The 54708-nt window shown below is 62.4% G+C and carries 64 protein-coding genes (2 of these 64 running past the window's edge); 35 read left to right on the top strand and 29 right to left on the bottom strand.

The window, feature by feature from the left end:
- The 4 genes from ACE3OA_RS16160 to ACE3OA_RS16145 form a co-directional block, all read right to left on the bottom strand.
- Positions 1-108, bottom strand: partial view of a thiamine phosphate synthase gene (locus ACE3OA_RS16160; RefSeq protein ID WP_374312546.1) — the 5' portion only. Its footprint begins 426 nt before the window's first position; only the first 108 of its 534 coding nucleotides appear in the window; the start codon lies at positions 106-108; its stop codon lies off the left edge, out of view.
- 76 nt (positions 109-184) lie between these two features.
- On the bottom strand, positions 185-1105 hold the full coding sequence (locus ACE3OA_RS16155; RefSeq protein ID WP_374312544.1) for a class I fructose-bisphosphate aldolase: 921 nt from the start codon (positions 1103-1105) through the stop codon (positions 185-187).
- Between the two features lie 119 nt (positions 1106-1224).
- On the bottom strand, positions 1225-1560 hold the full coding sequence (locus ACE3OA_RS16150; RefSeq protein ID WP_374312542.1) for a hypothetical protein: 336 nt from the start codon (positions 1558-1560) through the stop codon (positions 1225-1227).
- Positions 1557-1997, bottom strand: coding sequence for a group III truncated hemoglobin (locus ACE3OA_RS16145; protein ID WP_374312540.1), 441 nt, complete (start codon positions 1995-1997; stop codon positions 1557-1559). The genes ACE3OA_RS16150 and ACE3OA_RS16145 overlap by 4 nt, the downstream gene beginning before the upstream one ends.
- A gap of 175 nt (positions 1998-2172) precedes the next feature.
- Between ACE3OA_RS16145 and ACE3OA_RS16140 the strand changes: the two genes are divergently transcribed.
- The 10 genes from ACE3OA_RS16140 (at position 2173) to ACE3OA_RS16095 (ending at position 11922) form a co-directional block, all read left to right on the top strand.
- Complete coding sequence (locus ACE3OA_RS16140; protein WP_374312538.1) at positions 2173-3138, top strand: YcgJ family protein; 966 nt, start codon at positions 2173-2175, stop codon at positions 3136-3138.
- Between the two features lie 145 nt (positions 3139-3283).
- Entirely contained in the window at positions 3284-4996 is a 1713-nt protein-coding gene (locus ACE3OA_RS16135; protein ID WP_374312536.1) for an ABC transporter permease, read from the top strand.
- Positions 4996-6105 carry an ABC transporter ATP-binding protein gene (locus ACE3OA_RS16130; RefSeq protein WP_374312534.1) on the top strand — a complete coding sequence of 370 codons (1110 nt, stop codon included), beginning with the start codon at positions 4996-4998 and terminating at the stop codon, positions 6103-6105. The genes ACE3OA_RS16135 and ACE3OA_RS16130 overlap by 1 nt, the downstream gene beginning before the upstream one ends.
- Before the next feature lie 140 nt (positions 6106-6245).
- Positions 6246-6461, top strand: coding sequence for a twin-arginine translocase TatA/TatE family subunit (gene tatA / locus ACE3OA_RS16125; RefSeq protein ID WP_374312531.1), 216 nt, complete (start codon positions 6246-6248; stop codon positions 6459-6461).
- A gap of 59 nt (positions 6462-6520) precedes the next feature.
- Positions 6521-7012 carry a Sec-independent protein translocase protein TatB gene (gene tatB, locus ACE3OA_RS16120; RefSeq protein ID WP_374312529.1) on the top strand — a complete coding sequence of 164 codons (492 nt, stop codon included), beginning with the start codon at positions 6521-6523 and terminating at the stop codon, positions 7010-7012.
- Positions 7009-7815 (top strand): twin-arginine translocase subunit TatC, encoded by an 807-nt coding sequence (gene tatC, locus ACE3OA_RS16115; protein WP_374312527.1) that lies wholly within the window; start codon positions 7009-7011, stop codon positions 7813-7815. The genes tatB and tatC overlap by 4 nt, the downstream gene beginning before the upstream one ends.
- A gap of 83 nt (positions 7816-7898) precedes the next feature.
- Positions 7899-9176, top strand: a complete 1278-nt coding sequence (serS, locus tag ACE3OA_RS16110; protein ID WP_374312525.1) for a serine--tRNA ligase — start codon at positions 7899-7901, stop codon at positions 9174-9176.
- A complete protein-coding gene (surE, locus tag ACE3OA_RS16105; RefSeq protein WP_374312523.1) occupies positions 9169-10008 on the top strand; it encodes a 5'/3'-nucleotidase SurE in 840 nt (279 codons plus the stop codon). The genes serS and surE overlap by 8 nt, the downstream gene beginning before the upstream one ends.
- Positions 10009-10018: 10 nt before the next feature.
- Positions 10019-10696, top strand: coding sequence for a protein-L-isoaspartate(D-aspartate) O-methyltransferase (locus ACE3OA_RS16100; RefSeq protein WP_374312521.1), 678 nt, complete (start codon positions 10019-10021; stop codon positions 10694-10696).
- A 2-nt stretch (positions 10697-10698) separates the two neighbouring features.
- On the top strand, positions 10699-11922 hold the full coding sequence (locus ACE3OA_RS16095; protein WP_374312519.1) for a peptidoglycan DD-metalloendopeptidase family protein: 1224 nt from the start codon (positions 10699-10701) through the stop codon (positions 11920-11922).
- Here ACE3OA_RS16095 and ACE3OA_RS16090 read toward each other — a convergent pair.
- The 3 genes from ACE3OA_RS16090 to choX all read right to left on the bottom strand — a co-directional run bounded on the left by ACE3OA_RS16090 (position 11919) and on the right by choX (position 14695).
- Positions 11919-12776 (bottom strand): ATP-binding protein, encoded by an 858-nt coding sequence (locus tag ACE3OA_RS16090; RefSeq protein ID WP_374312517.1) that lies wholly within the window; start codon positions 12774-12776, stop codon positions 11919-11921. The two genes, ACE3OA_RS16095 and ACE3OA_RS16090, sit on opposite strands and share 4 nt — an antisense overlap.
- A gap of 71 nt (positions 12777-12847) precedes the next feature.
- On the bottom strand, positions 12848-13744 hold the full coding sequence (locus ACE3OA_RS16085; protein ID WP_374312515.1) for an alpha/beta fold hydrolase: 897 nt from the start codon (positions 13742-13744) through the stop codon (positions 12848-12850).
- Between the two features lie 18 nt (positions 13745-13762).
- Complete coding sequence (gene choX, locus ACE3OA_RS16080; protein ID WP_374312513.1) at positions 13763-14695, bottom strand: choline ABC transporter substrate-binding protein; 933 nt, start codon at positions 14693-14695, stop codon at positions 13763-13765.
- Between the two features lie 142 nt (positions 14696-14837).
- On the opposite strand from choX, the gene betI reads away from it, so the two are divergent.
- Genes betI through ACE3OA_RS16065 form a run of 3 tightly spaced genes read left to right on the top strand, consistent with a single transcriptional unit; the run spans position 14838 to position 17042 of the window.
- The gene (gene betI, locus ACE3OA_RS16075) at positions 14838-15446 is read left to right on the top strand and encodes a transcriptional regulator BetI (RefSeq protein ID WP_374312511.1); all 609 of its coding nucleotides are present in this window, start codon (positions 14838-14840) and stop codon (positions 15444-15446) included.
- Between the two features lie 4 nt (positions 15447-15450).
- On the top strand, positions 15451-16149 hold the full coding sequence (locus tag ACE3OA_RS16070) for a hypothetical protein (protein ID WP_374312508.1): 699 nt from the start codon (positions 15451-15453) through the stop codon (positions 16147-16149).
- Positions 16146-17042, top strand: a complete 897-nt coding sequence (locus tag ACE3OA_RS16065) for a serine hydrolase domain-containing protein (RefSeq protein ID WP_374312506.1) — start codon at positions 16146-16148, stop codon at positions 17040-17042. Before ACE3OA_RS16070 ends, ACE3OA_RS16065 begins: the two co-directional genes overlap by 4 nt.
- A 117-nt stretch (positions 17043-17159) precedes the next feature.
- Here ACE3OA_RS16065 and ACE3OA_RS16060 read toward each other — a convergent pair whose 3' ends face one another.
- The 22 genes from ACE3OA_RS16060 to ACE3OA_RS15955 all read right to left on the bottom strand — a co-directional run bounded on the left by ACE3OA_RS16060 (position 17160) and on the right by ACE3OA_RS15955 (position 32102).
- Positions 17160-18164, bottom strand: a complete 1005-nt coding sequence (locus tag ACE3OA_RS16060; RefSeq protein ID WP_374312504.1) for a tyrosine-type recombinase/integrase — start codon at positions 18162-18164, stop codon at positions 17160-17162.
- 169 nt (positions 18165-18333) lie between these two features.
- Positions 18334-18888 (bottom strand): hypothetical protein, encoded by a 555-nt coding sequence (locus tag ACE3OA_RS16055; RefSeq protein WP_374312502.1) that lies wholly within the window; start codon positions 18886-18888, stop codon positions 18334-18336.
- A 1-nt stretch (position 18889) separates the two neighbouring features.
- Complete coding sequence (locus ACE3OA_RS16050) at positions 18890-19153, bottom strand: hypothetical protein (RefSeq protein WP_374312500.1); 264 nt, start codon at positions 19151-19153, stop codon at positions 18890-18892.
- Between the two features lie 237 nt (positions 19154-19390).
- On the bottom strand, positions 19391-19621 hold the full coding sequence (locus ACE3OA_RS16045; protein WP_374312498.1) for a hypothetical protein: 231 nt from the start codon (positions 19619-19621) through the stop codon (positions 19391-19393).
- A complete protein-coding gene (locus ACE3OA_RS16040) occupies positions 19618-21015 on the bottom strand; it encodes an SNF2-related protein (RefSeq protein WP_374312496.1) in 1398 nt (465 codons plus the stop codon). The genes ACE3OA_RS16045 and ACE3OA_RS16040 overlap by 4 nt, the downstream gene beginning before the upstream one ends.
- Positions 21015-21332: a VRR-NUC domain-containing protein gene (locus ACE3OA_RS16035; RefSeq protein WP_374312494.1), complete on the bottom strand. Its 318-nt coding sequence runs from the start codon at positions 21330-21332 to the stop codon at positions 21015-21017. Before ACE3OA_RS16035 ends, ACE3OA_RS16040 begins: the two co-directional genes overlap by 1 nt.
- Positions 21322-21747 (bottom strand): HNH endonuclease, encoded by a 426-nt coding sequence (locus tag ACE3OA_RS16030; protein WP_374312492.1) that lies wholly within the window; start codon positions 21745-21747, stop codon positions 21322-21324. Before ACE3OA_RS16030 ends, ACE3OA_RS16035 begins: the two co-directional genes overlap by 11 nt.
- Entirely contained in the window at positions 21744-21992 is a 249-nt protein-coding gene (locus ACE3OA_RS16025) for a LexA family protein (RefSeq protein ID WP_374312490.1), read from the bottom strand. The genes ACE3OA_RS16030 and ACE3OA_RS16025 overlap by 4 nt, the downstream gene beginning before the upstream one ends.
- Complete coding sequence (locus tag ACE3OA_RS16020) at positions 21989-22150, bottom strand: hypothetical protein (RefSeq protein ID WP_374312488.1); 162 nt, start codon at positions 22148-22150, stop codon at positions 21989-21991. The genes ACE3OA_RS16025 and ACE3OA_RS16020 overlap by 4 nt, the downstream gene beginning before the upstream one ends.
- 82 nt (positions 22151-22232) lie before the next feature.
- Positions 22233-23120: a hypothetical protein gene (locus ACE3OA_RS16015; RefSeq protein WP_374312486.1), complete on the bottom strand. Its 888-nt coding sequence runs from the start codon at positions 23118-23120 to the stop codon at positions 22233-22235.
- A 53-nt stretch (positions 23121-23173) separates the two neighbouring features.
- A complete protein-coding gene (locus tag ACE3OA_RS16010; protein ID WP_374312484.1) occupies positions 23174-23788 on the bottom strand; it encodes a DUF6011 domain-containing protein in 615 nt (204 codons plus the stop codon).
- 56 nt (positions 23789-23844) lie between these two features.
- Positions 23845-24618 carry a hypothetical protein gene (locus ACE3OA_RS16005; RefSeq protein ID WP_374312482.1) on the bottom strand — a complete coding sequence of 258 codons (774 nt, stop codon included), beginning with the start codon at positions 24616-24618 and terminating at the stop codon, positions 23845-23847.
- Positions 24619-24711: 93 nt separating this feature from the next.
- Positions 24712-26697, bottom strand: coding sequence for a hypothetical protein (locus ACE3OA_RS16000; protein WP_374312480.1), 1986 nt, complete (start codon positions 26695-26697; stop codon positions 24712-24714).
- Complete coding sequence (locus tag ACE3OA_RS15995; protein ID WP_374312478.1) at positions 26697-26921, bottom strand: hypothetical protein; 225 nt, start codon at positions 26919-26921, stop codon at positions 26697-26699. Before ACE3OA_RS15995 ends, ACE3OA_RS16000 begins: the two co-directional genes overlap by 1 nt.
- Entirely contained in the window at positions 26918-27709 is a 792-nt protein-coding gene (locus ACE3OA_RS15990) for a hypothetical protein (protein WP_374312476.1), read from the bottom strand. The genes ACE3OA_RS15995 and ACE3OA_RS15990 overlap by 4 nt, the downstream gene beginning before the upstream one ends.
- Positions 27709-27975, bottom strand: a complete 267-nt coding sequence (locus ACE3OA_RS15985) for a DUF2312 domain-containing protein (RefSeq protein ID WP_374312474.1) — start codon at positions 27973-27975, stop codon at positions 27709-27711. The genes ACE3OA_RS15990 and ACE3OA_RS15985 overlap by 1 nt, the downstream gene beginning before the upstream one ends.
- A 181-nt stretch (positions 27976-28156) precedes the next feature.
- Complete coding sequence (locus tag ACE3OA_RS15980; protein WP_374312472.1) at positions 28157-28561, bottom strand: DUF2829 domain-containing protein; 405 nt, start codon at positions 28559-28561, stop codon at positions 28157-28159.
- A 94-nt stretch (positions 28562-28655) separates the two neighbouring features.
- The gene (locus ACE3OA_RS15975) at positions 28656-29216 is read right to left on the bottom strand and encodes a DUF2815 family protein (RefSeq protein ID WP_374312469.1); all 561 of its coding nucleotides are present in this window, start codon (positions 29214-29216) and stop codon (positions 28656-28658) included.
- Between the two features lie 28 nt (positions 29217-29244).
- On the bottom strand, positions 29245-30501 hold the full coding sequence (locus ACE3OA_RS15970; RefSeq protein WP_374313038.1) for a DUF2800 domain-containing protein: 1257 nt from the start codon (positions 30499-30501) through the stop codon (positions 29245-29247).
- Position 30502: 1 nt separating this feature from the next.
- A complete protein-coding gene (locus ACE3OA_RS15965; protein WP_374312467.1) occupies positions 30503-30916 on the bottom strand; it encodes a hypothetical protein in 414 nt (137 codons plus the stop codon).
- Between the two features lie 107 nt (positions 30917-31023).
- Complete coding sequence (locus ACE3OA_RS15960) at positions 31024-31236, bottom strand: hypothetical protein (RefSeq protein ID WP_374312465.1); 213 nt, start codon at positions 31234-31236, stop codon at positions 31024-31026.
- Positions 31233-32102 carry a helix-turn-helix transcriptional regulator gene (locus ACE3OA_RS15955; protein ID WP_374312463.1) on the bottom strand — a complete coding sequence of 290 codons (870 nt, stop codon included), beginning with the start codon at positions 32100-32102 and terminating at the stop codon, positions 31233-31235. The genes ACE3OA_RS15960 and ACE3OA_RS15955 overlap by 4 nt, the downstream gene beginning before the upstream one ends.
- 195 nt (positions 32103-32297) lie before the next feature.
- On the opposite strand from ACE3OA_RS15955, the gene ACE3OA_RS15950 reads away from it, so the two are divergent.
- From ACE3OA_RS15950 to ACE3OA_RS15845, 22 genes are all read left to right on the top strand, one after another.
- Positions 32298-32648 carry a hypothetical protein gene (locus ACE3OA_RS15950; RefSeq protein ID WP_374312461.1) on the top strand — a complete coding sequence of 117 codons (351 nt, stop codon included), beginning with the start codon at positions 32298-32300 and terminating at the stop codon, positions 32646-32648.
- 59 nt (positions 32649-32707) lie between these two features.
- Complete coding sequence (locus ACE3OA_RS15945; RefSeq protein WP_374312459.1) at positions 32708-34963, top strand: VapE domain-containing protein; 2256 nt, start codon at positions 32708-32710, stop codon at positions 34961-34963.
- Between the two features lie 343 nt (positions 34964-35306).
- Complete coding sequence (locus ACE3OA_RS15940) at positions 35307-35552, top strand: helix-turn-helix domain-containing protein (RefSeq protein WP_374312457.1); 246 nt, start codon at positions 35307-35309, stop codon at positions 35550-35552.
- A 183-nt stretch (positions 35553-35735) separates the two neighbouring features.
- Entirely contained in the window at positions 35736-36179 is a 444-nt protein-coding gene (locus ACE3OA_RS15935; protein ID WP_374312455.1) for a hypothetical protein, read from the top strand.
- Positions 36176-37747, top strand: a complete 1572-nt coding sequence (locus ACE3OA_RS15930; RefSeq protein ID WP_374312453.1) for a terminase — start codon at positions 36176-36178, stop codon at positions 37745-37747. The genes ACE3OA_RS15935 and ACE3OA_RS15930 overlap by 4 nt, the downstream gene beginning before the upstream one ends.
- 4 nt (positions 37748-37751) lie before the next feature.
- Positions 37752-38264: a hypothetical protein gene (locus ACE3OA_RS15925; RefSeq protein WP_374312451.1), complete on the top strand. Its 513-nt coding sequence runs from the start codon at positions 37752-37754 to the stop codon at positions 38262-38264.
- A 45-nt stretch (positions 38265-38309) separates the two neighbouring features.
- Positions 38310-38477 carry a hypothetical protein gene (locus tag ACE3OA_RS15920; RefSeq protein WP_374312449.1) on the top strand — a complete coding sequence of 56 codons (168 nt, stop codon included), beginning with the start codon at positions 38310-38312 and terminating at the stop codon, positions 38475-38477.
- Between the two features lies 1 nt (position 38478).
- Positions 38479-40194: a portal protein gene (locus ACE3OA_RS15915; protein WP_374312447.1), complete on the top strand. Its 1716-nt coding sequence runs from the start codon at positions 38479-38481 to the stop codon at positions 40192-40194.
- A 353-nt stretch (positions 40195-40547) separates the two neighbouring features.
- Positions 40548-41222, top strand: coding sequence for a hypothetical protein (locus ACE3OA_RS15910; RefSeq protein ID WP_374312445.1), 675 nt, complete (start codon positions 40548-40550; stop codon positions 41220-41222).
- Between the two features lie 50 nt (positions 41223-41272).
- Positions 41273-42268, top strand: a complete 996-nt coding sequence (locus ACE3OA_RS15905; protein ID WP_374312443.1) for a major capsid protein — start codon at positions 41273-41275, stop codon at positions 42266-42268.
- Between the two features lie 37 nt (positions 42269-42305).
- Entirely contained in the window at positions 42306-42731 is a 426-nt protein-coding gene (locus ACE3OA_RS15900; RefSeq protein ID WP_374312441.1) for a Bbp16 family capsid cement protein, read from the top strand.
- Positions 42732-42756: 25 nt separating this feature from the next.
- On the top strand, positions 42757-42954 hold the full coding sequence (locus tag ACE3OA_RS15895; protein WP_374312439.1) for a hypothetical protein: 198 nt from the start codon (positions 42757-42759) through the stop codon (positions 42952-42954).
- 49 nt (positions 42955-43003) lie between these two features.
- On the top strand, positions 43004-43351 hold the full coding sequence (locus tag ACE3OA_RS15890) for a hypothetical protein (RefSeq protein WP_374312437.1): 348 nt from the start codon (positions 43004-43006) through the stop codon (positions 43349-43351).
- Positions 43352-43354: 3 nt separating this feature from the next.
- Entirely contained in the window at positions 43355-43837 is a 483-nt protein-coding gene (locus tag ACE3OA_RS15885) for a hypothetical protein (RefSeq protein WP_374312435.1), read from the top strand.
- Positions 43834-44784: a hypothetical protein gene (locus ACE3OA_RS15880; protein ID WP_374312434.1), complete on the top strand. Its 951-nt coding sequence runs from the start codon at positions 43834-43836 to the stop codon at positions 44782-44784. The genes ACE3OA_RS15885 and ACE3OA_RS15880 overlap by 4 nt, the downstream gene beginning before the upstream one ends.
- Positions 44784-45986, top strand: a complete 1203-nt coding sequence (locus ACE3OA_RS15875) for a hypothetical protein (RefSeq protein ID WP_374312432.1) — start codon at positions 44784-44786, stop codon at positions 45984-45986. Before ACE3OA_RS15880 ends, ACE3OA_RS15875 begins: the two co-directional genes overlap by 1 nt.
- A 211-nt stretch (positions 45987-46197) precedes the next feature.
- The gene (locus ACE3OA_RS15870; protein WP_374312430.1) at positions 46198-46797 is read left to right on the top strand and encodes a hypothetical protein; all 600 of its coding nucleotides are present in this window, start codon (positions 46198-46200) and stop codon (positions 46795-46797) included.
- Positions 46797-49337, top strand: coding sequence for a hypothetical protein (locus tag ACE3OA_RS15865; RefSeq protein ID WP_374312428.1), 2541 nt, complete (start codon positions 46797-46799; stop codon positions 49335-49337). Before ACE3OA_RS15870 ends, ACE3OA_RS15865 begins: the two co-directional genes overlap by 1 nt.
- Before the next feature lie 40 nt (positions 49338-49377).
- Positions 49378-49797: a phage protein Gp13 family protein gene (locus ACE3OA_RS15860; RefSeq protein ID WP_374312426.1), complete on the top strand. Its 420-nt coding sequence runs from the start codon at positions 49378-49380 to the stop codon at positions 49795-49797.
- The gene (locus ACE3OA_RS15855; protein ID WP_374312424.1) at positions 49797-50396 is read left to right on the top strand and encodes a hypothetical protein; all 600 of its coding nucleotides are present in this window, start codon (positions 49797-49799) and stop codon (positions 50394-50396) included. The genes ACE3OA_RS15860 and ACE3OA_RS15855 overlap by 1 nt, the downstream gene beginning before the upstream one ends.
- Complete coding sequence (locus tag ACE3OA_RS15850) at positions 50396-52261, top strand: hypothetical protein (protein ID WP_374312422.1); 1866 nt, start codon at positions 50396-50398, stop codon at positions 52259-52261. Before ACE3OA_RS15855 ends, ACE3OA_RS15850 begins: the two co-directional genes overlap by 1 nt.
- Positions 52258-54708, top strand: the beginning of a protein-coding gene (locus tag ACE3OA_RS15845) for a hypothetical protein (RefSeq protein WP_374312420.1). Its footprint extends 3741 nt past the window's final position; the window shows 2451 of its 6192 coding nt (coding positions 1-2451); it begins with the start codon at positions 52258-52260; its stop codon lies beyond the right edge, outside the window. Before ACE3OA_RS15850 ends, ACE3OA_RS15845 begins: the two co-directional genes overlap by 4 nt.

The raw sequence follows: 54708 nt of genomic DNA, 5'->3' as shown, positions 1-54708 counted from the left end.
CGTCTTTGCGATTGTTGTCACCCGCGCGGTATCGTCACCGGCGATACGCAGGCAGGCGACATCGGTCGCTGCGATCGTCGACAACAGCAGATCGGCAAAGCCGGTCACGGCAACGCCGCCCGAGATAAGCTCGGGCGGCGTCGTCAGTGTCAGCCTGCAGCTAGGGGTTTCGGCAGAGATCGCCTTATTCCTTGCCCTGATAGATCTTGATGATGGTGTCGAGCATCTTCAGCGCTTCCTCGCGCGGACGCTGGAAGGTGTTGCGGCCGATGATCGAACCGTTGCCGCCACCGTCACGGATGCCACGGATTTCATCGAACAGGCCGTCGAGGCTCTTCGATGCGCCGCCCGAGAAGACGACGATGCGCTTGCCGTTGAAGCAGGCTTCCGTCACATGGCGGATGCGGGCCGCCATTGTCGCGATATCGACCTTTTCTTTCTCGTAGACCTTCTTGGCCTCGCCTTGCTCGAGGAAGGCGGTGGGCGGCTTCACCTTGATGATATGGGCGCCGAGGAGGGCGGCCATATGGGCGGCATAGGCGCAGATATCCATCGCCGTCTCGCCGTCCTTGCTGATGCCATCGCCGCGTGGATAGGACCAGACCACGACCGCGAGGCCGGCGGCCTTGGCTTCTTCCGACATTTCGCGGATTTCTTCCATCATCTCGAAGGCATAGTCGGAGCCCGGATAGATGGTGAAGCCGATCGCGGAGCAGCCGAGGCGCAGCGCGTCGTTGACCGTGCCGGTGACGGCCTGATCCTTGAGTGTGGCAAGGCTGTTGGAACTGTTAACCTTGAGGATAGTCGGGATCTGGCCGGCAAAAGTGTCGGCACCCGCCTCGATCATGCCGAGCGGAGCGGCGTAGGCCGAGAGGCCGGCTTCGATGGCGAGGTCGAAATGATAGTGCGGGTCGTAGGCGGCCGGGTTGGCGGCAAAGCTGCGCGCCGGACCGTGTTCGAAGCCCTGATCGACCGGCAGGATCACCAGGCGGCCCGAGCCCCCCAAGCGGCCGTTCATGAGGATGCGGGCCAAATTCCCCTTGGTGCCCGGATTGTCCGATTCGTAATGGGACAGGATCTTGCGGACTTTTTGTGTTGTTTTCATATAGTTAGCTCCCGATGCGGGTCGCGGCTTTTGCAGCCGCGAGAAAATGTAGGTCGGGGCTGGTTCATAGCCAGATTCCTTGGGCAGTTCAATCCGCTCAGGATCTGACAGCGCTTACGTCACGGAAATATAGGTTTGGTGGTAATGACCCGCCCGCCGCAGCCGGCGGCGATATCGGTGACTTTTTCCGTCACCTCGGCGGGGGCGCGCAGAGCGACATTGCGCAGGCCAACCCGAAGGGCCTCGATCGCAAGATCCCCACGGCTGCCGCAATCGATCACCAGATTAGGCTCCCGATCCGGAAATGCCATCCGCAGGGCATGTTGCAGCGTGTAAAACCACATCACGCCGTGGATCTCGGCGCCGTTCTCCGGTGACCACAATTCCAGATCGCCGGCCAGATCCTTTGAGAGTGCCGTACTCGCCTCAGGCAGGGTTGCAACGCGGCTGATCAAGGCTGGACCAGAGGCGGCATGTTGGGGACCCATACATTCGGGTCCGGTGCATGAAATGCGAAGGCCAGCTTGAAGCTTTCTGCAATCCGGTTGGCTTTTTCGATGAACGCCTCTGCCAAAGGTGGCGCGAAGAGTTCCCGTGCCGTGGCCGTGAAAAGGGCAAGCCAGTGAGCGAAATGCTGCGGCTCGATCTCGTTGATCTTGATATGGGCCGGGATCGGGCGGCCCTTATAGCGGCCGGTGGTCAGCATGACCGAGGACCAGAAATTGCACATGGTCTTCAGATGCGGCGTCCAATCCTCACCGATCACCCGGGCGAAAATCGGGCCCAGTTCCGGGTCCTTGCGGATGCGGGCGTAGAAGGTCGCCACCAAATCCTCGATCTGGGCTTCGGTGGGCAGGGCCGGATGGCCGGATGCACTGGTGCTGGCCGTCATTTGGAATGCCTATAAAGATGAATGCAACTTACATAATTTATGCGCTCCCGTCCAACAAGCGGCACCAGCACCCTGCGACAACTGGCGCGGGTGGAAAATACGCACTATGTCGCTCGCGATGAAGTGATCGCCCATCCTCTAGCGAAGGCGGGACGGGCGTGACATATCGGACCGAATGAAACGCCGCGCTTTCGGCGGCCATGAGGTCGATATGCGTTACTGGTTTCTGCCGCTTTCGGCACTGGCACTGATGCTCACCGCCTGCACAGCGTATCAAGGCGGACCCGCCTATGCGCCGGCCTATGTTCCGTCCTATGGCGCGGCGGTATCTCCCTATGGCTATGGCGGCTGGTCTTCGCCCTATGGCTTCGGGAATGACTATGCCGGATCGAACCGCTTTTCGCCCAAGAAGGGCCTTACCTGCGACCGTAATCGGCATGTCTGCTACGATCGTTACGGTGTCGACTATTACGCCACCCGCGAGTATCTCGGCTCGAAATCCGCCAAATACGGGGTGAAAAAGTATGGCGATCAAGCTTTTATCTTCGCGCCACAGCAGGGTGTCTTGTGCGATCGGCGGAGCCAGTCCTGCTCGGATGGCAACGGCTTAAATGCGTCGCTCACCCGCAAATATTTCAGCAAGGGCGACACCAGGCGGGTGGCTGGCTGGACAAATGCCGACATGTTCGCTCCACAGGCCGGGGTAGCCTGCAATCGGACGACGCAGATCTGCAGCAACAATGCCGGTCCTAATGTCGATCTGACCCAGCTCTATTTCGGCCGCGAGGCTGCGGTCGATCTCGCCAACCAGCAGAACCAGCCTCTTCTGGCGCCGGAACCAGCGCCCGTCGTCACCCCAACCGTGGAAGCGCCGACGGTCCCGGCCATCGCGCCGGTCGAGGCGACCGCTCCTGCCGGGCCGCTCCCCGCTGAACCTGCCGACGCGGAGACGCCCACGGCCTTCATACCGCCGCCCGAGCCCATGCCTGTGGAGGCCGCCCCGGAACCGGCGGCGGCCCCGCTGGAGCAGCCAGTTCAACCCGCCCCCATGCCTGAGCCTGTCGCCGCGCCGGAAGCCGCGCCAGCCGTGCCGGAACCGGCCCCGGCCGCAACAGTTTGCGAAGGCGAGACCTGTCCTTAAATTCTGTGTGGGAATTTGTCGCAGGGAAAGTTAACGCCTCTCCTTGCTATTCAGAATAACTCGCAATATCGTTTTCGCCGATCTTCAAGCAACGCTTCGGTCCCAAAGGCGGACCGGGCCGCGCCCTGTTGCGAGAGTTGGTTCCTTGGCCTCGATTGACACCATTGCCGATGCGCCGGGGCGCTTTTCGTCCGCTCGAATGAGCCGGCTGCGAATCTGGCATGTGTCGACCTGGGCTATTGCCCTGGCCGTGGCCTTTCCCATTTTGGCCGTCTTCAGCAGCATCTTCGCCGCCAAGGGCGAGATATGGAGACACCTCGCCGAGACGGTGCTGCCGAGCTATGTCGGAAATTCGCTGCTGCTGGTTGCGGGTGTTGGTGTCGGCGTGCTGTTGATCGGCGTGCCGGCGGCTTGGATGGTGACTCTCTGCCGGTTCCCCGGACGGCGTCTGTTCGATTGGGCATTGCTGCTGCCCATGGCGATGCCAGCCTATGTGATTGCCTATACTTATACCGGCCTTCTCGATTATGCGGGACCAGCCCAGACGGCGCTGCGTGACCTGCTCGGCCTTGAGGGCGGACTGCGCTGGATCCCTGACATCCGCTCGCTGCCCGGCGCCATCCTGATGCTGGTGCTGGTGCTCTATCCCTATGTCTACCTCCTGGCGCGCGCGGCCTTTCTGGAACAATCGGCTTGCGTGCTTGAAGTCAGCCGGACACTCGGTTGCTCGCCCTGGCGCGGTTTCTTCCGTGTCGCCTTGCCACTGGCGCGACCGGCGCTCGTTGCCGGCGTCGCCCTGGCGTTGATGGAAGCGCTCAACGACTATGGCACCGTGCAGTATTTCGGGGTCGATACGCTGGCAACCGGCATTTACCGCGTCTGGCGCGGCATGGGCGATGCCACGGCCGGCGCGCAACTCGCCGCCTTGCTGCTGGTCATCGTCTTTATCTTCCTGGGGGTTGAACGCTGGTCTCGCGGCCGGCGCAGCTTTGCACATTCGACCACGCGTTATCGGCCCCTGCCGCGATACAAGCTCAGGGGCTTGCGCGCTTTCGGGGCCATCTTCGGCTGCGCGCTCCCGGTAACCTTCGGGTTTCTGCTGCCGGCCGCAGTCCTTCTCTATTGGGCTATCACCAATCTCGATGCCTGGGCAGGTGCCAAGTTCCTGACCCTCATCCGCAACAGCTTTTTCATGGCCGGTTTCGCGGCGATCCTCGCCGTCTGCCTGGCCTCGGTCCTCGCATACGCCATGCGGCTGCACCCGACACGCCTGACGCATTGGGCGGTGCGGGTTGCGAGCCTCGGCTACGCTATTCCCGGTCCCGTACTGGCCATCGGCATCCTGCTGCCCTTCGCTGGCATCGACCGCATGCTCAATGCCTGGGCCAAGGCAAGTTTCGGCGTCACCTTCGGTCTGATCCTCAGCGGCACGCTGGTTGCCATAACCTTTGCTTATCTGGTCCGCTTCCTCACGGTCAGCCTCAATGTGGTCGAAGCCAGTCTCGGCAAAGTCACGCGGTCGATGGATTTTGCCGCCCGCTCGCTGGGTCGCACGCCGCTCGGAACCCTGGCGGATGTGCATCTCCCCATCATGCGCGGCAGCCTGCTCACAGCGGCCATTGTGGTGTTCGTTGATGTGTTGAAGGAATTGCCAGCGACCCTGGTATTGCGGCCTTTCAATTTCGACACGCTGGCCACGATGACCTTCAATCTTGCCAGTGACGAACGGCTGGCGGAAGCGGCCGGCCCGGCGCTTGCCATCGTTGCAGTCGGCATCATCCCGGTCTATCTGATGGCTCGCGCCAGCGCCCAGGCGCGGCCGGGGCACAATGCGCCGGCGACCAAGAAGCTCATTTGATGAACATCCAGACTGCCTGCGCCCTTGAACTTCACGACGTCAGCCACGCTTATGCCGAGGTGAGGGCGGTCGACCATGTCTCGCTTCATGTGAACGAAGGAGAGGTGATCTGCCTGCTTGGCCCCTCGGGCTGCGGCAAATCGACCATTCTGCGCCTGGCTGCGGGGTTGGAGCCGCTGCAGCAGGGCCGCGTGCTTATGCAGGATCGGCTCGTGGCGGATGGCACCTCTAGGCAAAGCGTGCCGCCGGAACGTCGCGGCGTCGGTCTTGTGTTCCAGGATTTTGCACTCTTTCCGCATCTCTCCGTCGCGCGCAACGTGGGCTTTGGCCTGGCGGATCTCGATGCGCGCGCGCGCGAATTGCGTATTGCCGAAGTGCTGGAACAGGTCGACATGACCGAATTCGCCGAAGCCTATCCGCATGCCCTTTCCGGCGGGCAGCAGCAGCGCATCGCGCTCGCGCGCGCCTTGGCGCCGCAACCGGCCATCCTGCTTCTGGACGAGCCATTCTCCGGCCTTGATGCGCGCCTGCGCGAGCAGATACGTGACGACACGCTGCATGTGCTGAAGCGCAGCCGCACGGCGACATTGATGGTCACGCACGACCCGGAGGAGGCCATGTTCATGGCCGACCGCATCTACCTGATGCAGTCCGGGCGCGTGGTGCAGAGCGGATCACCGGATGCGCTCTATCATCGGCCCGTCAGCCCCTTCGTGGCACGTTTCTTTACCAACACCAACGATCTGACCGGCGAGGTCATGTCGGGCCATGTCATGACCCCGCTGGGATCGCTGCCGGCCCCGGGTCTTGCTGACGGTGCCGCGGTCCAGATCTTGATACGGCCGGAAAGCCTCCGCGTGGTACCGGCTGGGGCCGGGAATGCGCCCGCAGTACCGGCGCTGGTGGAAGAGGTGCGTTTCCTGGGGGGCAGCAAACTATTGGTGGTCCGCCTGGAACCGGGCAGCCAGGAGGGGCCGCTCCTGCGTGTCCGCCATGCCGGTCGCCAACTGCCGGAGCCGGGCAGCCGGATTCTCCTGCAACTCGATCCGGCCGACGCCCTGATCTTTCCCGAGCGGCGCGATGGTGATTGCCGCCAGCCTGAACGATGACGGAAATTCCGGCCTTGTCAGCGAGTTAGCAGCGACTAAATGATGCTGACTGGCTATTGTAGCGAAGCGGCGGATTTGCCATAGTCCGCCCGGGTCCGGCGCCCACCGCCGGAGGGAATAAGATTTAAGGAGAGGCCCAGATGGGTAGCTTCAGCATTTGGCATCTTCTGATCGTTTTGGTCGTCGTGCTCGTCCTGTTCGGTGGCGGCGGCAAACTGTCGAAGATCATGGGCGACCTTGGAGCCGGCATTAAGGACTTCAAGAAGAACATCAAGGACGGCAGCAAGGACGAGGCGAACATCAACGTCGCCAAGACCGAAGAGAAGCCGCGGGACACCATCGTCGACCGCAGCTGATGATCGCCGCCCGGCTCCCGGGCATGCGAAACGACTAAGGGCTAAAAGGGTAAGGCTGGATGTTCGACATCGGCTGGAGCGAGATGTTGATCATCGGTGTGGTTGTCCTGGTCGTCTTGGGGCCAAAGGAACTGCCGCACGCGCTGAAGACCTTCTCCCATTGGATGCGTGCGGCGCGGAAGCTCGGCAGCGAATTCCAGAGCGGCGTGAACGAGATCGTCCGCGATGCGGAATTGGAAGACGCCAAGCGCGAATTGCAGAAGATCAGCAAGCACTCGATCGGAGACAAGATCGAGAAAGCGATCGATCCTTCGGGCGATCTGAAGAAGGCGATCAATGAGCCGGTGGCGGAAGCCAAGGCGGCTCTATCCGAGCCGGCTGCTGAGTCCGCGGGCGACAAGCCGAGCATCGCCGACATGACGGCAACCATGCCGTCCTTGGCCGTTACAACCGGCGAGCCAGCCCCTGCTGTCACTGAAACAGCGCCTCCCGCGGCCGAACCGGCTATTGCCGGCCCCGAGATCACCCCCGATAAGAGCCTTTCCGCATGAGTGGCGCCGAAGAAGACAAGAAGATGCCGTTGCTCGAGCATTTGGTCGAGCTGCGCACACGCCTGCTCTATGCGGCGCTGGGATTCTTCATCGCCTTCATCGCTTGCTTCTTTGTTGCGCAGCATATCCTTGAATTCCTGCAGCGGCCTCTGGCCGAGCTGCTGCCGGCAGGCCGGCCGATGATTTTCACTGATCTGACGGAGCCATTCTTCACGCAGCTCAAGGTCGCGGCCTTCGGCGCGCTTTGCCTATCCTTTCCCATAATCGCTTCGCAGATATGGGCCTTTATCGCACCCGGGCTCTATAAGCATGAGAAGAGCGCGTTTCTGCCGTTCTTGATCGCGACGCCGGTCATGTTCGCCGTGGGTATGGCGTTCGTCTATTACGTCCTCATGCCGATGGCCTGGAAGTTCTTCCTCGGGTTCGAGACCGCGGGTGGCGAGGGGAAGTTGGCGATAGAACTTCTTCCCAAGATTGGCGAATATATCAATCTGATCATGAAGCTGATCTTCGCTTTCGGATTCTGTTTTGAGCTGCCGGTACTGCTGACCTTGCTGGCCAAGGTCGGGATCATTGGGTCACAGGGTTTGCGGGAAAAGCGCCGCTACGCCATCGTCGCCATCGTGGTGGTGGCTGCCGTCGTGACCCCGCCGGATGCCATCAGCATGATGTCGCTGGCGGTGCCGATGCTGGCCCTCTACGAGATTTCGATCCTCATGGCCAGGCTGGTGGAAAAGAAGCGGGCCGAAGAGGAGGCGACGTCCTCCGAAAACGAGCCAGGGACGGACGTCAAACCGGCCTAAGCCGGCTCCAACCCAGCTTTGACCGCTCGCAGGTTCCGTCTTATAAGTTGAGCCGAATCGAGGATCTGGAGCTCGGCGGCTAAATGTTTGACCCTAAATGGATTCGTGACAACCCAGCAGCTTTCGACGCCGGCCGGGCGCGGCGCGGTTTGCCGCCGCTTGCCGCCATCGTGATCGAACTCGACAGCAAGCGTCGTGCGACGCAAACCGCGTGGCAGGAAATGCAGGCCAAGCGGAACGACCTTTCCAAACAGGTCGGCCAGTTGAAGGCAAAGGGTGGCGACGCCAGCGCTGTCATGGCGGAAGTGGCGAGCCTCAAGGATCGCATGGCGGCAGCCGAGATCGAAGAACAGAAGGCTGCAGCCGAACTCGACGCCCTGCTGGCGCAGCAGCCGAACCTGCCCGCGCAGGATGTGCCCGAAGGGGCTGACGAAAAGGCCAACCGCGTCGAGCGCGAGGTCGGCCATCGCCGCAATTTTTCCTTCGCACCGAAGCAGCATTTCGAGCTTGGCGAGGCGATGGGCCTCATGGACTTCGGCGCTGCCGCCAAGATTTCCGGTGCCCGCTTCGTCGTTTTGAAGGGCGCCTTGGCACGGCTCGAGCGCGCCCTCGGCCAGTTCATGCTCGATACGCATACCGCCGACCATGGTTATACAGAGGTCAACCCACCCTTCCTGGTGCGTGACGTGGCCCTCTACGGCACCGGCAATCTGCCCAAATTCGCCGAAGATCTGTTCAAGACGGAGCAGGGCCACTATCTGATCCCGACCTCCGAAGTGCCACTGACCAATCTGGTTGCCGACGAGATCGTCGACGAAACGAAGCTGCCCTTGCGCTTCACTGCGCTGACACCTTGCTTCCGTTCCGAGGCCGGTGCCGCCGGGCGCGATACGCGCGGCATGATCCGTCAGCACCAGTTCCTCAAAGTTGAGATGGTGTCGATCGCGCATCCGGATGAATCCGAGGCCGAACATCAGCGCATGACCAAATGCGCCGAGAACGTGCTTTCAAAACTGGAGCTCCCCTATCGGGTTGTGACACTCTCTACTGGCGACATGGGCTTCTCCGCGCAGAAGACTCATGACATCGAAGTGTGGCTGCCCGGTCAGGGCATGTACCGCGAGATTTCCAGCTGCTCCAATTGTGGCGAGTTCCAGGCCCGGCGCATGAAAGCGCGCTGCCGCAAGCCCGGTGAAAAGGGCACGCGCTTTGTCCACACGCTCAACGGTTCGGGTGTCGCTGTCGGCCGGGCGCTCATTGCGGTTCTGGAAAACTACCAGCAGGAAGACGGCTCGATCCGCGTGCCGAATGCGCTGCGTCCCTATATGAACGGTCTTGAGGTCATCGGCACCCATGCTTAAGCTCCCTTTCGATCTGAAGAAAGCCCGCATCCTCGTCACCAATGATGACGGCATCCACGCGCCAGGTCTCAAGGTTCTTGAGAAGATCGCCAAAAGCCTTTCGACCGACGTCTGGGTGGTGGCGCCGGAGAGCGAGCACAGCGGTGCCTCGCATTCACTGACCCTGCGCCGGCCGCTGCAGATCAACAGGATCACGCCGCGCAAATTCGCCGTTTCGGGCACGCCCAGCGATTGCACTCTGATCGCCGTCAATCACATCATCAACGGTCGCCGACCCGACATCGTCCTTTCCGGCGTCAACCGTGGCGCAAACCTCGGCGAGGATGTCCTTTACTCCGGCACTGTCGCCGCCGCCATGGAAGGGGCCATGCTGGGTATTCCCGCCATTGCCTTCAGCCAGGTGCGCGTGAAGGACAAGCTGCATTGGGAGACCGCTGCGGCTTTCGCGCCGCAGGTGATCAAGAAGTTGGTCTCCTTGCCCTGGCCCAAGGGCGTGCTGATGAGTGTCAACTTCCCACCCGTTGCGCCCAAGGATGTGACCGGCATCGAAGTCGGTCGCCAGGGCCGCCGCATGTCGCATGTCGAAGTGGTGCATGCGCGCGATCCGTTCGAGCGTGAAGTGACCTGGATCGGCGATTTCCCGACCGATGAGCCGGAACACCCGGAGACGGATCTCGGCATTGTGCTCACCCGTGCCGTGTCGGTAACGCCGCTTCATTTCGATTTGACCCACGGCGCCATGCTGCGGCGCATGGAGGGTTTGTTCCCCAAGCCCAAGGCCGGCAGCGCGTCGAAGAAGAAAGTCCGCAAGACGGACGGCTTGCCTAAATGAGCCTGCCCCGATGAGCCTTCATGCGCGCAAGATCCGCATGATCATGAACTTGCGGCGGGCGGGCCTGACCGATAGCAACGTTCTCAATGCTATTGAGCGAATCCCGCGCGAGCTCTTTGTGCTCGACAGCTTCCATGACCAGGCCTACGAAGACCAGGCGCTGCCCATCAGCCATGGCCAGACAATCAGCCAGCCGCAGATCGTGGCGCAGATGACCGAGGCTCTCGAGGTCAAGAAGACCCATAAGGCATTGGAGATTGGCACCGGCTCCGGCTATCAGGCAGCCGTCCTCTCCAAGCTCTGCCGCCGCCTGTATACGATCGAACGCTACAAGTCGCTGCTGGCCGAGGCCGAGCAACGTTTTCATCATCTGCGCCTCCATAACATCACAAGCCGCTGCAGCGACGGATCGCGCGGGTGGCCCGAGCAGGCGCCGTTCGACCGCATTATCGTGACCGCAGCTGCGGCCGAGATACCGCAGGCCCTGGTGGACCAGCTCGCGGTCGGCGGCATCCTGGTCATTCCGGTGGGGCCGGAGCGGGGCGATCAGGTCCTGGTCAAGCTCACCAAGGAAGAGGACGGCAATCTCACGCCCAAGATCCTGACCGAGGTGCGTTTCGTGCCGTTGGTCGGCGGCGCCCTGCCGGAGGGCGAGGGCCGCGCCGTGCCGAGGCGAATGGAGAATTGATCATGCGTAAGCTGATCCCGCTGCTTATCGCCGCAGCCCTGCTGACCGCCTGCGGTAACATGGTAGCGCCGAGCCTCAATGCGACCTATTCCTCGGCGCCCAACAACCCCAACATGGGCCAGGTGGTGAACGGCGCCTATATCGTGGCGCCGGGTGATACGCTGGCCAGCGTCTCCAACCGAACCAACACGCCCATCAGGGCACTCATTGACAATAACGGTCTGCAGCCGCCTTACAATATTCGCCCGGGGCAGGAACTGCGCATCGCCGAACGACAGAATTACGTCGTGAAGAGCGGCGATACGCTGGGTGGCCTTGCAAAGCGATTTCGCGTGCAGCAGAGCGCCCTCGTCGAGCTTAACAATCTGAAGCCGCCTTATTCTCTGCGCGTCGGCCAGTCGCTGGTGCTGCCGAGCGCTGTCGAGGCGACGCAATCGGTCGCGACCGCCTTGCCGGCATCGACGCCGGCGACACCGCAGGCGCCCAAGGTTGATGTGGTGCCGTCCGCTGCTACCGCCGGCGCCGTGTCGTCGACCGCTTTGCCGCCGCCGCCATCGGCCAAGGCGACAGGGACCACTTCGGCGCCTACCACGCCATCGACGGCGAAGGTTCAGCCATTGCCGCCGCCCGTGACCGTGCCCACCGCGCCGACGCCGAGCGCGCCAAAGCCGGTTTCTTCCGAGCCGGATCTTACCGCGGCGGAAGAGGCGGTCGAAGGTGCCTATGAGCAATCTGCGCAGGCGCCAAAAGCCACAGTTCCCAAGCCGGCAGCCCCCAAGCCGGCAGCACCCGCGCCGGCGCCCGCTGAACCAGCGCAGGTGGCGAGCATCGCACCCGCCAGCGCGTCAGGTTTCTCCTGGCCGGTGCAGGGCAAGGTGATTCTCAAATATGGCGCCACGTCTGACGGCCTTCGCAATGACGGTATCAACATCGCCGCGCCCGCGGGCGCCCCGGTGATGGCGGCAGCTGACGGCACCGTCGCCTATGCCGGCAATCAGCTGCGCGGCTTCGGAAATCTGGTGCTCATCCGTCATGCCAACGGCCTCATCACCGCCTATGCGCATAACCAGTCGCTGCTGGTGCAGAAGGGCGACAAAGTGAAGCGCGGGGCCACGATCGCGCGGGTGGGTTCCACCGGCAACGTCGCGAAGCCCCAGCTCCATTTCGAGATCCGCAAGGGTGAGGAGCCAGTCGATCCGATGAAGTATCTGGATGGTGGTGCCTAAAGCACGATCTTCTTTCCAAGCCGGCCGGCGAGATCCTGGATGAATTGCCACGCCACGCGACCTGAGCGCGCGCCGCGCGTTACCGACCATTCAATCGCCTGCGCGTGAACCTCGTCCCGAGGCAGATCGAGGCCGAAGCTCTGACAATAGCCGTCGATGATGGCGAAAAAGGTTTCCTGGTCGCAATTGTGGAAACCGAGCCACAGCCCGAAGCGATCGGACAGTGACACCTTCTCTTCGACCGCCTCGGACGGATTGATCGCCGTTGAGCGTTCATTCTCGATCATATCGCGCGGCATCAAATGCCGCCGATTCGAGGTGGCGTAAAAGAGGACGTTGCCAGGCCGCCCCTCGAGCCCGCCTTCCAGTACCGCCTTCAGGGACTTGTAGCTGGCGTCGTTGGTATCGAAGGAAAGATCGTCGCAGAAAATGACACTGCGCCGCTTCTGATCGCGGAGCATCGTGAGCAGGCGGGGCAAAGTCACCAAGTCTTCGCGGTGGATCTCAATGAGGGTGAGCGGCGTTGCCGGGTCAAGATTGACCGCCGCATGCACGGCCTTCACCAGCGAACTCTTGCCAGTGCCGCGCGCACCCCAAAGGAGCGCATTGTTGGCCGGCAGCCCGCGAGCGAAGCGCCGCGTATTGTCGAGCAGGATGTCCTTGTTGCGCTCGATCCCCTGCAGCAGGTTGATATGTACGCGCGACACGCTCGGTACCGGTTCCAGCCAGCCGGTCTCGGACTGCCACACGAAGGCGTCGGCAGCCGAGAGATCGAGGGGCTTGGTGGCAGCCGGCGCCAGTCGCTCAAGGCTGTCGGCGATGCGCTGCAAAAGGGGGAGAATATCCTGGCTCATCTGCTCATTTTCCTCAGGAGGATCGGCAGATGTCATAGCGAGTTTGCAGGCGGAACACCAGATCGGGGGCGCTAGGTTCCCCCGGTTTCCCGCCAGAATTCCCTGACTTTGGCGGCGATAGCCGCCGCATTGGCCTCGGTCAGGATGTGACCGGTCGCCCAGAGTTCGACGAATGTTGCCGCAGGTAGAATGTCCTTGATTGCCGCCGCCTGGGCCGGCGCAATGACCGGGTCCGCGGCGCCGTGCAGCATCAATGTCGGGGCAACGATCGCGGCCAGCAGGGAGCGCCTTTCGCCGGCGGCACGCATCGCGCGCGCCTGGCGCCAAATACCGGCTGGATGGTGGCCCCGCGCCAGCGCTTGGCGGATGGCTCTGCGCCGCGCCTCTTCCGGCGGCAGTAAAGTTGGTCCGGCATAGATATCCTCCGCAGCCAGCATGAAATCGGCCAACTGCTTTTGACTGCCTTCAAGGAGGATCGAGCGGCGCATCATCGTATCGGCGGCCGGCGTGCTCTCGATCCAAGCTTGCCCGGCACTGGTCATCAGCCCGGTGAGGCTGGCCACGCGGCCAGGCCGGACGGCTGCCATCACTTGCGCGATCATGCCGCCCATGGAAAAGCCGACGAGATGTATCCGCGATATCCCCAGCGCGTCGAGTAGCCGCCAGGCATCTTCCGCCATGTCGGAGAGGCTGTAGGCAAGTGGTCCCGTCAATGCCTCGGCCCCAGGGAAGTCCTTTTCGGTCAGGGTCTCGATGCTGCCGCGGCCGAAGAGTTGTGACAGGCCGCTGTCGCGATTGTCGAAGACCAGCACCGGGCGCTCGGCAACGAGCGTTGCGATAATTTCCTCCGGCCAGTCGGTAGCCTGCATGCCCAGCCCCTGGATCAGTAGGGCAGGTGTCTTCGATGGCTGCTGGCCAGCGACGTAACGATACCAGAGCGAAAGGCCATCTAAGGCGATAAGCGGCATCGGCCTTCGCTATGTCTTTCAGAGTCCGAGCGCTTCCTTCACGGCCGGCAAGGCATCCTTGCCATCGACCGTGGTGACGCCGGCCAACCATGCATCGAGATAGTCGGGATGCGCCTTCAGCGCCTTTTTCGCAGCATCGGCCGCTGGCATGCTATCGCGGATAAGAAACCCCATCCCCTCATTTTCCAGAGGAATGTCGAAGGTGATGTTCGACAGCAGCTTGGCCACGTTCGGGCATTCCGCCATATAGCCCTTGCGGACCTGGGTATGCACAGTGGCGGCGCCGAGATCGGGGCCGTAATAGGCATCGCCGCCGGTGAGATAGGCGAGCGGGAAGTCATTGTTCATCGGGTGCGGCGCCCAGCCCTGGAAAACGATCCAATCCTTGCGGCGCACGGCCTTGTCGACCTGCGTCAGCATGCCTTGCTCACTCGATTCCACGACTTCCCAGCCGTCGAGCTTGAACTTCTTGTCGGCAACGATGTCAAACATCAACTGGTTCGAGCCTGGCTCGATGCCGTACATCTTCTCTTCGAATTTGTCGGCGAATTTGGCGAGGTCGGCGATGTCGTGGACGCCGGCGTCATAAACATATTGCGGGACGGCGAAGGTGTATTTTGCGCCCTCGAGATTCTGGTGCACGGTCTCAACCGACCCGTCGTCCTTATAGGTCTGGTAGTAGCTGACCATGGCGGGGTCCCAATAGCCCATGAAGACATCGAGATCCTTGTTCTTCAGGCTTTGATAGATGATGTCGAGCCCGAGCAGATTGCTCTCTGCTTTGTAGCCGAGGCTGTTCAGGATCACCGAGGTAACGCCGGTGGTGAAGGTGAGATCGTTCCAGCCCGGTTCGGCCAGCCGGACGGTCCGGCAGGTCTCCGGCTCGGCGGCGATGGCTGCCGAGGGCAGTAGCAGGATGCAGGCACTGAGCAGCAGCGACGACGCACGCATGGAAACCTCCCGGGGCAGGATTACGATTAAGATATTGACCAATCGGTTTATTTATTGACCTGTGGGTCAATTTATAGACCAAGTGGACAGCGTGCGCAAGGACGGGGACAATGGGGTCTTTATCGCCGACCGGAGAATCGTTTTGGCCCGACTGAGCATCGAGCAGCTGCGCCGCCAGGAACTGGCCGCCGCCGCCTATGAAATCCTGCAGGAAGAAGGCATCGCCGGCACGACGCTGGCGAAGGTCGCCGAGCGCGCCGGCATGTCCAAGGGCATCGTGCTGCATTACTTCAAGGGCAAGGATGAGCTCCTCGAAGTGGTTATGCGCCATGCCAATTCCCTACTGCGTGATGAGGTCGTGCTACTCATGGCGCAGGCGAAATCACCGCGCGAGCGGGTCGAGGCGATCATCGCCGGCAATTTCTCGCCGAAATTCTTCAAGCCGGAAATATGCAATGCCTGGCTTTCGCTCTGTGCCGAAGTACCACGCAACGCCAATTTCGCCCGCATCCAGCGTGCCATCCATGCGCGCATGCGTTCAAACCTCATGTCGGCGCTGCGTCATTTTCTGCCGGAGGCGCGGGCGGAGGCCGCCATCATCGGTATCACGGCCATGATCGACGGCCTCTGGCTGCGCTTCGGCCTCAGCCAGCAGGGCCTGACCTTGGCCGAAGCGAAAATACAGACGGATGCCGTCCTGGAATTCTATCTGGGGCCAAAGACCAGGACCGCGAAGCACGGGACAGCCTGACACCATGGCCTGGGACCTTATCGATACGGCCGAGCTTGTCGGAGGCGAACTGGCGCTCTACCGCCAGGGCGACCGTTCATCCGGCGAGGTCTTCATGATCCGCGTGAACGGTCTTGAACTGATGAATGGTTTTGGCCACCAATCGGAAACCGTACTGGGCGAAATGGCCGTGGCGGTTGCCAAGGTCTCAGCGCCCCATATTCTCATTGGCGGCCTCGGCCTGGGTTACACGCTGGCAGCAACCGCTGCGGCGCTGAAGGGGGCAGGGCGCATCACCGTCGCCGAACTGTCGCCCAAGGTAATCGAGTGGTTCGATCGCTATGTCTCGGCGAGCGTCCTCCCTGAACGCCCATTAAATCTCGCCATTGTCCCCGGTGATATTGGCGCCTTCATCCGCGGCAAGGATGTGGGACCTTTCGACGTTATCGTGCTCGACGTCGACAACGGCCCCGAGGCCTTGGTCTCCCCGCAGAACGCCCATCTCTATTCGGCCGAAGGCCTCCACGCCTTTGCAGCGAAGCTTTCGCCAAACGGCGTGATCCTCCTCTGGTCCGCCTTCGAAGCGCCCGACTTTGTTGTGCTAGCTGAGGGAGCTGGTTTCGCTGTCTCGGCCACCGCGCTCGCAGCTGTCAGGCGTCCCGATCTTTTGCACTACGCCTATGTGCTGGAGCACGATTTTGGGTCCAGGCAAAAAAGTCGATGACGGCATTGTTTGCAGTGGTGGACTCCGAAGGGCGGCCGGAAGGCTGCACCTCGACTGAAATTGTCCCTTGGTGGAGTTTTACGAAGACACTGATCGCGGCGGCGGCACTTCGGCTTTCAGAGGAAAAACGCCTAAGGCTCGACGCGCCGATCGACGGCGCCCCCTATACCCTTCGTCAATTGCTGCAGCATCGAGCGGGCGTCGGCGATTATGGTGCGTTGACGGCTTACAATGCGGCGGTGGCGCGGCGCGAACAGCCTTGGCACGATGATCAACTCTTCGCGCATATCGATCCGGCGGCTCTGCTGTTTCCGCCGGACGGCGGATGGGCTTACTCCAACCTCGGATATCTGCTCGTGCGTCGGGTGCTGGAACGCACCTGCGATGCTGATTTGCAGGAGATACTTGGGGAGAAAGTACTTCGCCCGCTCGGCCTGCTGAGGTCGCGTCTCGGCGTATCAATCGATGACATGCAGCAAACGCCATTTCCCGGGGGACATGGCTATCATCCTGGATGGGCTTTTCACGGGGTCGTGCTGGGGCCCGCTGCAGAAGCCGCCTTGGCACTCCACCACCTACTTTGCACCGATTTTCTAGAACCCCTTTCGCGCAATGCCCTTTTGGACCGACATCCAGTCGGAGGCGTGGCGAATGGACGTCCCTGGGTCGAGGCAGGCTACGGGCTCGGCCTGATGAACGGCACAATGCAGGCCGCTGAGGGGCATGCGCCGCTGTGGGTGCTTGGCCATTCTGGCAGTGGACCCGGCAGTGTCTGTGCCGTCTATCATGCTCCAGACCTGACTGAGCGCTTGACGGCCGCCGTCTTCGCCGATGGGGCCGACGCAGGCGCCGTCGAACGCGAGGCGCTCAGGCACATCGTACGTGCAAGTTAAGCTGGCCACGAACGCCACTCGTCATGTAACTATATGTATTTAAAGGAAAACTGGTGCCGTCGAGAGGAATCGAACCTCCGACCCCGTCCTTACCAAGAATGGGCGGGGGTTGAAGTGTCATGCCTTTTTGCGCTTCCCCACACTTTCCCCCGCCAGCCCCGGTAGTTTTGCTAAGGTCAAGCGTTGGACCTCGATATCCGTGGATTGGTAACGCATCGAGCTCTTGGGGTCCGTATGGTCGAGAGCGTCCATGATACTCCGCTGCCCCGCACCCGAGGCGTTCAACCACTTGCCGAGGCTGTGCCGCGCCATATGCGGCGTGAAGTAGACGCCGGCAGAGACGGCAAGGGGTGTCAGCTCCCGGTAGACGGCCCAGCGGTTGGCATAGGGGAAGACGCGGCCCACCCTGCCAACGCCCGCTGGAAGGGCAGCGAGGGCCGCTACGGTGTCGGGGTGGAGTGCCTTCTCCCGGTATCGATCTGTCTTGGCGATACGCGTCTCGAACGTACCGGCCTGCAGGTTGATCCTTTCCCACTCGATAGCGATGGCGTCGGAGATCCGCATACCGTGCCGGAAGAGGAAGACGAGCAGGGCCCGCAGGTGCCCCTCGGCCTTCGCTATCAGCTTGACGGCATCGTCGAGGTCCAGGGCGCGCGTGACGGCCTGCGGTTCCTTGAATTTTTTGAAGCGCGTATAGCCGCACCACTTGCTCTCCGCCGCGTAGTGCATGATGGCAGCGCAGGGGGTCACGACGAGCCGGTTTTTCGAGTTCTCCTTGTGCTCCGGGCAGAGCCGATTGGCCAAGCCGTGCAGCTCGGCGCTCGTGACCGCCTCTAACGGTAGATGGCCGATCTCTGCGACGAGGCGATTGATCTGCTGCACCTCCCGCCACGGCGGCTTGCGCCAGGCGGTATAGGCCTCGGCAGCTTGCCGAAACGTCTTGGTGGTTAGCGGAACGGCCGGACTGGCGACGAATTCGGCAATAAGCTTTGCCGCAATGCTTTCAGCCGCGCTTTTATCGACGGTGCCGGTCGTCCACTCGATGGATTTGCCGGCAATCCGCCCTCGGATGACGTAGAACCGGTTCCCTTTCCGCTTCCCGGGAGGGATGAGTTTGAACATGTCATAGCCTCGATGAGCTCTTTATAGGCGTCCAGGGTCAACCGGGTGCCGCGCCCCCGGCCGACTGTGGCAATCTCAGGGTGCTTGCGCAAGGCCCTTACGATGGTGTCATGGCTGTATTGGGTCGCCGCGGCAACCTCGGCCAGGGTGTAGAGGCGGGGGAGGTCAGTCACGAGGGTTTACGCTCCCCGCGCTCGAACGCCTCACGACCGTCGGCGGAGTTATGTGACCATAGATTGGGCGTGTCCGCGTCCTCAACTGGCGCACACCAGCACTCGGCGGAGAGTTCATGCTCGCGCAGGTCACCGATCGGCACGACGTGCAAAGGCCCCTGGGCAAACAGGGGTTTGAGTTTCTCGAGCTGCGCCTCGGCACGCCGCCTGCGCTTAACTTCCCACTCGATCTGCTTTTCGACCATGTCGAAAGGACAATCCAAGAGCTCCTCGATCGTGCGCAGGCGGTCGAACAGCACCCCATGCAAGTCGACGGCGGCCTTGTGGACCGTCTCGAGATGAGCGATCCGCTTTGCCTTTATCGCAGTATCTTCCACTAGCATGTTGAATTCGTTCTGCCACGCACGCGGGGCTGGGTGCGGGGCGTCGTCCACGTCGGAGCCGCACCGTTTGCAGATCATCCGACCGCCCAGCATCCGCACGCCCGGGTCGGGTTCGCAAATGATGCCGTGCCAAGTCAGATACAGTTTGCGGCGGAAAGTCGCCCACATCTTACCCTCCGAAACCCGGCATGATCAGCGACGACGGCGCGATCCGTTGGCGCACTTCGGCGAGGATGTCGACCACGCGATTGACGTCCATCACCGTTGACGAGAAGGCGAGATTGACCCCCGCCCAGCAGATCGACAACACCTCGACGTTCGGCGAGCCGGTCATGGACTGCGCCTGTTGGTGGATGCGCCCCGTCTCGTTGGCGAGCATATCCTGCAGCACGTGCTGCGGGTTGGCGACGTTGATGATTTTACCGTTGTGCATTCTGTTGCTCCTTTTCGTTATCTTTTTTCAGATGAAGGGATCACCTGACCGCTACCTTTCCGGTAACTGCATCGAAGCAGTACATGGGGCGGGGATCGATCCCCGGGGCGTCGACCTTTCCCATGTTTCGCATGGCGGCTTCGCAGGCATCGAAACTTTGGAAAGGGATAGTTACGGCGGCAACACCGTTGCCGGTCATAAGTTGGACTAGAAGGTACGCGACCGTTAGCGCGGGGCTCATCGATGTTGCTCCTTTTTGGCACGTTGCCGCTCGTCTTGGCGGCGCATCTGCCCGAGGGCCTGCTCCGCTTTCTCGACGACGCGGCGCGGCTGGCGCGACGTCTCGATCCCTTCGGCGATGAGAAGCATGGCGGCCTCGTACTGCGCGCGGGACATGGTGAATTTGATGCGGATGCCGCGCTCGCGGTCGCGACCATCGGGGTGCACGGCGGAGAAATCGAAGGTCATATCGCGTTCCTTTCCCGCATCGCATCAAGTAGCAAATCCTGCACCGACCGCTTGCCCTCGAGCCGGGTCAGCACCGTGTTGTCGATCGTGCCCTTGGCGACGATGTAGTGGACGAAGCAGGGCCGGTTATGCCCGGCCTGCGCCTGGCGCGTCGGGCCGATGCGTTCGATGATCTGGTCGTGCTCCTCGAGGTTCCACCACAGGCCAAAAAAGGCGATGATGTTGCCGCCATCCTGCAGGTTCAGGCCGTGGCCGGCGCTGGCCGGGTGGGCAAAGAGGATCGGTACTTTGCCAGCGTTCCAGGCGTCGATAGTCGACGCCTTGGCGTCGAGCTCGCGCCCCTTGGGAAAGGCCTTTTTCAGCCGCGCCAGATCCGACTTGAAATGGTAGGCAACGATCACCGGCATGCCGGCCGCCTCGTCTATGACGTCCTCGAGCGCCTCCAGCTTGGCTTTGTGTATCTCCTCCCAGGTGCCAGCATCGTCGACATAGGCCGCGCCGTTGGCGACCTGCAGGCACTTCGTCGACAAGGCTGCGGCGTTGAGAGCCTCAATTGCCTCTCGGCTCTCGAGCTCGGCAAAGAACTCCCTCTCCAACTCGCGATATACTTTCATCGCGGGAGCAGGGAGCTCGACCTCGATCACGTTGCGCACCAGCGGCGGCAGGTCCATATGGTCGGCGGCGTTTACCGTGATCGTCACGTCACGGAGTAGGGCCTCGATTTCGCGTTGCGCGTGGGGTAACACCGACTTTTCTACCCAATGTGCATTGGGATGCGGCCGGTTGGCCTGAAACCAGCGCGCCTCGAAAGCGCCGAAGGTGCGGCCGAGACGCTTGCCGGCGTCCACGAACCAGTTCTGACCCCACAGATCCACGATGCCGTTCGGGCTGGGCGTACCTGTGAGGTTGGCCCAACGCTGCACCACGGTATGCGCGACGCGCGCGATGGCCTGCCCGCGCTTGACGCCTTGGCGTAGCCGGAAGCCCTTTAGCTTGGTGCTCTCGTCGGAGATCACCATGTCGAAGGGGAAATTATCGACGCCCGTCTGTTCGATCAGCCAGACCAGATTTTCATAGTTGATGGTGACGACCTGCGCCTTGCCGAAGATGGCGGCCCGCCGGCGGTGCGTGTCGCCGGTGGCGTCGGTCAAGGTCAGGTGGCGCAGATGGGCCCACTTCCGGACCTCGCCTGGCCAAGTGCTGCGCGCCACCCGGAGCGGCGCCAGCACCAAGACGCGGCGCACCTCACCAAGGACGTTGATGAGGATATCGAGGGCGGTGAGTGTCGCCACCGTCTTGCCCGTGCCCATGCCCGACCACACGTTGACGCGTTGGCCGAACAAAAGGTGGAGCGTAATGGCGCGCTGATAGTCGCGAGGGGTGTAGGTGAGCATCAGAACGGGGTTTCCCAAATTGAGGGGTCACCGGTGTGGACCACCGAGGCGACCAGCGTTTTGGCCTGGTCGACGGCATCGATCACCCACACAGTTTTCCCGCGCGACCGGAGGCGCGCGTGTTCGCGCTCCTGCGCCTTGCGGGGCTTCTCGCCCGGGCGTTTGCACTCAACAAAGAACAGGGGAACGCCCGGGAGATCGACGAGCCGATCAGGCACGTTGCGGCGAGCTGGACTGCTGAATTTGTAGGCGACGCCGCCGTGGCGCTTTACCTCGGCTACGAGCGTGCCTTCGACGACGTTTTCCTTAACGGACATGGGGTGCTACCTCGTCGAACAGACGCTCTTGTCGCGCGTAATCGCCATAGCGGTTGTGGCGGTTCTCGAGGGGTGTTGCCCAGCGAAGGTTATCGCGGCGGCAGTCTAAGCTCTCGCCGTTCTTGTGGTCGCAGATGGTATGCTGCGCCGTTGGCGCGACTGGGGCGAAGCGCTTCAATACTTCCTTGTGCAGGTAGACTTTTATCTGCCTGCGGCTGCTCGGTACGCGGGTGTTGCGCGTCGCATACACCTTGCATTTGGTCGAGTTTGGGGTAACCGTCCATAGCCATTGAACGGCCCAAACATAGTCGACGTCATCGAGCAAGGCGGCGGTCGCGCCGTCGTTGTCGAGATAGAGGCGCCTCACGGGCGGAACCCTCGACCATGTCAACGGATTGAAAACGTCAACGATCACGCTGCGGCCCTCCCAGCCAGTTGCTCCTCGAGTTCGCGCACCTTTGCGCGCAGATAATCGACCTCGCGCCATGTCGACATTTGACCTAGCAGGCGCGTGATGTGGCCCAGCGATTTCGGCCCAAGGCCGAGATGGTCGGCGATCTCGCGCCGCGTCGGCCGTCGCCCGTGCTCGACGATGTAGCCGTTGACATAGTCGATCACCTGCCGGTGGCGGTCGGTGATGCGGGAACCCTTGAGGCTCATGATGCCCTCCGCGTTTCGGAGAGCAGGATTTGAAGTTCATTCCAGAGCTGGCTGTAGATCTTGCGGCAAAGCTCGCGCCCCCAGTGCCCGACGGGGAGGGAGAGGCCGCGATCGGCAACCTTCTCCATGCGTTTGATAATCATCTCGACTTGGGTCATTGGAAAACCCCAGCAGCAAAGAAGATGAGGACGATGAGGGCGCCGAACATGGCGCCCCCGCCGATGCGGAGAAGGCGCTTTGTCACGCCTTCACCAATTTGCCGGTATCGTCGACGCGGTAGTCGACATTGGGTTCGATGCCGTCCTCACCGACATAGCCGACCGTGACGCGCCGGCGGGTACCGTCGTGCCAAGTGAGTGCGATGACGCCGTTCGGGCCTGCCGATGCGGTAGCGTTGTAACCCGCTGCTATCGCGATGCTGTCATCGCCGGACGCGGCGAGCCGGCTGTCATCGCCGGACGCGGCGAGCTGGCTGTCATCGCCGGACGCGGCGAGCTGGCTGGCGTCGCCGGACGCGGCGAGCTGGCTGGCGTTGCCGGACGCGGCGAGCCGGCTGGCGTTGCCGGACGCGGCGAGCTGGCTGTCATCGCCGGACGCGGCGAGCTGGCTGGCGTAGCCGGACGCGGCGAGCTGGCTGGCGTAGCCGGACGCGGCGAGCCGGCTGGCGTTGCCGGACGCTTCTTCGGTCGCCTCGGCCTCGGTCGTGCGGATAAGGTCGGTGACGTTCTTCACAATGCGGCTGGCGTCGCAGACCACCTGGCACAGCGCGACGGCGAGAGAGGAGACGCTACGGACCAGCGCCCCTTTGAATTTCACCTTGCCGCCAATCTCGACGATACCGGCACGGTCCACCTCGACGATGAGCGCCTTGGCTTCAAGCGACCAGTCGAGGAGGCCCCAATCGCCATCTCCCTCAAGCAACCCGTGCAGCCCGTGCCCACATTCTGCGGTCGGACGCCAATCGGGCGCCTCGACATAGCCCTCGCTCGGCCATTGGAACCCGCCCCAGCTCGTAAAGTCGGCATTGCAGGTGCGGACCACCAGAACGGGGTCGGTGAATACCGGCGGTTCGACGGCTGCGGCAACGGCGGTCGGGACTTCGACGGTGTTGGCTTTCTTCCTGGTCATGAACGAGGCTCCTGGGTTGACGTTGTTAGCGATTGCTAAAGCGATGGACGTGGTTAAGCGGCGATGGCCTTGGCGACGGTGCCGTGCGGTAAGCCGAAACGCTCGGCGCAGATCGGACCGTACCCAACCTCGACCGAGGTGGGGTCAGAGAGAAGGCGGGCGCAGAAGCAGCAATTGCCCGTCGTGTGCCCGTGCGCCGCGGCGGCGGAGGCGGGATCGGCGGCAAGGGCCTGGATTGCGGCGAGCACCCCGTCGCCACTGTGGCCGTAGTAGGTACCGACCTCACTCACCTTGCCCGCGTAGCGGTACTCGCCATCGACTAGGCGGTGCACGTAGACAAAGCCCGGGTTACGGCCCGTGGTCGGAGCAGGTGTCAACTTGATGGCAGTGCCGTTCACCTCAAGACGGATCTTGGGGAACTTCAGTCCTGCGGCGCTGGCCTTCTCGAACAGCTTCCGGATCTGGGTGAGATCGGCGGTAAAGGCGGAGCGGGCAGGTTCGACGGGGGCGGGCACGGCGGCACGCTCAACCAGGACGCCAACCCAATGCATCTGCTTCTCGGACAGGGAGCCGCGCTCGGCCCATTGGGCGAGCAGGCTGTTAGCGAATTCAGCATCGCGGCCCAACAGGTTGGGAGCGGCGGCTTTGAGTTGCTGGTAGGGCGTCATCACTGTGCTCCTTGGGAACGTTGCGATGTGAGCAAATGCTAAAACGATAGATACGGTTAAGCGATGTCGGCCGCCTGCTCGGCCACTTTGCCGAGGCGACGTTGCAGCCACCCAGGCGCGTAGTCGAGAGGCTGACGGGGATCGTCCCTTTTGCCAAACGCGCAGGGCATGATGGCGCCAAAGAAATCGGAGCGCTGACTGTTTAGAACAATGATGGGGCGCTCCGCCCCGTCGAGATAACCGCCGTTCTTTCGCTTATCTCGCTCAGGTGCGAACAGGAATAGGGCGGTGTCGAGGCCGAGTGCGAAGCGGGCGAGGAGGGCAGGCTTGACCTGGACATTGGCGCGCTCGGACGCCTGCGACACAGTCGACGGGACGACGCGTTGCCATTCCGGGAAGATGCCGTGCACTAATTTCATCGGCACCGAGAACTCTGGTGTAAAAGGCGCATTCTCCTTCGCGCCAATGTAGGCAGTGACGACATCGCCGGCACGCGCAGTATGCGGCACGTAGAGCCTGTCCAGGTCTATCGGTTTGTAGGCTTTGCGGATACGTTTAACCGTGGCGATGAAGTCCTTGTCGACGCGCAGCGTCCATCCCCACTCTGACGCTTCGCCGCTGGCGTATTTCTTGGCCGGTGCCGCTTTGGCCGTCTCGTCCTCGATCGCGCCCAGGGTGGCACCGTCAGTCGCGACATAGTGTCCGGTCGACGGGTCAACGTGCACACCGTGCAGATAGGTACGGTGCTTGTCGTCACTCACAAATGCGGCCAGATCGATGAGTGCGTCGAGGTTTAGCGGAATGAACTTTGTGGTGACGTCATCTGACATCTGCATCGGCTCCCTGTGCGCGTTGTGATTGCGCAATATTAGCAGATGCTAAGAATTAGCATAGCAAAATGAACTGCGACAAGTTGTCGCACCTTAGCTTCCCTTCCGATATCGGAGGCCCTCGAACCCGCCGGCGGAGAGCGGGAGGCCCTGCGCCCAGACGGGGACCCAGGCCATGATGTGGCTGAGTTGCTTGGCGCTGAAGCCGTTTTCGCCATCGATCTGGGGCGTCTCGGTGATCAGCTCGTCGTGCACCGAGAGCACGATCTGATAGCCGGCAGCTTCCACCTTGCTCATGTTCTCCTTGAGCACCTCCGCGGCGCAGGCCTGGGTGATGTTCTCCACCAACTTGCCGCCATAGGTCTTAAGGCGCGTCCAGCGTTTCGAGTAGGGCGACATGCCCATATAGGTGATCTTGTCGTTCTCGATGCGGGGCGAGGGGTAGCACAGCGCGCGACCGCTCGGCAGGATGATGCGCAGCCAGGCGCCGTCGCGGCGCACCTTCACCTTGCGGCACTCCACCACGCGACCCGGGACGTTGATCGCGATCCGCACCGCGTTGTCGAGCTCCGCCCACAGGCTGACGATGTTGGGATTGGCCGCGCGCCACGACCGCACGATTTCTTTGACGCGATACTCGGGCAGATCCAGCCCGTAGATTGCAGCCATCGAAGCGAAGGCGCCGCTGGCGCCTTGATAGCCGCAGGCGAGCTCCGGCACCTTGCCCGCGGCCTGGCGCTCGTCGTCATCGATATCCTCCGGCCGCTTCACGAGGATCGATGACGCCGTGAGCTTGTAGAGGTCGTGCCCCTTGCGGATGGGCTTGCCTTTATCGTCAATGCCAATGACCGTGTCATAGTCGCGGAACGCCTGCAGCTTCCATTCCTCGCCGGCGAGCCAGGCGAGCATGCGACCCTCGATATTCGACAGGTCGCTGACCACCAGTTTCTTGTCGCGCCCGGCAACGAGCAGGCCGCGCAGGGCGTTGGCCCCGGCGCGCATAATGTCCTCGACGGCGATATCCTCGACACCCAGCTTGAAGGCCTCAATCGCCGCCTCGATCTGGTGCTGTTTCATGTCGGGGCGAGGAAGGTTCTGCGGCTGGAAGGTGCGCCCGGCCCAACGGCCGGTGCGTTGGGCGCCGGAGAACTGCAGCGTGCCATGCATGCGACCGTTTACGACCGCTTTCAGCATCGCTTTGTATTTAGCCGTGCTGGCGGTGGCCGATTGTAGGCGAATGCCGATCAGCTCGCGCACGGGCCACGGCAAGTCCTGGTCCTCAAGACGACGCTCGAGAGTGTCCTTCTTCATGTCGGGAAGGTCGACCCCGTATTGTTCCAGGATGTGGCGCAGAAGGGCGTCGCGCTTGGTGGCGCTGCTGACCTCGCCATCGGTGAGCTCCTGGGTGCGGACAGCCAGGCGCTTCTTCTCCGCTTCGGTCGCGCGCACCGCCGCCTCGGCCAGTTCGACGTCGACGGCGAAGCCACGGTCGTTGATCTGCTGGTCCAGAACCCACCGCTGATATTCGATACCGTCGGGATAGTTCCAGCGGGGGAGCTTCTTGTAGAGCGCGCGCATCGCCTCGACGTCGAGACCGGCGTAGTCCTTGAAACGCTGCCACTCGATAGGGTGGGTGAGGCGGGTGGCGCGGTGAATCTTTGCCGTCTTGGGGCGCGGTTTGCAGAATAGCTGCACGAGCTCCTTGCCGGCTTTATCCTTGGCCTTGTCGACGGGCAGGCCGAATATCTCGGACAGCACCCCGAGGGAACCGGGGAGGCCGTGGCAGTAGGCTTGCACCATCGTATCGTGGATCCGCTCAACCGGGAGGGCGATGCCGTTCTCGCCCAGCACCGTGCGATCGAACATGGAATTGTGAATGACGACAATGTCGGCCTTGTCAATCTCTGCCGCTATGTCGTCCCGCGTGGCATCGTCGGTGAGGTCGCGCACCGTCACGGGATCGTCGTCCCAGGCGTAAGCCGCCAACATGATCTCGGCGTCGGCCGCATACCGATAGGTGCCGTCTTTGATCGGCGTCTCGCTGAAAGTTTCGAGATCGAGGTAGAGGGTACGAGGCATTAGCGGTCCTGTAGAATGCGCAACATAGCGTCAAGCCGGTAAGCAATTTCCCGCGCGCGGCGGGCGTCTACCTGAATGCGCTTTATCCCCCCCCATACGGGGACAACTTCGATGACGATCTCGGCAGCGGGGGTGCTGTCTGTGAAGGAAAGCCGCAGGTCAGCTATGTTCGCCATATCGGCGGCGCGCTGATCCGGTCGAGAGGAGGGCTTGGTTTCGATCATGCGGCCCTCGCCACGCCGCGGCGCTTCTTCCCGTGCGCGATAAAGACGATGCAGTCCTTCTTGGCTGTCTCGGCCCAGCACAGGCCGCAGGCGCCGCAGCACGTCGTGGCACCCGTCATGGCGGGGCAGACGATGCCCTCGGCAATGCGTGGCTGGTTAGGGTGGTGATAGATCGTGACCGCGCCCATCTCGCGCAGCTGGCCGGAGAAGCGCACGACCCAACGGTCGGGAAAAAGAATGTTCAGCGCCTCGACGTTGGCGCCGATGGCCGTGGCGCGGCTATTCGCCGTATAGCCAAAAACGTGAAGTGCCTTGAATTGGCGCAGCCAGGTATGCCAGCGACCGACATAGCCGACGCTGTAGAAGTCGCCCAGCACGTGGAGGCGGACAACGAACCCGGCCGGATGTTGCGCGGCGAGGTGGGCTAGCTCGGCGGACAAACGCGCTTCGAGCGCGGGGCCGCTATCGTGCCGGCGCGCGAAGTGCATGGCGTTGCCGTAGCAATCGAGCCAATGCGCGCAAGAGCGAGGGCAGGTCGCGCGCTCCTCGAGCGTCAGGGTATAGATCGGCATGCCCGCCCAGGCGCCTTTGGTGACGTGGCTCCCGATCTTGCGGCTATTGAAGCCGCTCACCAGCAGGCGCGGGCTCGCCTCCGCCGACACGACGGTCGACGGGTAGACCGTGCGACCGTCCTGCGCCGCCGGGTGCGATGGCTGCAGAGCCACCACATCGGACGGGTCGGTCATCGATTTGGAGGCGAAGCGCCGCCGTGCCTGCTGGGCGAGCATCACACGATATCCGACATGCCCAGCGCGCGGGCGTAGATGTCGAGAAGCTCCGCCATCTCGGCGCGGGTGTTGGGTTCCATCTTGCGGGCCTTGACGATGCGCCGCATGATCTTGGTATCGAACCCGGTGCCCTTCGCCTCGGCGTAGACTTCCTTGATGTCGTTGGCGATGGCGGCCTTTTCTTCCTCGAGACGCTCGATACGCTCGATGAAGGATTTTAGGTGGTCGGCGGCGATGCCGCCCGAATTGTGTCCGATCTGGCTCATTGCATACCTACGTTGCGAAGGATGTGGGAGGGAAAGTGCTTGTCGTCGCTGGCGTCGAGGCCGAGACGCTCGAGCCGGCGGGCGTACCGCTCAAGGCGGCGCTCTGCCCTGTCGCGCCCCGAGGGGTGCAGGTAGGGCGCCGGCTTGCTGGTGCGGTACCGCTTGACGGGGCGGGGCACGGTCACGGCACGAGCACCCAATCATTCGCCAGCACATCGGTTTGCGAGGCTAACCAAGGGACGACATCGCCCTGGGCCGTTTTCATATCGATGTGGGCGTGGTACCGGACCTCGGCCCCCTCGGGGTAGATACCGAGTAGTGGCGGGCGATTGACTTTGAAGGTCGAGCCCGGAACGAGGAAGAGGAACATACCCTTACCGTTCCAGCCTTGGCGCGCGACTTTCATCCCGATCTTGAGGTGCGAAAGCGCACCGCTGAAATCAAAGCCGGTCTTTTCGGCCGAGCCGGCGAGGGGCGGCTTTGGGCAAGGGCCACTGTAGCCGTGAAATTTGAACACTTCCTCGCCCGGGGGCATCGGCTCGCCGCAGATGTTGCAGGTCGGAGGCGAAGATGAGAAATCAGACATTGGCTGCTCCTGTTATGGGGGTGACGCAGCGGCCGAGGGAGGGGACCGTTAAGCTCCCTGACCCTCTGTTACGTGTTAGTTCGCCGCCGATCGGTTACGCAACGTCTTCGAGGTTGTCGGCACCGTTCGACAGGTCGTCGAACTCGTCGGCATTGGCCGGGGTGCCCCCGCCGAAGCTATCGCCGTCCTTCACAAACTGGACCGCGCGAAGCGAGGCGTTGATGCGCTTGCCGTAGCCGTTGGACTGCGCCCAGATCTCGAGCGAGGCGTTGACGAAACACCCCGCATAGGGGCGCCCGTCGGCGGCGATCAGCACCGTCTTGTCGCGATCGATGACCAAAGGACGCTTATTGGCCGGAGAGCGGGCGTTGATAAACAGATTGCCCTCATAGCCGGCGTACTGCGCCTTGGTGTCGCCGTCATGCAGCGCGAGCTTGTCGGACGCGGTGAGGGCTTTTTTCACGGCCGGCCACTGGTCCTTCCACTTCTCCTTGCCGACGCGCTCGGTGGCATCCTGGATCTCCTTGATCTGCGGATGGTCGGGCGGCAACAGGAAAGCGGATGAGTAGGCGGGTTCGCCTTCACCCTGCACCGTCTTGGGTTCCCAAAGGACGGGGAAGGCGAGACGGACGTTGCGAAGCTGGATAATCGACATAGGTTCAACTCCCGATATTGGTGAGAATTCAGACCAAGTCGTCCGCGCTCTCTGCGAGGGCTAGATCCTCGAACTCGTCGCTGACTGGTTTGATGGTGAGTGCCGGGCGCGGATCGCTGGCCGGCGCAACGGTCGGGTTACCACCCGACTGGGTGATGTGCTTCTGCAGCGCCTTCCAGCGTTTGGGGCTGTCCTTGGCGAGCAGTTTCTCGGCGGCGGTGGGCGAGATGAGGGTCAGGCTGTACATCTCGTCACGCTTGAGGCGCATGGCCTTCAGCGCGTTCTCGGCCTCGTCGGCGTCTACCCACCGGCGTGCGCCGCGCTTACCCTCGACGAGCTTGTATCCCGGCACGTCGATACCGGAATGCAGAAGCTCCTCGCCCCGGCTGCGCACGGCCTTGACCCACGTCTCGATGAGATCGAGATGCGGAAGCAAGCGGCCGATGATCTCGGCCTCGGCGTGTTTCGGCGCCGCGGCCTTCGAGGCGGTGAGGTCTTCAAAATCGTCGGCCGTCGCTGCCGGCGTGTTGAGGATGAGCTCACCCGCCTGGGCGATGAGGGCGGAACAGGTGGCGCGGGCGGCGCAGAAACCGCACTGCTCGTCGCCGGGGTTGAGAAAGTCGGCGAGGTCGACCTCGGGCTTGAGCGCCGTCCACACATTCTCGACGGCGGGGGCGACGTTCTCGGCGATCCAGGCCCTGAGCTCGTCGGCGGTCAACACCCATTCCTGCACACTGTCGTGGCGAGGCTGAACGATGACCATCCGCACCGTTTCGAAATCGTTGACCAGGGCGTGAAGCTCGAGCGCGGCAGCGGCGTAGATCGCAAGTTGCGCGTTGCCAATGGCCTCGACCTGCTTGTTGCCGTCCTTGAGGTCGACCACGACGAGCTCGGTGGCACCGACGATGACCGCATCGCCGGTACCCTCGGCGCCTTCCTCACGGGTCAGCCAGGCGATCGGCAGAGCTTGCTCAACGTGAAGCTCGCCGCCAACGACCTTGTGCAGGTCGCGCACCGTGTCGACATAGAGCTGGGCACGCTTGGCCCTCTCGGCCGTCACTTCGTTATCGAAGCCATCGGCCTCGATAACGCGGCCGAGATAGGCGACCGCGTCGGTTCCCTCGGTCAGGCACCATTCGGAAAGCTGGTGCGTGGCCGTACCGCTCGAGGTGTATTCGGTCGCTTTCCGCTGGCGGCCCCGTTCGAGCACCGCCGAGCCGGCGCATAGCATCCGGCGCTGAGCGCTGCTCGGCGGGAAGATCTCGGCGTGCTGCGCGGCGGCCATCTTAGGCAACCGCGGCGTCGGTGGTGTCGAGCGCGAGGCTGAACGCCTTGAGGGCGTCCGGGTATTGCTCAGGCGTGAGCTCGGTACCCTTGGCGACGCCGAACTGCTTCAAGACGGCAACGGCGGCATCGCGGCCCTTGGCGGCGGACAACTTGAGAATTGCCGCCTTGACGTCGTCATAGGGGATTGAGGCGGCGTTCGCGTTCTGCGCCTGCGGCGCGTCGTTCGCGGAGGGCTTGCCCCCCGTTGCGGGTTCCTTCTCCGGGTTGGGTTTGCCGGAGCTGGCCTTACCCGTCTGGACTTCGGTCCGCAGCGGGGTTTCGGTGGAGGGAACAACCTGGATCGGGTTGGCAAGGAGGGTGATCAGCTTCTCGATATTGGTATTGAGAGCCGCAATCTGGGCTTCAAGCGACATGGGGCTTAGCTCCTGCTGGGGTGGATTAATTGGCAGGTGCTAAGTTAGCGAATGCTAATATTGACGAGAACAAAAATCGGAGGGGGTGCCTCCGATTTGCTTGGTGGTTACGGAGTGGTGGGTGGCGTCGTGCTGATTTGGTAGCCTTTGCCGACCATGCAGGGTTGCTCCGTCTGCGCCATGACCGCGTAGTTGCCGGCGCCTTTGCGGCACTCGGCAAGATCGGCCGCGGTTGCCTTGTACCCGACGCCGGGCTTTACCCAGTATTCCGTCGCGCAGCCGCTTAGGGCGAGCAATGCAATAAGAGCTAGCTTTCTCATTCCGTCACCGTTCCTACGATTCGATAGAGGCCGACAATTCCCGACCGCGGGACATGCTGTTCTTCACGCGGGTTCAACTGGCACAAGAGTGCGCCATTATCGTTGCGCCGGACCAGGCGCTTCACAATAGCCCTGTGGTCGGGCAGCTCGACGACGACAAAGTCGCCCGAGCGGACTGGCTTCCGGGGGTCAACGAGCACGATCTCACCCGCGTAATAGCGCGGTTCCATACTGTCTCCGGTTACGTAGACCCCGCACGCCTTCTTAGCGCCAAACAGTGATGGCGGACGCTGGATGTATTCAACCGGGTTCTGATAATCGACCTCGACACCGTCGAAGCCCCCTTGGACTTGGCCAAACACCGGCAGGTCCCGAGGTCCGTCCTCGTTGAGGGCGACGGTACGGACGACCTTAAAACCCAGATTGCGCACTGCATCCTGTAGCGTCTGCTCGGCGGCGCCTGATACTTGGTTGGCCTCGGATATGACCCTGTCGATGTCGTCTAACGTTTGTTGCACGTGGCGCTCGGCTTCCTGCCGCTCGGCGGCCTCAGCCTTACCTTGCGCGAGCAGTTTCTGGTTCGGCACCACGCGTAACGATGCTGGTAGGTGGGGAGAGGTGGCCCAGGCGCGGAAAGCCAAGTCAGCGTTTTGGGTATCCATCCAGCCGGACGGTAGCTTCAACGTCTCTTCAATGTTGCGAGCGACCTTCTCACCGATCGTGCGTGTGGGGTTCGGTCCTGCCAACTGGGAGAGATAGGTGCCGTTGGCGTATTTGAGCTTCAACGCCAGCGCGGTGGCACCGCCCATTGCATCTATCAGCTTGCGCAGATTGTCTCTGCGGACGTCGGTAATCGCGATGCTCATGACGGAGCCCTCTTAAAGGGCGCTATCAACGCCCTGATCTATATGCATGCTTTGTCAACATTATAGCTTTTGTAATTCTTAGCATCTGCAAAAATATTCCTAGCGAAAAAAAGAAGGCACCCCGTTTGCTGGTATAGTTAGCAATTGCTATGATTTTAACTGCTGCTAACTATTAGCAAATTTGCAGGTAAACGAATGCACGCATTAAAGGTGTGGTTGCGACTGGCAACCGCGAGTGAGCGCGTCAAGCTGGCCGAATATGCCGGCACGAAGGTCAGCTATCTCTATTTCCTCTCCAATCCGGACGCCGCCTACGGGCGCACCGCGACCGCCGATCTGGCTGGCAGGTTGGAGGCCGCTGCCGAGCGGATCCGCGCCGAGGGTGGCGAGGACGTCAAACGGCGCCTGCCCAAGTTGCTTCGTACCGATATGAGCCCGACCTGTCGCGGTTGCGCTTTCGCCCAGCGTTGCCTGGGCGATGCTGCTATCGCGTCCGAGTTCGGCTACGAGGCTATGCCTAAGGAAGGCGCGCTCGAGAGCTCCTGACCCCGCCCGATCGACAACGATTACCGAGGCTTAAGTCGAACGGAAGTGCAGGGGCTTTCATGGATCGGACCAAGGGTGCAACGCCCGCCGAGTGGCGTCATTTCATCAAGGACCTAGGGATCGTCACCGCGCTCCTGCCGGCCGTGGCGGACCCGGGCGCCGTGATCAAGTCGGGGTCGAAACTGCGCCCGGACCAGCTCGGCAAAATCCCGTCCCGCTACACCGGCAACGAGGCGGTCGGTTTCGGCAAGTGGACCGCCTATAGCGCATCGGGCAGCGATGCCGACGGGTGGGCCAAACATGGCGGCTACTCGATCTGTGTTCAGGCGCGCGTCGACGGGTTGCAGGCAGTCGATATCGATATTGGCGACCACGACCAGGCGCGGCGCGTCATCGCTTTCCTTGAGGACCATCTTTTGACGCATCTGCCGGTGCGTTACCGCGATAACTCCGGCAAGCGTCTCGTGCCCTTCAGTTGTGGTACCGCCTTCTCTAAGAAGGTCATCAAGACGCGCGACGGGAACATTGAAATCCTCGGCACCGGCCAGCAATGGATCGCAGCCGGTACCCACCCCAGCGGTGAGCGCTACCGTTGGACCCGCAGCGACGGCGCCGCGGTGGGCCTGCCGGATACCGACCTCGTTCCACGGCTGACCCTGCGGGAGGTCGAGGATATGGTCGACGCCCTGCAGGCCGAATTCGGTATCGCGCCGATGCAGGACAGTCGCGTCTCGAACGCCCCGCGCACCGAGGTCATGGCCCGGGTGCATGTCAACGACCCTGTCGCCAAATTCCTTCTCGAGAACGCCTGGGTGCATGACAGCAAGGCGGACCTCTCGCTTGTCATTCGCTGCCCGTTCGAGGAGGGGCACTCGACCGGCGCGGCCGGCGACACCTCGACGCTCTATTACCCGGCCTTCACCAACGGCTACGAGCAGGGGCATTTCAAGTGCCTGCACGCCTCCTGCGCCCATCGGTCTGACCACGATTTCAGGGTCAAGTGTGGCTTCGAGCTGGCGCTGGTCACGGGGGAAATCATCGCCCCGGGGGCCACGAGCGCGCCGGCGGGCGGCGACGACGCCGATATCTACAGGGCGGCGGTCGAACGCTTTCTGGCGCTCAAGCTGCCCCGCAACAAGGCCGGGCGGGTAACGGCGACCCTGCCGCACCTCGCCGCCACCTTGCCTTTCGATACCATCCTGGGCTGCGCCATCAGCTACGACACCTTCCGGCAGGTCGGCACCGTAGCCTGGGGTAAAGAGCCGCCGCGGGAGATCACCGACGCGGACGTGGTCAAGATCCGCGAGCGCCTCGAGCGCGCGCCGTTCCGCTTCATGCCGGTAGGCAAGGAGATCATGCGCGACGCGCTGATCGCCCATTACGACCGCAACAGCTATGACAGCGCCGTCGCCTGGCTGCGCAGCTTGCCGCCTTGGGATGGCATCTCGCGGGTCGAGCGGCTGCTCCCGGCCTATCTGGGGGCCGATGACACGCCTTACAGCCGCGCCGTGGGGCGTTACCTCATGACGGCGCTGGTGGCGCGCATGCTGGCTGCGGAAGCGCCGGTGAAGGCCGACATGGTGCCCATTCTGGTGGGCGAGCAGGGCGCGCTAAAGAGCACCTTCCTCAGCGTCCTTGCGCCGACGCCGCGTGAACATATCGAGCTTGATCTCGGCCGGTCGGAAGATGAGCGGGCCCGCCACACGCACGGCACGGTGCTGGTCGAGCTCGGTGAATTGCAGGGTTTCGGCAAGCGGGACCAGAACGAGCATAAAGTCTGGCTGGCCAAGCAGCGTGACGTGCTGGTGCGCAAGTACCAGGAGGCCAAAAGCGAGATCACGCGGCGTTTCATCTGTGTCGGCACCACCAATGAAGACGAGTTCCTGCAGGACGCCACCGGCGAGCGCCGCTACCTCCCTGTAAGGGTGACCAAGCTGGACCGTGACGGGCTCGAGGCGGCGCGGGAGCAGCTTTACGCCGAGGCATTGACGAGGGTCGAACTGTTTGGGGTGGACTTTGAAGACGCCGAGAAGCTGGCCAGAGAGGTGCATGGCGATTTCAAAGTGACCGACACTTGGGACGATGCAATTGAGAGGTATCTCAACCAAGAAGATACGTTGGCGGGCGAGACGACCGCGACCGGAAGAACAGCCGTGACGGTCGCCGAGGTGCTCGTGGCGGCGGTGGGAATGGACCTCAAACACATCAAGCGAAGCGACGAAATGCGCGCCGGAAAAATCCTCAAGAGGCTCGGTTACGCGCGTATGCGGGTCGCGGTTGGAGCACAACGCTCTTGGCGTTGGGTCAAGGCGTAGGCGGGGAGGGGCGGATGCAACACGTAATTTTTTACGACATCGCAGAAAATAGCGGATTGAAGGGTGCCCTACCTGCCCAACCTCTGCCCTACCTAAATCGTGAGGTAGGGCATGGCGAAAAAAGCAGGCTGCACAATGGTTTGTCTTATATCTGCCCTACCTGCCCTACCTTTTTCTTGAAAATGGAAGGTAAAGTAAAAAACGCTATTTTCCTAGGCCGGGCCCGGATCGTGCTCGGGGGGAAACATAGAGCAAAAGGTAGGGCAGGTAGGGAGGTAGGGCAGGCCCAACCCGCAGAGAATTACGACTTGCAAAAAATTGCAGGTCGGGGCTGGCGCCCGTCATGACCCTCGGCAAAACGAAATGGGTGGCCGTCAATGAGTATGGCCGACGCATCGGAAGCTCACATCCGCGCTCCAAACTGACCGAAGATCAGGTCGACGAGATACGTGACCGGCACGAGGACAGTGGCGAAAGCGCGGCCTCGTTGGCGCGGGCTTTCGGCGTGTCGCGCCGGACCATCCGCGATATCCTGAATTACACGCGCCGCGCGCAAACCATCGCGGGGTGGAAGAAGGTCAAGGAATAGCGGTGCCTTCTTTTTGCGATGACGATCTTTAGCCCCGTGGTATCCTGCCAGCGTTCGACGTAAAGCCTCGGACTTGAAGCCCGCTCGGTAGTTCGTTTCGCTCCGCGAACATCTATCGAGCGGGCTTTTGCTTTGCCCGCGCCGTGGCGCATGAGACTTCAGCGCAGCGCTAGACTGCGCCGCATGAAATTCGACACCGACACCAAAGCGACTTTCCTCTTGCACCTGCGCCGCCACGGCAACATTACCCGGGCTGCCGCCGCGGTCGGTGTTTCGCGTTCCACTGTCGTCGCCCACAAGGCGGACGACCCCGTCTTTGCGCAGGAATGGGAAGACGCGATGGAAGGGCTCCTTGACGAGGCCGAGGAGGAGCTTCGCAATCGGGCGATCGACGGCGTCGAGGAGCCGGTGTTCTACAAGGGCGAGGTCGTCGGCTTCATCACGCGCAAGTCCGATAGCAATCTGCAATGCCTGCTCCGCGCCAAGCGGCGCGACGTCTTTGGCGACAAGCAAGACGTGAACCTGAAAGGCGCGGTGGCAACAGGCGACCTGGATGACAGCCAGCGCCTGCGCCTGATCAACGAGCTCCTCTCTCGGGCCAAGGAGCGCAAGGATCTGGTCGAGTGATCCAGCCCGGGCTCCTCGAATATCTCTCACCATCCGAGCTAACGCACCTCGACGCCCTCCTGCGCGGAATGAAATCCGCCATTTGGGGGCCGCTGCCCGGGCCGCAGCAAATGGCATGGGAGAGCCAGGCGGACGTGATCGGGTTTGGGGGCGCCGCCGGCGGGGGCAAGACCGACCTGATGGTTGCCAAGGCCATGCTTCAACACGAAAAGAGCATGATCATCCGCCGCAACGGCACCGAGTTGACGGCCATCGTCGACCGCATTGCCGAGCTCAACGGGTCGCGCGACGGGCTCAACGGCAAGGAGATGATCTGGCGCTTTGTCGGTCGGCAGATCGAATTCGGCTCAACCCCCAACGCGGGCGACGAGCGCAAGTACCAAGGCCGGCCGCATGATTTCATCGGCTTCGACGAGACGACAAGCCTCCTGCAATCGCAGGTCAGGTTCCTTATGGGCTGGCTGCGCACCACGACCAAGGGGCAGAAAAAGCAAGTCCTGATGACGTTCAACCCGCCGACCACGGCGGAAGGACGCTGGGTCATAGACTACTTTGCCCCCTGGCTTGATCCGAGCCACCCCGCGCCGGCCGTGCCGGGCGAGTTGCGCTGGTTCGCCACCGTCAACGGGCGGGATATCGAGGTGCCAGACGGGGCGCCCTTCTACAATGGCCCCGAGCTGATCGAGCCGCAATCGCGCACGTTCATTCCCTCGCGCATCACCGACAACCCGTACCTCATGGGGACCGGCTACATGGCCCAGCTTCAATCCCTGCCGGAGCCACTGCGCTCCCAGATGCTCTATGGCGACTTCACCGCCGGCATGGAAGACGATCCGCAACAGGTCATCCCCACCGCCTGGGTGCAACTCGCTCAGGACCGGTGGAAGCCGCATGACGTCCTGCCCCCGATGGATAGCATGGGCGTCGACGTCGCCCGCTGCGGCAAGGACAACACCGTCCTCGCGCGCCGCCACGGCTGGTGGTTCGACGAGCTCCTGTGCTACCCCGGCCGGGCCACGCCAGACGGGGCTATCGTCTCGGGCCTCACAATTGCCAACCTGCGCGACCGCGCGCCTATCCATGTCGACGTGATCGGCGTCGGCGCCTCGGCCTATGACTTCCTGAAACAGGCGCGGGCCCAGGTGCTCGGCATCAACGTAGCGGAAAGCGCACGAGGCACCGACAAGAGCGGCCTGCTCACCTTCTCGAATCTCCGCAGTCAGCTCTGGTGGCGGATGCGGGAACTGCTCGACCCGCAGGCCAACAACGGCATCGCCCTGCCACGCGATAGCCGATTGCTCGCCGATCTGTGCGCCCCGCGCTGGTGGACGGTAGGCCGCACAATCTACGTCGAAAGCCGCGACCAGATCATTGAACGTATCCAGCGGTCGCCCGACTACGCGAGCGCCGTGATCCTGGCCGCCATCGAAACGCCCAAGATCGATCAATTCATGGCCGGTGCCAACGCCCCTGCGCGGCCACCCCACGACCCGTTCGACCGCATGAGGCACGACATGGCGCATAACTCGGGCTCGCACGGCTACCATCCGCTCGACCGGATGAGGTGACGGAATGGCGGGCACGCTGCTCGGTAGCGAGGATCAGGCGCTTTCGGGAACGAGCAAGCGAAGCAAATACTCGCTGCTCGGCTCCTTCAACGCGAACGCGAACGAAAGTGAAGGCGCGGCGACCCGTAACGCCGATGCTATCGACACGGCGCGCAGCACCGGCGTCTCGCCATCGTTCTCGGACTTCGCGCAATCGGCAACGATTGGGTCCGCAGCGGCCGGGCCGTTGGGGCCGCTTCGTGCCGCCGTGGCCATCGGTGTGGGCGGCATGCCGAACAACTACAACCAGAACCCCGGGTGGAATGCCGCCTTCGACAAGAACCTCAAGAAGGTCCAACAGGATTTCCCCGGCATGCCCGGCTCTTTCCACGGAACGATAGCAGCGCAGCGCGCCGCGGCGGAGTTGGAGCGGGCCGACAAGGATCCGGACAAAGGCAAGAAGCAGGGCGACAAGCCCGCCGGCGCTGGCGCCACGGCTGGTGGCGGCAGGGCCAATCCCGGCAACACCACTTTTTGAGGCAAGGCAATGTGCGGCGGCGGCAAGTCACCAAAGATGCCCAAGATGGAAACCCAGCCTTTGCAACAGGCTGAGAAGACACCGGATGTGCCGATAACGCGCAAGAAGGCCGCGACGGGCCCCCGCGCGCCAGGCGGCACGTTGTTGGCGGGCGCCACGGGCGTCGACTTCAACTCGATCAATACCGGCGCCAACACGCTGTTGGGGGCGTGAGATGGAACAGCAGCGCGCGCTGAAATCGCCCGCCGAGATGCGCAAGCTGAAGCTTAAGCGTCGGCAGGCGCTGCTTAACATCCGCAGCAACCGAGAGAGCGAGTATCGCGAGATCACGGACTATCTGATCCCGCGCCTCGGCCGGTTCAACTGGCAAGGCGAGCGCGACCGCTCCGCCACCAAGTATTCGCGCTACAAGCAAATCCTGGACAGCGCCGGCGGCCACGCGCATCGCATCTGTTCGGCTGGTCTCATGGCCGGCATGTCGAGCCCGGCGCGCCCCTGGTTCCGTCTGACCCTGTCCGACAAGGACCTTGCCGACTACGATCCGGTGAAGCTGTGGCTCAAGGACACGGGCGACGTGCTCCGCGATATCTTCTCGCGCTCGAACACCTACCGGGCGCTGCATTCGATGTATGACGAGCTTTCCGCATTCGGCACCTTTGCCGACATCATCGAAGATGACTACGAAGATTTCATGCGGCACCACCCGCTGACGGCCGGTGAGTATTCCCTCAATGTCGACGACCGTGGCGTCGTCAACACCCTCTATCGCGATCTTGAGCTCAGCGTCGAGCAGATGGTCGACAAGTTCGGCTTCGACAATTGCTCGACCACCGTGCAGAACCACTACAACCAGAGCAATTACGATGTGCTGATCCCGGTCATGCACGCCATCGAGCCGCGCAAGGAGCGCAACCTGCGCAAGGCAGATGGGCGCAACAAGGCGTTCTGCTCAATCTATCTCGAGGCCGGCGCGTCGAACGATCTGGGCCTATTGCGCGACGCCGGCTATGACCGCTTCCCGGCGCTGGCGCCGCGTTGGGTGGTCACCTCAGGCGACATCTACGGTTGGTCACCAGCGATGGAAGCCATCGGCGATATCAAGCAATTGCAGCATGAGCAGCTCCGCAAGTCGCAGGGTATCGACTACATGACCGAGCCGCCGCTGCAGGCCCCGGCGAGTTCGGTGGGGTCGATCGACAAGCTGCCGGGGGGCATCTCGTATGTCGACATGCCGGGCGGACAGGGCGGCGTCAGGACGATGTTCGAGACGAAGCTCGACCTCTCGCACCTCCTGCTCGATATCCAGGACGTACGCCAACGCATTGACCGGGCGTTCTATGCCGATCTTTTCATGATGTTGGCCAATGATGATCGTTCCGGGATCACGGCGCGCGAGGTGGCCGAGCGGCACGAGGAGAAGCTCCTCATGCTCGGCCCGGTCCTGGAACGTCTGCACGACGAGGCGTTGTCGCCCTTGGTCGACCGTACCTTCGAACGTGCCGCTCGCATTCCCGGTATTCTGCCGCCGCCGCCGCAGGAGCTTCAGGGCATGGAGCTCAACATTGAATTCATTTCGACATTGGCCCAGGCGCAGCGCGCCGTTGGTGTTGCCTCGGTCGACCGCCTGCTCGGTGTCATCGGGTCGGTGGCGCAGCTCAAGCCTGAGGTCGTCGACAAGCTCGACGCGGATCAATTGGTGGACCGCTACGCCGACATGCTCGGGGTCGATCCGTCGCTGATTGTGGCCGACGAGAAGGTCGCGCTGGTTCGGCAGGATCGGGCGAAGCAGCAACAGGCCGCACAGAATGCCGCTATGGCACCGGTCGCGGCCGGTGCCGCCAAGGACCTCGCCTCGGCGGACACCAGCGGCAAGAACGCGCTAACCGACGCCATCAACATGTTCCAGGGCTACACCGGCGCCGCTGCCTGAGGCGGGGTGGCGCATGACGCTTTAGGCCGGAGTTAGGATGCACACGATTGCAGATCACGACCCGCTAGATCTTCAAGGCCAACAGGCCGCGAGATCACAAGCCGGAGAGACGGAAGCGCACCGACGGCGCATCGAGTTGGAAGATCTGCGATGGCTGATGAGCGACAAGCGGGGCAGGCGCTTCATGCACCGGCTCCTGAGTAGGGCCCACCTCTACCACTCGTCGTTCACTGGCGACCCGCACTCGACCGCCTTCAAGGAGGGAGAGCGCAACGTCGGGCTGACTTTCCTCGCGGATGTGATGGAAGCCTGCCCCGATAGGTACACAGCGATGCAACAGGAGAGCAGAGCGGATGGCAACGAACGACCAGGCGAACGGAACGCAAAGCGCCGGTAACGGTGCGACCAGCGACAATGCGCAAGGCGCGGCGTCGGCGACCGACAACGCCAACGGTTCGACCCCCCTTGCCGGCGACCAGAAGCAAGGCCAGGACCAGCAGCAGTCGCAGGCTGATCAGCAGGGCCAGGAGCAGCAGAAGGCCGACGACAAAAAGGATGAAAAGCCAGCCGGCGCACCGGAAGCCTACGCGGATTTTAAAGCGCCAGAAGGTGTGGAGCTCGACAAGGATATCTTGTCCGAGTTCGTGCCCTTCGCCAAAGAGCTCAACCTGACGCAGGAAAACGCTCAGAAGCTCGTCGATTTCGGCGCGAAGATCATCACCAAGCAATTCGAAGCGATCGAGGCCCAGCACGTGAAGTGGGCCGAGGACGCCAGGGCCGATCCCGAGATTGGGGGCGACAAGCTCCCGGCCAATCTCGCGCTCGGTAAGCGAGTGATTGACTTCGCTGGCGGAGCCGAGCTCCGCAAGGAGCTCAACGATAGCGGGTTTGGCAACAACCCCGCGCTTATCAAGGCATTCGCCAAGTTGGGCAAGCTTATCTCCGACGACATGCTTGAGCGGGGTCAGCCCTCGGCCGGACAGGTCGATCCGCTGGCTAAGATGTATCCGTCGATGGCGAAGGGGTGAGCCCCTTTTTTGCCTATCACTTTAGCAAACGCTAAGAAGGACAGTTAGCAATGGCCATTCTCTCCGCAGTGAACCCGACCCTCGCCGATGTTGCGAAGCGTCTGGACCACAACGGCAACGTCGACACGGTGGTCGAGATCCTCAATCTCACCAACGACATTCTCGATGATGCAACTTTCATCGAAGCCAACGGCCCGACCAGCCATCGGACCACGGTCCGCACGGGCATCCCGTCGCCGACTTGGCGCAAGCTCTATGGCGGCGTCCAGCCGACCAAGAGCACGACCGTGCAGGTCACCGACAACACCGGCATGATGGAAAACTACGCCGAGGTCGATAAGGCGTTGGTCGACCTCAACGGCAATACGACTGCCTTCCGCATGTCGGAAGAGGTCGCCATCATCGAAGGCTTCAACCAGGAATTCGCGTCCTCGCTGATCTACGGCAATGAAGGTACCAACCCGGCGACCTTCACCGGCTTGGCGCCGCGCTACAACTCGTTGTCGGCCGCCTCGGGCGACAACATCATCTCGGGTGGCGGCTCCTCGAACCTCACCTCGATCTGGCTCCTGTGCTGGGGTCCGCAGACGATCCACTGCATCTATCCGAAGGGATCGAAGGCAGGCCTGCAGATCAATGACAAGGGGCAGGTCACCATCGAAAACGTCGACGGTGCCGGCGGGCGCATGGAAGCCTACCGCACGCACTATCGCTGGGATTGCGGCCTGTCGGTTCGCGATTGGCGCTATGCGGTCCGTATCGCCAATATCGACGTTACCGCGCTCACCAAGAACGCCTCGGCCGGCGCCGATCTTATCGACTTGCTCGCGCAGGCGGTGGAACGTCTGCCCGCCATCGGCCTCGGCCGCCCGGTGTTCTACGCCAACCGCACCATCCGCAGCTTCCTGCGCCGTCAGATCGCCAACAAGGTCGCTGCCTCGACCCTGACGATGGAAACGGTGATGGGCAAGAAGGTCGTCGCGATGGATGGCATCCCGTTCAAGCGCGTCGACAAGATCCTCAACACCGAGAGCCAAGTCTCGTAAGCGGCGCCCGGAACCCCCTGACAGAAGGACAGCAAGCATGATTATCGACAAGCGACTTCAGGTGGCCACCGACCAGGCGGTTACGGGTGCTGCTACCAGCGCCTCGACCGACGCCGTCGATCTTGGCACCGACCGCGACGTCGGCCCGGGCCGCCCGCTCTGGCTTATCGTCGCCATCAAGGTGGCGTTGGGCGGCACCACGCCGACGTTCAACTTCTCGATCCAGACCGACGACAACTCGTCGTTCTCCTCGGCCACCACGTTAGTGACCTCCGAGACGTTGTCCGGCGCCGCGGCTGCTCCGGCCGGCAAGTTGATGGCGCTCGCGGTGCCGCTCACCAACGAGCGTTACATCCGCGCCGCCTTCACTCTCGCCGGCACCTCGCCGACCATCACGGTCGACGCGTGGTTCACCGATCAGGAGCCGACGGTGCTTGGCAATCTTATCCCGGACGGACTCTGAGGCCTGAGCAGGAAAGGATAGAACAATGGCTCTCCACAAGGCTCTGGCTGAATGCTTTCACGGCGGTTCTCTCCGCAAACCCGGTGACGTCTTTGACTACAACGGCCCCGAGGTCGCGTACCTCGAAAAGCTGGCGGCGCCAAAGACGGCATCGGGCGCGAAGACGACCGGCGCTCCGAAACCTGGGGCGGCTGGCGGGGACGGCAAGGAACCGCTGGCCTGACTGGAAACGCGGGGCTCCGGCCCCGCGTCTTCTCCTTCCGAGGTGACACATGAGCACGGCCAAGACGACCGCAATCCCGGACAGTTTGAACCAGCGCGTGGCCATCACGACGTGGCCGGCGCTCTTGGCTAGCGAGACGGGGGAGCCAGTTGAAGCGGCTCAGTTCGCTGACCGATCGGTTCAAATCAGCGGTTCGTTCGGTGGCGCAAGCGTGATCGTCGAGGGCTCGAACGACGGCGTGTCATATTTCCCGCTGACTGATCCGCAGGGTAACAGCCTTACGTTTACCGCGTCGAAGCTTGAAGCGGTGACCGAATTGACGCGTTGGTTGCGCCCCCGCGTTAGTGGCGGAGATGGCACTACGGAAATCGCCTTCGTCCTACTGGCCAAATGGTGATCTATGACCGACGTGAAGAAGGCTGTTGAGCAGATCCGCAAGTTCAAGAACAGCTTCGGTCAGATGTTCGATCTGGCCGATGCGTTCGAGAAGTTAGGCTCTATCGAGCAGGCAACCAGCGAAGTGCTGGACCGCCGTAACGCGCTGTTGCGCGAGGTCGACCAGGCGAAGCAGGAGCTCGTTGAGTTGGCGGAGCAGGCTGATCGTACCAAGCGCGACGCAGAGGAGTATGCGGCTACGCTCCGCAGTGCTGCTGAAGCTGAAGTGGAGACGGCAAAGGCAAGGGCAGAACAGGAAGCACAAGCACTCCGCGGCGCAGCGGAAGGCGACGCACAGCGCGTGCGTGACGATATCGTAGCGCTTGAGGCGAAGCGCTTGGAGGCCGGTGAGACACTGACCCGCGTCAATAGCGCGGTCGCAGATGCAGAGCGCAAGCTTGACAAAATAAACACAGACATCGCCAAGCTACGAGACAAGTTGGCATGAGCAGTAGTGTAGCCGCCAATTCGACGGACGGCTTAGGCCCGCCATTCGCTGTAGATAACGCTGCCGGAGTATACTGGCCTTACGGTAAGGTCGCTTACGGCGCGGACGGTGTGCAGGCGCTGGTCACGGCTACGAACGGCTTGCCGGGCAACCTTATCCAGATCGGCGGCGAGGCCGTGCCGCTGGTCAATATGGACTATACCAGTGTCACCGTGCAGAACATGATGCCGGTCGCCCTGGCCTACCGCACGAATAGCGGCCCGGCGTATGTCGCCACGAATAGCGGCCTGCCGGTTGACACCAGCCAAACGGTCATCGGTATCCAGGACGGCTCCCAGAACTATTACCTTTCCGCATCGGCGACGATGAACCAGTCGAGCGGGGCCGGCTTGTTCCCCGCCGTGAATGTCGCGCAGTTCGATGACGTGACCCCGACCGCCATCACCGAAGACCGGTTCGGCAACCTTCGCATGTCGAGCCGCCGTGAGCTTTACGTTCAACTTCGCGACGCCGCCGGCAACGAGCGCGGCCTAAACATCGACGCCAACGGCGCCATTTCCACACAGGCACGGGCCGCGACTGTCGATAGCATCGCCGCCAAGCTTGCGACCGACGCCATCATGAATGGCACGACTGCGCTGACGCCGAAGTTCGCCATCATCGATGCCGCTACCTCGGGCGATAACACGCTGGTGGCTGCAGTATCCGGCAAAAAAATCCGCGTCCTTTCCTGCGTCCTGGTCGCGGCAGGCGCGGTGAACGCTCGCTTTGAGTCAGGCGCGGGCGGCACAGCTCTTTCAGGCCAGATGAACTTGACGACGAATAGCGGCTTTACCCTGCCGTTCAGTCCGGTGGGGTGGTTTGAAACCGCCGCCGCGACATTGCTCAACCTTGAACTGTCAGGCGCCGTCTCGGTGGATGGCTGCTTGGTCTATGTCGAGGTCTAATGGGTAAGGCTCTACTTATAGGCGGGAATAACGCCTCCGTCGCGTCCGGCAGTGAAACGAATTTTTTCGGCGCACTTTCAAATTCGACGGAATCAAACTGTCAATATTCGGCTACGGAAGGAGCGGATTTTACCGGCCTGGGCGTTCGCATTGCTAGCGGCGGTTCAGGTTCTAATACGGTCCAGTTCCGAAAAAACGGGGCGAACGGTCAAAACGTAGTTTCTCGTACCGGAGCAGGCACTGCAGAAGATACGACCCACACCGACACCTTATCGGCAGGCGATCTCTTTAACCTCGCCATGACCGACACCGGTACGACACCGAATTTCCGGTGGTTTCGCGCCAATGTCCAGTTTGCTAGCGGTCACGGATGCTTCCATGCGGCTGCGAGTGTCGCCACCTGCGATGTCCCGTCGTCAACGCGATACCTCCCCATCAGCGGCACACTGGTTGCTGATGGTCAGGCGACAATCGCGAATGTCCAGTGGAAGAATAGAGGCTATACCAGCCTCGAAGCTTTTCAGATTTTTGTTAATTCAAATCTGCGCCTTAATGACAGTGTTTTCAGCGTCAACATCAATGGAGTCGATGTAGGGACGCCAATCACGTTTGGGGCCGGAGCGACTGGACTGCAAACAGTAACCGGCATGGGTATCAGCCTTGCAGACGGTGACTTGATTTGCATTTCGATGACGCTGGGGGCCGGGCTGGAAGATCTGGTCCTGTTTCGGACCGGGGCCACACTCAAGTCCACCAATAATAACAGTGACGCAGTGTGTGGTAGTGCCTTTGGCAGCTCTATTACCGCGTCAGGGACGCCAACATACGTTACTGCTGCTGGCTCGCTCCTCAATCTTTCTGATGAAGCAAATCAGCGCGTAAAGGTTGGCTTCGCCGCGCGGATCAAAAACCTCCGCTGCTACCTGTCCGCCAATACTTACTCGGCTAATGCGACACTCAAGTTGATGGTGAACGGATCTGCCGTCATCACGACGACGATTACAGCATCCGGCGGGGCCGGATGGTACGAAAACAGCTCTGACTATTACGACATCGATGACAACGACGAAATAAGTTACGAAATCGTCGGTGGGACAAGTGGGTCAATAACAGTTCATAGCATCGGCGTGACCTTTGCAGAAATTCCTGCGTCCGGTCCTGTTCAGAAGGGAAGTCACTCCCTGCTTGGAGTTGGTGCATAACCGATGCTCATCTTCTTCTTCTGGTCCCAGCCATCTGGCTCCGCAAGGTCTAATGGGCATGATCGCCTAGTCGAGACGCTTTGTAATCCAAAGGACCGGCAATGAACGCCACGCATTACCTGTTCTTCTGGTTTCCGTCGGGGGGGTCGCCCCCGGCAGTCATTGTTAGCGATCTGATCGTTATCAAGCGGCGCCGCCGCAGGAGGGCATAGTGGCTTCCGTCGTCGATATCTGCAACTTGGCGCTCGGTCACCTCGCCGATGACGCCGAGGTCACGTCGATCAGCCCGGCGGACGGCTCGGCTCAAGCCGGGCATTGCGCGCGGTTCTACCCAATCGCGCGCGACGCGCTGCTCGCGCTCCACGACTGGACCTTCGCCAAGGTGCGCAAGACGTCGCTGGCCGAAGTCGGCGGCGCAACGACGGCGGCGTACCCTTACGCCTATGCACTACCCTCCGGCATCATCAAGCCGATCAAAGCCTTGCGCGACGAGCATGCCGACGAGGAAGACGAGGGGGTCGTCTACAAGATCGAAGGCGAGACGGTCCTCGCCAAGGAGCCCATCGTCACGCTGATCTGCATTGGTCGCGTGACGAACACCGACAAGTTCCCGCCGCTTTTCGTTACGGCGCTCTCCTGGTTGCTGGCCTCGTATCTCTGCGGCCCGATCCTCAAGGAACTCGCCGGTGGCAAGATCGCGCGGCAGATGTATCAACAATTCCAGGTCACGTTCGGCCAAGCCACCGGCACTGACGCCAACCTGTCGAACGCCGAGCCGACGCATACGCCTGGCTGGATTGGGGCGCGTTGATGGCGGACCGCACCTCAAAGCTCTTTCGCTCTTTCGCCGGCGGGGTCATCTCGCCCGAAATGTTCGGCCGGCTGGACCTGGATAAGTTCCAGACTGGCGTCGCGCGTGCCGACAATTTCCTGATCTTGCCGCACGGTCCGGCGCAGAACCGGGCGGGGTCGAAGTTCGTAAATGAGGCGAAGGACAGCACCAAGAAAGTCCGCGTCATCCGCTTCAACTACAGCCGCGCCCAGACGGCCTGCATCGAGCTAGGCGGCGGCGCGATCCGTTTCCACACCAATGGCGCGACGCTGCTCGAGACGGGGCAGGCGATCACCTCTATCAGCCAAGCCAATCCCGGCGTCGTCAACAAGGTGGCACACGGCTACTCCAACGACGAGTGGGTGTATCTCTACAACTTCGTCGGAATGCCCGAGCTGGGCGGGCGCTTCTTCCGGGTGAGCGGCGCCACGGCAGATAGTTTAACGCTGCAGGATATGGCGGGGAACCTGCTCGACACGTCGGCGCTCGCGGCCTTCGTCTCAGGCACGATGGCGCGGGTCTACACCTTGGCGTCACCCTACCTCGAGAGCGAACTGTTCGATATCACCTACACCCAGGACAAGGACGTCATTACGTTGGCGCATCCGAATCACCCCGTGCGCGAGCTGCGGCGGCTTGGGGCGGCGAGCTGGCAATTGGTGGAAGCAACCTGGGCGCCGTCGCTGGCCCAGCCAGCGAGCGCGGCAGCGGCGGTAAAGACGGGCTCCGGGGCGGTCGCCTACGAATACGCGGTTACTGCTGTTGACGCGACGGGCGTTGACGAGAGCTACCCTCGCACAGCGGTGGTCGCATCGTTCAGCATTACAGGCATCACCAAAGCCAATCCCGGCGTCATCAGCACGAGCGTCGTGCATGGGCTACCCGTCGGCGCCCGGGTGCAGATCGTCAATATCGGCGGCATGACCCAGATCCCGGACGGGATCTACAAAGTCAACACGGTGCCGACCACCAGTTCGTTGTCGTTGAAGCGCATTACCGACGACACCGTCGTCGATACGACGAGTTTTTCAACCTGGACGGCGGGCGGCGAGGTTCGCAGCATCGAAGTGTCCAACAACCTGTCGACGGCGGGTAACGCGAACAAGATCACTTGGCCGGCCGTGACGAAGGCGGCGCGCTACAATGTCTATAAGCTGCGCAACGGGCTCTACGGCTATATCGGGCAGACGACCCTCCTTGAGTTCATTGACGACAATATCGCGGCCGATGTGCTCCGGACGCCGCCCGAGCCGGGGTTGGCCAACCCCTTCCCGGCACCGGGGGACTACCCGGCAGCGGTAGGCTATTACGCCCAGAGGCGCGTGCTCGGGGGAACGAACAACCGGCCGCAGAACGGGTGGATGACGAAGCCCGGCACCGAGAGCAACCTGACCGCATCGGTGCCCGCCCAGGACGATGACAGCATCTCGTTCCGCATCGTCTCCGGAGAAAACAACACCATCAAGCATATCGTCGCCTTGACCGATCTGCTCCTCCTGACCGAGGACGTCGAATGGCGACTGGTCACCCAGAACAGTGACGCGCTCACGCCGAGCACCTTTGAGGTCAAGGCGCAAAGCTATGTCGGCTGCAACAACGTGCGCCCGATCCTCACCTCGCGGTCGGTGCTGTTTATTCAGCAGTCCGGCACGCGCATGCGCGAAATGAGCTACGACTGGGAAGTCAACCAGTACAGCGCCAACGATATCTCGCTGATGGCGCCGCAACTTTTTGACGGCTACACCATCGTCGACATGGCCTTCCAGAAGGCGCCATACCCGATCGCCTGGTGCGTCCGCTCCGATGGCGCCCTGCTTGGGCTCACCTACGTGCCCGAGCACAAGGTCGCCGCGTGGCACCTTCACGTGACCGTCAATGGCGCCTTCGAGAGCGTCTGCACGGTGCCGGAGGGGACAGAGGACGCCGTCTATGTCGTGGTGCGGCGTACGATCCAGGGGCGCACGGTGCGCAATATAGAACGCTTCTCAACCCGGCGTTTTGCGACGCTGGCGGATAGCTTCTTTGTCGATTGCGGTGTGAGCTATGTCGGTACCCCAAAGACGACGTTCTACGTGCCTCATCTGGAAGGGCAGGAGGTTGATATCTTGGCCGACGGCGGCGTCGTCGGTCGACAGACGGTAACCAACGGCAAGATCGAGCTGGGGGTGCCCGCCGGCAAGGTGCATGTCGGCCTGCCGATCAAGGCGGTCCTCGAGACGTTGCCTTTGACCCTTGAACAGTTCCCGGCGTTCGGCACAGGCATGATGAAGACCAACGGCAAGCTCGCGCTGCGGGTCAAGGACAGTTCGAACATCCGGGCGGGGCAAAAGATCGACAAGCTGACCACGTTCAACCAGCGCAGTACCGAGAACTACGATACGGCGCCCGCGTTGAAGGACGGCATTGCTTCGATCCATCCGCCGGCCGGGTGGAGCTATGACGCCCCGATTTTCGTGGTCCAGGACCAACCCTTGCCCGTCACGATCGTGGCGCTGACGACGGTGGCCGCCGGTGCCTAAGTATCAGGTCCGCCCCATTGCTGTTGGGGATATCGCTTTCTTGGCCGCCAACCTCCGCGCCGCCGATAGGGCCGAGCTCATTGCGGTACAGGGGTATGACGATGCCCTCGGGGCAATCTCCTTGTCGGTACTCCGCTCGACGGAAACCTGGGTAGGGGAAGACGAAAGTGGGGTCGTCTGCATGTTCGGCGTCGGCCCTATAACCCTGCTGACCGGCACGGGCCGCCCGTGGATGCTGGCGACCGATCGGCTGGACCGCTGGCCGGTGGCGCTTAACAAGCTTGTCGGGGGCTATCTTAGGCGGATGCTGGACCAGTATCCGCACCTCGAGAACTGGGTCGATAGCCGGAATACGCGCCACGTGCAGTGGCTGCGCCGGCTCGGCTTCACGCTCCACCCTGCTCAGCCGGCGGGGCCCTTTGGCGTGCCATTCCACCGCTTCGAGATGGAGGCCACCTGATGTGCCTTTTCATGGCGCCGGCCGCGGCGGCGGGCGCCGCTGCAGCCACCACGGCGACCGCGACGGCTACCACGGCCGCCACCGCAATGACGGTAGCCTCTCTCGCCGCCGCAGCTATCGGCGCAGGGGTGAGCGCCTACGGGCAATGGCGGCAGGCGCAGGCGCAGAAGGCCATGGCCAAGGCTGAGGCCAAAATGGCCGAGCAGAACAAGAAATACACCGATGCTCAGGCGGCCGACGCGGTCACACGCGGTGGCGAGGCGGATATAGAGCTCCGCCGGAAATACGCTGCGACACGGGGCAAGCAGGTCGCGGGGCTTGCCGCGAACGGCGTGGCGCTGGACGAGGGCAGCGCGCTCTCGGTGCTGCAAGATACCGACATGTTCGAGCAGATCGACAGTCAGCGCACCCGCAACAACGCCCGGCGCGAGGAGTGGGGGTTCAAGGTCCAGGGCGCCAACTACGCCGGCAACGCGGCCATGTCACGCACGGCGGCGGCAAACATCGGCTCCTCGTCACCTTACGCCATCGGCGGCACGCTGCTCTCGGGTGCCGGGGAGGTGTCCGATCGATGGCTGCGATATAGGGAAGTCACCTAATGGCCGTCGTCCCCCGGATCGGCAACCCTTCAGTCGACACCGCGCCGCTGCCGAATGCGCGTGTTGCGGTCGACCTCAACCCCGACGCCTATGGCGTCAACGACGGGCGCGCGCTCCAACAGACCGGCCGGCAGATATCGGACGCGGGGCAGGGCTTGCTCAATGCCGCCGTGCATATCCAGGAACAGCAGAACACCGACATGGTGTTTCAGGCCGAGGCCAAGCTGTCCGAGGATTGGCTCGCCTACCAGAACGAGGCGACGCAACGACGCGGCACGGCCGCATTCGGCCTCAGCAAGGACACGGCCGCCTGGTTCGACAAGCGCACGACGGAGATTGCCAAGGACCTTCCGTCCCAGGTCAAACGCATCTACGACCAGCGCGCCCTTCAGCGCCGGCTTTCGGGTATCGAGTGGGCGGCCGGCTACGAGCGCCGCGAGCGCGATGCCTCTCTGGAACAGAGCTTGGCCGCCAGCCTTGCCGCAGCGCAGAACGAAGCGGCGGCCAATCCGTCGCCCGATGCTGTGGCAACGGGCGTGAAGAACATCGAGAAAAATCTGCGCGCCACGGCGCAGGTCATGGGTTGGGATGCGACCTATCTGGATCAACGCATCCTTGAGGAGCAAGGCAAGCTGCACGTGGCCGTGATCAACAATATGGTCGAGAGCGATCCTCGCGGCGCCCGGGCCTATTACGCCGAGCATAAAAACCAGATCCCCGGCACCGTGCAGGATCAGGTTGGAAAGATCGTCGACAAGAGCGTTAAGGTCCTCGACGCCCAGGATTACGCGGACGCGGCCATCGCATCGGGCGCCAGCGAGACGGAGGTCTTACGGCGCATCCGAGCAAATTATCAAGGGGACGACGAGGAGTTGATCGTCGCGCATGTCCGTTCTCGGTTCAACGAACGGGATGCGGAGATCGCGCGCGCGGAGAAGGCCAACCGCGATACCGTCTGGAACGCGATTGCCGAGGCGGGCGGCGATATGACGAAGGTGCCTACCAAGACGCTATCTGCGCTCGATGCCTACGACCAGCAACGTGCGTTCGACTATGCGGAGAGGCTGCGCAACGGCAATGACAGCACCACCGATTGGTCGGCCTATACCAATTTCATGATGCTGCCAGACGCCGAGAAGGCGAAACAGGACCCCAGCAAATTGCGCCCGGTGCTCGGCAACACCGAGTACAAACAGGTCATCGGGATAATCGATGCGCTCAAGAACCCGACCGTCAAGCCGATGGCCGATACAGCGACGCCAACCCAGCAGGCAAACATGGCGGCCGACGCGCTCGGGCTCACGGGGGAGGGGATGGTGTCGCAGCGCGGCATGTTCACGTCCGGTATCCTCGACCGCGTCGAGGCCTTCAAAACGGCGAACAAACGCGAGCCCAGCTATTCCGAAGTCAAGGACATGATCAAGGAAGTTACCGACTTGGCGGCGCAGCGGCCCGAGTTTTTCAAGCCGGAGCAAAAGCCCGACGCGGCGCCGACGGCCACCTTGGAGAGCCAGCTCAGCACCGCGCACGATATGCTCGACCTGGGCGGCGCAAAGAAGGCGGCCGAGCGGGGGGCCTTTGATACCCTCGTCACCAACGAGGTCGACCTTTACCGCAACGCCAATGGTGGGCGCGATCCGGACTATGCCGCCGTACAGGGAATTATCAAACGCGCGACCAAAGAGACGGTCGTCGAAAAGGAATGGTGGCCCGATAGCACGGTTACGCCGCTTTCGGTCGAGGTGCCGGCGGACGACCGCAGCAAAATCGAGGCCGAGTTTATGAAGTCGCGTAGCCGGAAGCCCACCGAGCTCGAGGTACGTGAGGCCTATATCAAGGTTCAAGCCAAGAAGGCGGCGCAATGAACGGCGACGACCAGAACGACTACGCCGGCATTGCCGAGGAAATCGATAGCGCCGATACCCTGTCGCCACCGGTTGACGACAACCCCTACAGCGGAATTGCCGACGAGCTGGACGGCACGGCCGACCGGCGGGCGCAGGCACAGCTTCGCGCCAGTGTGGCCTGGGCCAAAGAGCAGAACCCCAACATCGTCGCGGACGTCATGCGCGCGGTCGACGCGGTCGGCCTCCCGCGGGGCGCGGTGCCCTATCTCGGCGAGGACTTCCTTGATCGCACCAAGACTGACGACATGCTGCGCGCGCTCGACCGCGCGCCCGTCACGAAAGAGCTTTCCGGCGACCGCTCGTTTCTGTCACTGGCGCAGGACGACATTCCGAGCATCGTTGCCATCGAAAGCAAGATGGATCAATTCGGCACGCTGGCGCCGGGTAAGGAGAGGGCCTTCGATTTCTCGGCGGTGCGGCAGGCAAAGAATGTGGGCGATAGCCTGCTGATCGGTACCGGCGTGGCCAGCAAAGGCATTGTCGGCATGTTCCTGAACGGCGCCGAGGCGTTGGGTATTCAGGACGCCGTCGATAGCTACCGCTGGTGGATCGATAGCATCAACCGCAACGAGGCCGCCCTGCGCGGCCGGCAGTCTTTCGGCAGCGAATTGGAGCAGACGGTCAATCAGGGCGTCGAAAGCGTACCCGGCTCGGCAGCGGGGATCGCCATATCCGCCCTTGGCGCACCCGAGCTTGGCATTCCGATGATCGGGGCGCAGGCCTACGGCAACGCCTATATCCAGGCGCGCGAGAGTGGCCTGTCGATTGGGCAGTCCTCGGTGTTCGCCGGTCAACAGGCCGGTGTCGAAATGCTGACGGAGAAATTGCCCTTCGACAATCTGATGCGCGGTCTCAAGGCGGGATCGCCGCTGCTCAACCTGCTCGGTACCCAGCTCCTGGCAGAGATCCCCGGGGAACAGATCGCAACCGCCTGGCAAGACGCCAATGAGTGGCTGATGCTCCACCCGACCCAGACCCTGGGCGACTACATGGCGGCGCGTCCGAAAGCCGCGATGGATACGCTGGTCGCGACGGTGACCAACACCTTGATGACGACCGGCGGCTCGGCCGCGCTCAACGTCGGCCTGCAGCGCCTCGAGGCTTGGCGCGCCGAGCGGAAGTCGGAGAAACTCAAGGAGATTTTCGCCGATGCCAGCAACTCGAAATTGCGTGAGCGCGACCCCCAAGGGTTCGCGCAAGCCGTCCAGAAAATGGCGGACAAGGCGGGGGCGCCAGAGGTCTATATCGAGGCGCGAGCCTTGGCGCAGATTATCGACAAGGCCGGCGAACAAGCCTCGTCAATCGCACCCCAACTGGCGTCGGCGCTCGAACAGTTGCCGGAAGCCATCGCGGCCGGTGGCGACGTGCGCCTCCCTGTCGGCGCCCTCGTGGCAGCGGTGTCGGGTACCAGCATAGAGCAGGATATCCTCGACAACATGCGTGCCAATCCCGACGCTCTCAGCGTGGTCCAGGCCAAGGAGATCAGTGCCGGCGACGCCATGGCGGAGCTTGAAAAGCAGGCCCAGGTCATTTTTGAGCTGCAGCAGAACAACGATACTTTCATGCAATCGGCCGACCGGGTGCACCAGGAGATTCTCGGCCAGCTCAATCAAGTGAAGCGTTTCACCGAGACGGTCAACACGAGCTACGCTGAGCTCGTAAAGAACTTCTATGCCGTGCAGGCCGACAAGCTCGGCGTAACGCCCGAGGAGCTCTATCAGAAATTTCCTCTGCAGATTGCCAGTGCGGTCGAGCCCGGGGCACAGGGGATGGATCAGGCCTTTCGTCCTCGACCGTTTATCGAATTCACCCAGAAGCTCGATGCGCTCAAAGCGGGGCAACCGATCCGCGGGGAAAGCCTCGACATGGGGCGCACCATGGCCACCTTGCGCGCGGCGGGCTTGCCCGACCTGCCGCTGGTCTACCAGCAGCGCGAAGCCCACAAGACGCTACTCGGCAAGCATAAGGGCCTGATCGATGAGGAGACGCTACGGCGCCTGCCCGATCAGCTTGGCGACCCTGTACTGGCCTACCGACAGGAGGACGGTCGCACCGTCGTGCTGTTCCGCGATGCCAAGGGCAATGATGTGCTGACCGTAATCAAGCCCAACGCGGTGAGCGGAGGTCGACGGGTCAACCTCATTGTGACGACGCACCCCAAGGCACGGCCGAACTCCGTTCTCGCGGCAATCCGCGAAAACCGGGTGACCTACTATCATCGGGAGAAAAGCCTTGGCTGGTTTGACCAGGCCCATCAAAGTGCGCCGAAGCGCGATGGGGAGGGAGCCCAACCAAGGCCAGCCCCTAATGTAGTAACCGACGCCGACGTCGTCAAGGATGAGACATTGCGGCAAGGCGAGGCGGCCCCGCGCGGGTTCTATACCCCCTCGGCCCGCCGTATCTCT

The sequence above is a fragment of the Dongia sp. genome, from assembly GCF_041906375.1.
GTDB lineage: Bacteria > Pseudomonadota > Alphaproteobacteria > Dongiales > Dongiaceae > Dongia.
Note: the sequence above shows the minus strand (reverse complement) of the source record. Positions and strands in the feature narration are given on the sequence as shown.

Coding starts and splice junctions, on each gene's coding strand:
- ACE3OA_RS16155 (WP_374312544.1), bottom strand. CDS start 1,105: ATGAAAACAACACAAAAAGTCCGCAAGATCCTGTCCCATTACGAATCG.
- ACE3OA_RS16145 (WP_374312540.1), bottom strand. CDS start 1,997: ATGACGGCCAGCACCAGTGCATCCGGCCATCCGGCCCTGCCCACCGAA.
- ACE3OA_RS16140 (WP_374312538.1), top strand. CDS start 2,173: ATGAAACGCCGCGCTTTCGGCGGCCATGAGGTCGATATGCGTTACTGG.
- ACE3OA_RS16130 (WP_374312534.1), top strand. CDS start 4,996: ATGAACATCCAGACTGCCTGCGCCCTTGAACTTCACGACGTCAGCCAC.
- tatA (WP_374312531.1), top strand. CDS start 6,246: ATGGGTAGCTTCAGCATTTGGCATCTTCTGATCGTTTTGGTCGTCGTG.
- tatB (WP_374312529.1), top strand. CDS start 6,521: ATGTTCGACATCGGCTGGAGCGAGATGTTGATCATCGGTGTGGTTGTC.
- tatC (WP_374312527.1), top strand. CDS start 7,009: ATGAGTGGCGCCGAAGAAGACAAGAAGATGCCGTTGCTCGAGCATTTG.
- serS (WP_374312525.1), top strand. CDS start 7,899: ATGTTTGACCCTAAATGGATTCGTGACAACCCAGCAGCTTTCGACGCC.
- surE (WP_374312523.1), top strand. CDS start 9,169: ATGCTTAAGCTCCCTTTCGATCTGAAGAAAGCCCGCATCCTCGTCACC.
- ACE3OA_RS16100 (WP_374312521.1), top strand. CDS start 10,019: ATGAGCCTTCATGCGCGCAAGATCCGCATGATCATGAACTTGCGGCGG.
- ACE3OA_RS16095 (WP_374312519.1), top strand. CDS start 10,699: ATGCGTAAGCTGATCCCGCTGCTTATCGCCGCAGCCCTGCTGACCGCC.
- ACE3OA_RS16090 (WP_374312517.1), bottom strand. CDS start 12,776: ATGAGCCAGGATATTCTCCCCCTTTTGCAGCGCATCGCCGACAGCCTT.
- ACE3OA_RS16085 (WP_374312515.1), bottom strand. CDS start 13,744: ATGCCGCTTATCGCCTTAGATGGCCTTTCGCTCTGGTATCGTTACGTC.
- choX (WP_374312513.1), bottom strand. CDS start 14,695: ATGCGTGCGTCGTCGCTGCTGCTCAGTGCCTGCATCCTGCTACTGCCC.
- ACE3OA_RS16070 (WP_374312508.1), top strand. CDS start 15,451: ATGGCCTGGGACCTTATCGATACGGCCGAGCTTGTCGGAGGCGAACTG.
- ACE3OA_RS16065 (WP_374312506.1), top strand. CDS start 16,146: ATGACGGCATTGTTTGCAGTGGTGGACTCCGAAGGGCGGCCGGAAGGC.
- ACE3OA_RS16060 (WP_374312504.1), bottom strand. CDS start 18,164: ATGTTCAAACTCATCCCTCCCGGGAAGCGGAAAGGGAACCGGTTCTAC.
- ACE3OA_RS16055 (WP_374312502.1), bottom strand. CDS start 18,888: ATGTGGGCGACTTTCCGCCGCAAACTGTATCTGACTTGGCACGGCATC.
- ACE3OA_RS16050 (WP_374312500.1), bottom strand. CDS start 19,153: ATGCACAACGGTAAAATCATCAACGTCGCCAACCCGCAGCACGTGCTG.
- ACE3OA_RS16045 (WP_374312498.1), bottom strand. CDS start 19,621: ATGACCTTCGATTTCTCCGCCGTGCACCCCGATGGTCGCGACCGCGAG.
- ACE3OA_RS16040 (WP_374312496.1), bottom strand. CDS start 21,015: ATGCTCACCTACACCCCTCGCGACTATCAGCGCGCCATTACGCTCCAC.
- ACE3OA_RS16035 (WP_374312494.1), bottom strand. CDS start 21,332: ATGTCCGTTAAGGAAAACGTCGTCGAAGGCACGCTCGTAGCCGAGGTA.
- ACE3OA_RS16025 (WP_374312490.1), bottom strand. CDS start 21,992: ATGAGCCTCAAGGGTTCCCGCATCACCGACCGCCACCGGCAGGTGATC.
- ACE3OA_RS16020 (WP_374312488.1), bottom strand. CDS start 22,150: ATGACCCAAGTCGAGATGATTATCAAACGCATGGAGAAGGTTGCCGAT.
- ACE3OA_RS16015 (WP_374312486.1), bottom strand. CDS start 23,120: ATGACCAGGAAGAAAGCCAACACCGTCGAAGTCCCGACCGCCGTTGCC.
- ACE3OA_RS16010 (WP_374312484.1), bottom strand. CDS start 23,788: ATGACGCCCTACCAGCAACTCAAAGCCGCCGCTCCCAACCTGTTGGGC.
- ACE3OA_RS16005 (WP_374312482.1), bottom strand. CDS start 24,618: ATGTCAGATGACGTCACCACAAAGTTCATTCCGCTAAACCTCGACGCA.
- ACE3OA_RS16000 (WP_374312480.1), bottom strand. CDS start 26,697: ATGCCTCGTACCCTCTACCTCGATCTCGAAACTTTCAGCGAGACGCCG.
- ACE3OA_RS15995 (WP_374312478.1), bottom strand. CDS start 26,921: ATGATCGAAACCAAGCCCTCCTCTCGACCGGATCAGCGCGCCGCCGAT.
- ACE3OA_RS15990 (WP_374312476.1), bottom strand. CDS start 27,709: ATGCTCGCCCAGCAGGCACGGCGGCGCTTCGCCTCCAAATCGATGACC.
- ACE3OA_RS15985 (WP_374312474.1), bottom strand. CDS start 27,975: ATGAGCCAGATCGGACACAATTCGGGCGGCATCGCCGCCGACCACCTA.
- ACE3OA_RS15980 (WP_374312472.1), bottom strand. CDS start 28,561: ATGTCTGATTTCTCATCTTCGCCTCCGACCTGCAACATCTGCGGCGAG.
- ACE3OA_RS15975 (WP_374312469.1), bottom strand. CDS start 29,216: ATGTCGATTATCCAGCTTCGCAACGTCCGTCTCGCCTTCCCCGTCCTT.
- ACE3OA_RS15970 (WP_374313038.1), bottom strand. CDS start 30,501: ATGGCCGCCGCGCAGCACGCCGAGATCTTCCCGCCGAGCAGCGCTCAG.
- ACE3OA_RS15965 (WP_374312467.1), bottom strand. CDS start 30,916: ATGTCGCTTGAAGCCCAGATTGCGGCTCTCAATACCAATATCGAGAAG.
- ACE3OA_RS15960 (WP_374312465.1), bottom strand. CDS start 31,236: ATGAGAAAGCTAGCTCTTATTGCATTGCTCGCCCTAAGCGGCTGCGCG.
- ACE3OA_RS15955 (WP_374312463.1), bottom strand. CDS start 32,102: ATGAGCATCGCGATTACCGACGTCCGCAGAGACAATCTGCGCAAGCTG.
- ACE3OA_RS15950 (WP_374312461.1), top strand. CDS start 32,298: ATGCACGCATTAAAGGTGTGGTTGCGACTGGCAACCGCGAGTGAGCGC.
- ACE3OA_RS15945 (WP_374312459.1), top strand. CDS start 32,708: ATGGATCGGACCAAGGGTGCAACGCCCGCCGAGTGGCGTCATTTCATC.
- ACE3OA_RS15940 (WP_374312457.1), top strand. CDS start 35,307: ATGACCCTCGGCAAAACGAAATGGGTGGCCGTCAATGAGTATGGCCGA.
- ACE3OA_RS15935 (WP_374312455.1), top strand. CDS start 35,736: ATGAAATTCGACACCGACACCAAAGCGACTTTCCTCTTGCACCTGCGC.
- ACE3OA_RS15925 (WP_374312451.1), top strand. CDS start 37,752: ATGGCGGGCACGCTGCTCGGTAGCGAGGATCAGGCGCTTTCGGGAACG.
- ACE3OA_RS15920 (WP_374312449.1), top strand. CDS start 38,310: ATGGAAACCCAGCCTTTGCAACAGGCTGAGAAGACACCGGATGTGCCG.
- ACE3OA_RS15915 (WP_374312447.1), top strand. CDS start 38,479: ATGGAACAGCAGCGCGCGCTGAAATCGCCCGCCGAGATGCGCAAGCTG.
- ACE3OA_RS15910 (WP_374312445.1), top strand. CDS start 40,548: ATGGCAACGAACGACCAGGCGAACGGAACGCAAAGCGCCGGTAACGGT.
- ACE3OA_RS15905 (WP_374312443.1), top strand. CDS start 41,273: ATGGCCATTCTCTCCGCAGTGAACCCGACCCTCGCCGATGTTGCGAAG.
- ACE3OA_RS15900 (WP_374312441.1), top strand. CDS start 42,306: ATGATTATCGACAAGCGACTTCAGGTGGCCACCGACCAGGCGGTTACG.
- ACE3OA_RS15895 (WP_374312439.1), top strand. CDS start 42,757: ATGGCTCTCCACAAGGCTCTGGCTGAATGCTTTCACGGCGGTTCTCTC.
- ACE3OA_RS15890 (WP_374312437.1), top strand. CDS start 43,004: ATGAGCACGGCCAAGACGACCGCAATCCCGGACAGTTTGAACCAGCGC.
- ACE3OA_RS15885 (WP_374312435.1), top strand. CDS start 43,355: ATGACCGACGTGAAGAAGGCTGTTGAGCAGATCCGCAAGTTCAAGAAC.
- ACE3OA_RS15880 (WP_374312434.1), top strand. CDS start 43,834: ATGAGCAGTAGTGTAGCCGCCAATTCGACGGACGGCTTAGGCCCGCCA.
- ACE3OA_RS15875 (WP_374312432.1), top strand. CDS start 44,784: ATGGGTAAGGCTCTACTTATAGGCGGGAATAACGCCTCCGTCGCGTCC.
- ACE3OA_RS15865 (WP_374312428.1), top strand. CDS start 46,797: ATGGCGGACCGCACCTCAAAGCTCTTTCGCTCTTTCGCCGGCGGGGTC.
- ACE3OA_RS15855 (WP_374312424.1), top strand. CDS start 49,797: ATGTGCCTTTTCATGGCGCCGGCCGCGGCGGCGGGCGCCGCTGCAGCC.
- ACE3OA_RS15850 (WP_374312422.1), top strand. CDS start 50,396: ATGGCCGTCGTCCCCCGGATCGGCAACCCTTCAGTCGACACCGCGCCG.